Source organism: Acinetobacter sp. BWR-L5 (assembly GCF_039655985.1).
GTDB lineage: Bacteria > Pseudomonadota > Gammaproteobacteria > Pseudomonadales > Moraxellaceae > Acinetobacter > Acinetobacter johnsonii.
This window is the reverse complement of sequence record NZ_JAGFEV010000001.1, coordinates 520,487-578,157: the sequence shown is the minus strand read 5'-3', so window position 1 is coordinate 578,157 and position 57,671 is coordinate 520,487. Positions and strand designations below refer to the sequence as shown.

The following is a 57,671-nucleotide window of genomic DNA, read 5'->3' as shown; positions in this document are numbered from 1 at the left end:
TATTGATAATCTTTTTGATCAAGATTACTACGTCGCAAGCTATACAAATTATTGGGTGCAGGTGGGTGAACCGCTCAAAGCAACACTCAGTCTAAATTGGAAATTCTAGTCTGTGGAGTCAGGAGGGGCGGTGGCCATAGGGCGTGAGCGCTCCTTCATAGTTGCTAAGAGATATAACTTATGAAAAATACCTTATTATGTTCTTTTGTTTTTGCTAGTTTGTGCTTCGGATGTAGTAAATCTGAACCTAACCCGAAATCGGGAGAAGCTTCGACCAAAGCTATAAAAGTAATTGATCCTGAATTACAGAAATGGGTGGGTCAATATAAAGGCATTTTACCTTGTGCGGCTTGTACTTCTTTTTGTGAAGGGTGCGAAGGTATGACTGTCGATTTGGATGTTAAGGAAAACCAGACATTTAAATTGGTTAGAACCAGTAATAGTGGACACAATAAACCTGAAATACACGAAGGAAAATTCATATTCGTTGATAACGGAAAACTTAAAATTCAGCTTGATGGTGTATCTGAGCGGAATACAGTTTTATGGCAGCAGGGCTCTGTGGAAGTTCTGGATACCAAGACTGGTCTACCTTACGAATCCTATTTAGATTTTGAATTAATGAAGAAGACTTAATGAATAGCTCCTACCTTTTATATAAAAGGTAGGAGCTTAAACGGTCAGTTAAGCTTTTTTCTCTTTAATGCTACTAATAAAGATAGCGACTAATGCTACGACTAGACTTAAACCAAATAAAGGCAGTAGTAGCCCAAGAATAATCAATATAGTTCCTAGAGTAAGTCGTTGAAGCGTTTTTGCACTTTTCCACGTACTCAAGAACAAATTTGAAAACTGTATTGTAGTCTGTTTGAGACTTGTTCTTTTGTACCAAGCTAAATATGCATAAAGAATCATTGCACATAGTGCCAATGAGTAAATGACGAGTATCAACTGGTTTATCCAACCAAATAAAATTCCAATGTGGGCATCAACACCCCAGCGTGTCAATTTAGCTATTAATGGATAGTCATCAAAATAAAGCTGATCAATTACGTTGTGATTTGAAACATCAATTGCAATGCTATCTGCTTGAGTAGGCCAACTGCGTTGAATTTCAGAAATACTCCATACTTGATCTTTTTCTAAAGGTGGTTTGATTTGTACTTGAGAAGCATCTATTCCATGCTTTCTAGCGAGATCTAAAGCTATGCCGAAATCACCAGAAGTGACTTGTACTGAAGCATGATTATGTAACATCGAATGATCTTCATGGTGCATAACCATTTTTGATGTAGGTTCGGCTTTGATAGATGTTGATAGAACAGGTGTTTGCCAACTTAGCGCGTGGCGAAATATTCGAATATTTTCACCCGCATATTCAGACCACGTTAAGCCAGTCACTGCTACAAAAAGTAGTAATGGGAAAAAGACTAAGCCAATAGTGCTGTGTTTTTGGATATATTTATTATGCTTGATTTGGGGGGGCTTGGATGTTTTTTGGCGTCTATACCATTGGTAAAAGCCAGTAAATATCAAGACAGCTAACCAACTTGCTGCGAGTTCACTATAAAATCTTCCCCAGCTTCCCAGCAATAAATCTCGATGTAAGTGATCTAGTTTAGTTCTAAACGGAAGTAAACCACTTGTGCCATATACAGCTAACTGACCTTTTACTTCAAGTGTATATGGGTCAATGAAGATGGCTTCATTTTGCAACCCTAATTCGGGATCTGAAAAAATAATCCTTGTCGTCTGATTTACTGCTGGTGATGGGCGAACTTCTGTTATTTGTGATGTAGGGGATAATATCTGTTTAGCTTTTTCAATTTGCAGGCTAAGAGGTTGTTCTTTTGAATTGCTTTGCTCGATGTATAGAACATCTTTATAAATACTTTTTTCAATTTGTGGGGTAGCAGCATAAAAAAAACCAGTTAAGGCCGCTATAAAAATAAATGGGGCAATAAAAATACCAGCATACACGTGCAATAAACGGAAGAGCGTTTGCCAGAAATTGAAGTTCAAATAACTTTCCTTAAATCTGTGATTGGGTGTTTATATGCCATTTTGAAAGGGCAATTATACTGCAATTACAAGAACCCTCAATTGCCGACTTTTTTATACATTGTTGTTTAATAGTTATGAGCATGCTTTGATGTTGATCGCTTCCTTTGCATAACTTGACTGCACGCTGTATTTAACTTAATAGAGTCAAATACAGCATATAGTAATCTATAAAGTTAAATCTGAGTTGCTTGCTTGATCAAACCTATTAATTGATTCGTCTCAGCTAAGCTGGCCTTTTTTAAAGGTTTTCTAGGATCACCGACATTGAAGCCAAGTTCATTCAAGCCTGCTTTCACTGTTTTTGGTAAACCACCTTGCACGATAAAACGCAATAAAGGGAGTTGCTTATAAAAAAGGTTTTGTGCCTGAGCTAAATCACCATCTTTTACTGCTCGGTAGAGTTGGTTCGGTAGTTTACCCAAGAGGTTTGGGACAACGGTACACCAACCACTTGCACCAGCACAAAACGCTTCAAGTGCCAAAGGATTACAGCCATTATAAAAAGGCAATTTCCCTTGTGTGAGCTCATGGAATTTATGCATACGTTGAATATCACCTGTACTGTCTTTTACCATAGAAATGTTTTCAATCTCTTCAAACATTTTGACAATTAGCTCAGGTGACATATCTAAACCACTCGTTGCAGGGTTGTTATAGACCATAATAGGGAGCTTAGTCGCTGCTGCAATTTGCTGGTAATACTCATAAACTTCCTGATCCGTCAGTTTCCAGTAGGAGACGGGAATGATCATAATTACATCTGCACCTAACTCTTCAGCCTTTTGAGCTTTTTGAATTGCCATTGAAGTCGTGAGTTCAGAAATTCCTAGAATGACAGGTACACGATGATTAACAACTTCAATACTTTTTTGAGCGACTTGTTGCCATTCTTGCCAAGATAAATAAGCACTTTCTCCAGCACTGCCAAGTGGTGCAATTGCATCACATTGATGCTCGAGTAGAGCATTTAGTGTAATCTCCAACGCATCAAAATCAACTTCCTGTGTTTCAGCTTTAAAAGGAGTAATTGGGTAAGCAATAATACCTTCTAATTTCATGATTATTCTCCTTTAATGCAATCAGAGTGATTTTTCAAAGCTTTACGAGCGTAATAAGCGAAATTGATTTTGTTGCGTTTTTCTGTAGACACCCAATCATGGGCTTCTTTGGCTAATTCGTGCGGAATCTGTTGAATTTGACCTGCTGCCATTGCCAAAAGTTGTAAGCGTGCCGCACGTTCAATCAAGATGGCGAGATTGCAAGCTTCCTCGATGGTTTTCCCTGTAACCAACTGTCCGTGATGAGATAATAAAACAGCACGATTTTCACCAAGTGCTGCAGAAATAAAGATTCCTTCTTCATTACCAACAGGAACACCAGGCCAGTCTCCTACGAAAGAGCAATCTTCATACAAAGCGCACGTATCCATATGTGAGATAACGAGTGGCACACGCAGCATAGACAATGCAGCGACATGCGTTGGGTGAGTGTGAATAATACAATTCACTTCGGGATGCTCTTTATAAATCCAAGTATGGAAACGGTTGGCTGGGTTTGCCATGCCTTCGCCATTTAAAGGTTTCAGGTCTTGATCAACTTCTAATAAGTTGGCGGCAGTGATTTCATCAAAGCCTAAACCAAAACGTTGCGTAATAAAGGTATTACCTTTCTTCGTACGGCTGGTGATTTGTCCTGCAAGCCCAGCATCATGACCATGATCAAATAAGATACGGCAAGTTAAGGCCAGTTTTTGTGGATCGGTGTAGTCTTCATCTTGAAAATGTTGTTGCATACTTTGTTGAGCGTTGTGCATCAGTTGCTGCTTATCAAGTAGTGCAGTTTCCATAAGACCTCCTATTCAGTTGATTTGTCATTTGGACATGGGCAGAATAAGAAACTTGTGGATGGCTGAAAATATCCAGTTTTTAAAACTTATATGGTCCAGATAATCATGCAACAATCGTGGGAAATGCGACTACACCTTGCTGAACGTAAAGAAAAAACCCTTTTTCTTAAACTGACAAACCAGATTATTCAGGAAATCTTGTCTGGGCGATTAAAGCAGGGCACACGTTTGCAAGGTTCGCGGACCTTAGCGGATGAGTTGGGGATTAATCGAAAAACTGTACAATCCGTCTATGAAGATTTAGAAGCTCAAGGTTGGTTAGTCTCAAAGCCAAGACAAGGAACTTTTATTTCTGAGCATTTACCCGATCTCAAACTTGAATCAACATCAGTACTAATGACATCTGATCAAGCCTCTATGGAATTATCTACACCACAGGAAGAGGCGATTAAAAATGATGGGATACCTGATACTCGGCTGATTCCATATGAGTTATTTTCGCGTGCCTATCGTCATGCCTTGATTAAGGTGACGAGGCAGCAAATTATGGGGTATGGTGACCCACAAGGGGCATTGGAATTACGTCAAGCTTTATTAAATATGTTGTCAATGGAGCGATTTATTCAAACTACCCTACAGCATATTTGTGTAGTGCGAGGAAGCCAAATGGGGATATTTCTCGCAGCTCGTGTGCTTGCCAAGCAACAAGCACAAGGTCAGGTCATTGTGGTAGAGCAGTGGTCTTATCCGCCAGCAGTGGAAACCTTCTTATCCAATCATTTTCAAATTGTGCGTGTTAGGATAGATCAACATGGTCTAGACACAGATCACTTAACAGAAATACTAAAAAATCATTCGGTTGCAGCAGTCTATACCACGCCACATCATCAATATCCAACCACTGTTTCCATGTCGATGGATCGGCGACTAAAGCTTTTGGAATTATCTAAAACTTTTGATTTTTATATTATTGAAGATGATTATGATCACGAATTTCACTATGACAGCCGCCCCATACCACCTTTAATCAGTTTACCTGCTGCTGAAAAAGTGATTCATATTGGTTCATTGTCCAAAGTATTTGCACCAAGTTTAAGGGTTGGTTATGTGGTCGCTGATTTGGAAATTATCCAAGCCATGAAACAGGATATTTTGCTCATTGATAAGCAGGGCAATGCCATTACAGAACTTGCGATTGCAGAGTTGATGCAACAAGGTGAAATCAAGCGACATACACGAAAGATGCGCAAAATTTATCAAAGCCGTCGAGATTTTGCCGTGATGACTTTTCAGCAACTTTTTCAGAATAAAGTTGAAATTACTATGCCAGCAGGAGGCATGGCATTATGGATTAAGTTTAATCTGCCATATCAAACTCACTATACAGAGGCTTTAAGTCATTTGCAGATTGATTCTGAATATTGCTTTGGTTCTCGTGTAGAAAATACCAGCTTAGAATATTTTCACATACGTTTTGGCTTTGCTGCACTGAATGAAACTGAAATAACCAAGATTATTCAAACATTACATCAAATTTTCATGACTGAATTGTAAGTTGAAAAATATAAAAGCCAAAATCTTGTGGACTTTGGCTTTGCTACATAATCTAATTATAAAGGCATACGATACTCAATAATTCCAGGTTTGTCAGCGATCCAGTTATAAAGTTTCTGAGCAGTCTGGTTTGTCTCTTGAGTATGCCAATATAAACGATCACACTTTTGAGTACGCGCTTGTTTTTGGACATATTCTATTAAACGTTTCCCGACGTGTTGTCCACGTGCTTCAGGCGATACATATAAGTCCTCTAAATAACAATAGTCTGTTTCTGCCCAAGTTGAGCGGTGAATCACATAATGGACAAAGCCTAAAACTTTGTCGCCTTCTTTGGCAACAGCACAGTACACAGGTTCAGCATCATCAAAAAAGCGTTGCCATGTGGTTTGTGTGACTTCATGAGATAAATTAACTTTATAAAATTCTTGATAGGCAAGCCAATACGGTAGCCATTGTTGGTAGTCTTGATACTGTGCTGGTGTTACTTGAATATTTTGCTTTTGCATATTGATGTTCCCATCATTTTCGGTGATTAAAAATTGATGGGTAAAGCATAATCTTGATATGGTACTGTTTTAAGATACGGTTTTTGTATTTTTTACAGTACCAGTTTAAGTTTTTTATACCAAACGCTGTGAAAAGATACTTCTAACAGAATATTGAAGATTTCTAATCATTCACCGTTTTTATAAAATTATCCGAAACAAATCGTTTAAATTTTCCATTCAAGACACAATAAGCGATTAAGCCTAAAACCAATCCCCAAAATGCTCCGCCAATCCCTAATAATGTAATATTGGCAGCACTGGCAAGAAAGGTAATTAAAGCTGCTTCACGGCTTTCACCATCACTCATAGCATTGGTAAGACTTCCTGTAATAGTACCTAACAAGGCAAGACCTGCCAGTGTACTAATAAAAGTTATTGGAAATGCTGTAAATATCGCAGCCAGTGTGACGCCAAAAACCCCAACCAAAATATAAAATATCCCCGCGGCAATTCCAGCTATCCAGCGTTTAGAAGGATCTTCATGAGATTCCTTACCTGTACAGATTGCAGCGGTAATTGCTGCAAGATTAAATGCGTGAGCGCCAAAGGGTGCCATGATGAAGGAACCTAAACCTGTGACAATAAGAATGGGTTTGGCATTGGTTATAAATCCATCATTTTTTAAGACCAGTAAACCTGGCATATATTGCCCTGTTAATGTGATTAAAAATAAAGGCACGGCAATACTTAATGTGGAATTGATGGAAAAATCAGGAGCAGTAAGAATCGGTGAGGCTAATTTCAATTCAAGTCCTGCAAAATCAATTCGAGTTTGAAAGATTAAAAAAATAAAACCAAAAACTAAAACACTGATGATGGCGTATCGTGCAGAAAAACGTTTAACAACCAGATAAATCAGAAATAATGACAGCGTCAGCAGTGGGTCGATTATGGTGTTGGTAAAGGTAGTAATACCAAATTGTAATAAAATCCCTGCCAACAAACCTGATGCAATACTTACAGGAATGAGGCGAATCAGTTTTTCAAAATAGCCAGTGACTCCTAAAATTACGAAGGCTAAGGCAGAAAGTAAATATGCGCCAATCGCTTCTGCATAGGGAATGGTTGCAAGAGCAGTAATGAGAAATGCAGCAGCAGGAGTAGACCATGCCGTAATGATGGGTTCTCGAGTGTACCAACTTAATAATATTCCAGTGATACCAACACCAATAGAAATTGACCATACCCATGAAGCTGTAAGCTCTGGGGTAAGTCCTGCCATTTGTGCTGCTTGGAAGATTAAAATGAATGTACTTCCATAATTGACAATTACCGAAATTAATCCTGCCAAAATAGGAGGGAGTAAATCCTTGGAATAACGGTGAAAAACTGTGAGTTGAACCGACATAACCCCAACCTCTGAAAACTTTAACCATGAAAGCGTTGAGTGTATTTTTAATCATGGTATTGTCATAAGATACAGTTTGGGTGTTTTTAGAAGTACCAGTTCATTATGACAACGTCATCTTCTGCTTATTTTCCACATTTAATTTTGCCTAAAGGGCAACCCATAAAAAATGGTTTATATTGTGTTTTACGAGATGCAATTTTAGACGGCCGTCTTTCTGGGGGGACAAAACTACCCTCAAGTCGCAATTTGGCAGAGATGATGTCCATTTCCCGTAATTCTGTATTGGCGGGATTAGAACGTTTGCTCGATGAAGGTTATTTAGTCACTAAACCAAGCTCAGGAACTTATGTTGCTGCTGTCATTCCAGACCAATTAATTCAAATTCAAAATGATATAACCCAGACAAAATCTCAACCTACGCAAAGCATCAACATTAATCCACATTTCACCAATTTGTTGTGTCATTGGAATAAGCAGACATTATCAAGTCAAGAGAAGAAAATATTTCATGTGGGTGTAGGCTGTGTCGATTTATTTCCCCATGAACTTTGGGGCAAATTATTAGGGCGTGCATGGCGACAATCTTATTATCAATTAGGCCAATTTCATGATCCCCGAGGCTATCTGCCGTTACGTCAGGCAATTTGTCATTATGTTAAGTCAACACGAGGATTAAACTGTCAGGAAGAGCAAATTCTGATTGTGAATGGAACACAACAGGCAATTCATTTGGCTGCGTATGCACTGTTACAGCCAAATGACCAAGTGTGTTTAGATGAGCCAGGTTATGACGCAGCCTTAAATATATTCCGTAGTTTTGGTGCTATAGTAAACCCTATTACGAGTGATGAGGAGGGGATGAGGATTGAAGAAATTATTCATGACCATGCTGAAAGCAAACTCATTTACACAGCTCCCTCACATCAATTTCCACTTGGTGATACTCTGAGCCTTGCTCGCCGATTTGCTTTATTGGACTGGGCTACCCAACATCAAAAATGGATTTTTGAAGACGATTACAATAGCGAATTTCGTTATGGAACGCACCCTATACAAGCATTACAAGGTTTAGATGAACAGCATCGCGTAATTTATGCAGGCACATTTTCTAAGATGATGTTTCCTGAATTCCGACTTGGGTTTATGGTCGTTCCTGAAGCCTTAATTGAGGTTTTTAGTCTGGCAAAATATTATACCGACACGCGTAGTTCCTATCTGGAACAAGTGGCACTGGCTGCATTTATTAAAGATGGTCATTATGCACGGCATGTGCGTAAAGTCCGTAAAGCCTGTTACGAACGTCAACAGGCTTTAATTGTAGCAATTGAAACCTATCTTTCAGATGTATTAATTGTACAGCCTACCGATTCAGGAATTCATTTGGTATGTTGGCTTAAGAACGACTGGACCGAAAAAGAATTTCTTATTAAATGTGAAAAAGTGGGCTTAGCTGTACAGCCTTTATCAAGATATTGTCAAATCGCATCCCAAAGACACGCCGTACTGTTTGGTTATGCAGCGCATACTCTTGATGAAATAAAAGAAAATATTAAAAAACTTGCGAAATCTCTGTATTAGTTTTTCAGTATTTAACCCGAATCCTACTTAAGTCGATATTTCCATACTAGGATTAGGCCGACCTCATACCCAAGTTGTCACTTAAATTTGAGTCGCTTAGGGGGGCTACTTTTAAAATCTTTGTGCAACAAAGCCCAAGATTGTCATCAAATAAGATTGATTCCTCTCAGAATGCCTTAACTTTTAAATATTTACTAAATAATTTATTTTTCTAATTTTAATTGATCGCAGTAATCAGCCCATTGCTGCATCATCATTTTTCTCTTCTCTAAATGCTTGGTACGGTTATATGCACGACCATGCATATCTCTAACCTGATGGGCAAGTTGTTGCTCAATCAGTTCTATTGGAAATTCTAAAACTTCTTCTAAAATTGTACGTGCAGAAGCACGGAAACCATGACCGCATGCTTGTTCACTGGTATAGCCTAAGCGACGTAATGCTTGATTGATGGTGTTTTCTGACATCGGCTTTAAGTTTGAAGTGGTTGCAGGAAACACATATTCACTTCTAGCTTTTGTTATTTGAGCAAGTTCAGAAAGTAAATGAATGACTTGAGTTGATAGTGGGACAATATGTTGAACGCCTGTCTTTATTTTCGTTTTTGGAGGAGTATAACTCCATAAACTTTTTTCAAGATCAATATCTTGCCATTTGGCATGTCTTAATTCGCCTGGGCGAACAAATACTAAAGGAGCAATACGTAGAGCATATCGTGTGATGACAGAACCCACATAATGATCAATATCATTTAAGAGTAAGGCAAAATCTTTAGGTTCTACCAAAGCGGCCATATGTGTCACTTTGGGAGGGGATATGGCTCCCTTTAAATCTTGAGTAACATCACGCTCACAGAGTCCAATAGAAACCGCGTAGCGCAGAACTTGACCACATTTGACTTTGACCTTTTTAGCAGTTTCTAATTTTTCTTCTTTTTCGTAAATCCGACAAACCTTAAGGATGTCCATGGCTTTAATTTTATGGACTGGGATTTTTCCAATATGTTGATTAATGACGTCTAATAAGCGTAGTTGTCCTTTAGTTGTTGATTCAGCAAAGTCTTGCTTTGTCATCCATTCATTTGCAATATTTTGGAAAGTATTACTATTCGTATTTAGTATCTCATTATCAATTCTAACTTTTTCAACATGTGGGTCGATATTTTGAGAGAGAAGGGTGCGGGCTTCATCTCTTTTGATCCGTGCTTCAGCGAGGCTAGTCGTTGGATATATACCAAAACTAATGGTATTGCGTTTTTTAGTGTATGGGCGACTATAGTCAAATTTCCAATATTTATAGCCATTTTTGTGAATGAACAAATAAAGACCTAAACCATCTGAAATTCGTTGGTGCTTGTTTGGATCAGCTTTAAGGCTTTTGATCTTACTATCTGTAAGGCTTTTGACTATTTTTGGCATTTTTACAGTACACAGTTTTGCGTATAAAAGTTTGTACTGTAATTTATACTGTAAAAAATATTAGCTCACAAGAGAGTTTGTAAGATTAATTTAGACCTTATACTTATTATTTTATTGAATTATATATATTTTAATTATTGGTTTGGCGTGCTGTAGATCAAGATAAACCATAAAATGGTGCGCTCTGCGGGACTCGAACCCACGTCGGTCGCTTAGGAGGCAACTGCTCTATCCAGTTAAGCTAAGAGCGCAAAAGTGCGGTTAATGTAGCTGATTTTACTCAAAAAAAATAGTTATTGCCGAAACAATAACTATTTAAAAATGAATATTTTATGCTTTTCTATACAGAATTTTGTATAGAACGAACATTAATGCAATCCAGATTGGAATCATGATCACAGCGCCGCTTAAACCTTGAGTCCACATGATGTAAAGCACTACAGCAATAAATGCAAGAACAAGGTAGTTACTGAAAGGCGACCAAAGTGCAGGAAATAATGGTTTTTTCGCTTCACTTTTCATGGCCTTCATAAATTGAAGATGAGTTAAGCTGATCATGGCCCAGTTCAATACTAAAGCACCAACAACGATGTAAATTAAGTTGCTGAGAGCATCTTCTGGCGCAAAATAATTCAATAGTACACAACCGAAAATCAGTAAAGCAGAGAACAAGACTGCTGGAATTGGCACACCTTGTTTATTGGTTTTACTGAATATTTTAGGTGCATTGCCTTGCTGTGCTAAACCAAACAACATGCGGCTGTTAGCATACATACCACTGTTATATACAGAAAGTGCTGCAGTCAAGATAATAAAGTTAAGCAAATGCGCAGCCCAACCAATACCTAATTGACTGAAGATCATTACAAATGGGCTCTTATCTAAGCCGCCAAGTTGCAATTCATTCCAAGGTACAAGCGATAACAAAATGGTCAATGAACCCACATAGAAAATGAGGATACGGAATACCACTTGGTTGATTGCTTTCGGAATTGATTTTTGTGGGTTATCAGCTTCTGCTGCAGCCATACCAATCAATTCAATACCGCCAAAGGCAAACATGAGGAAGGCAAGCATATAGAAGAGGCCTTCAACGCCATGCGGGAAGAAACCGCCATGTGACCAAAGGTTGCTAAATGAAGCCGTGGAATCTGCGCCTGCCGTAGCCAAAAGATAAAGACCAAATACAATCATAGCGACGACGGCCGTGACTTTGATAATAGCTAGCCAGAACTCTGATTCACCGTAAAACTTCACATTACCTAAATTGACTAAGGTAATGATCACAAAGAAGGTGAGAACCGATGCCCATGCAGGAATATGAGGCCACCAGTAGTTGATATACTTCGCAACAGCGGTCAGCTCGGTCATGGCTACTAGAACATATAGAATCCAGTAGTTCCAGCCTGCAAGAAAGCCTGCAAATTTGCCCCAGTATTTGTTTGCAAAATGACTAAAAGAACCTGCAACAGGTTCTTCAACGATCATTTCCCCGAGTTGACGCATGATTAGAAACGCAATTAAACCGCCAATTGCATAGCCCAAAATAATGGATGGGCCAGCAGATTCAATCACATGTGCGGAACCTAAAAATAAGCCAGTACCAATTGCGCCGCCCATGGCAATCAATTGAATATGACGGTTCTTTAAGCCACGCTGAAGTTGAGACGACTCTTTATTCAAGTTATTTCAGCCCGACAATGGATAAGTGTTTCCGATTGTAATAGATCGCGAAGAAATCGCATAGTAGCTCAAAATTCATGAAAAAAAGTTATTATTCATATGAAAAATAATATGTAATAAGTTGTAAATAAAAAACATACGAATCAATATATTAATTTTATTTAAATTATAAAATCGGGAATTTTATTTGGAAACCGGACGTTCACAAATGGTTTTTTTTTATACTTACTTAGACTAAAGTCCTGTACGTTACGCATGGATATTGAAAAAAGGTATGATGAACCAAAGTTAAATCAGCATGCTTGACTTAACACAATGATAAATATGAAGGATTCAATAAAAATGAGTTTTGCACCGCAAATCAAAATTCCAGCAACGTATATGCGTGGAGGGACCAGTAAGGGCGTATTCTTTAAATTAGATGATCTCCCAGAAGCCGCGCAACAGGCTGGACGCGTTCGAGATCAGTTATTGCTCCGTGTAATTGGTAGCCCAGATCCTTATGCAAAGCAGATTGATGGTATGGGTGGTGCAACATCGAGTACCAGTAAAACGGTGATTTTAGCGAAGAGCCAACAGCCTGAACATGATGTTGACTATTTATTTGGGCAAGTATCGATTGATCAGCCTTTTGTCGACTGGAGTGGAAACTGCGGAAACTTAACCGCTGCTGTCGGTTCATTTGCGATTTCAAATGGTTTGGTCGATGCTACACGAATTCCAGAAAATGGTATCTGCACAGTCCGTATTTGGCAGGTGAATATTCAAAAAACCATTATTGCACATGTACCTATTACGCACGGACAAGTTCAAGAAACAGGTGATTTTGAACTTGATGGTGTGACGTTCCCAGCTGCAGAAGTGCAAATTGAATTTTTAGATCCTGCCGATGATGGTGAAGATGGTGGTGCCATGTTCCCAACAGGGAATTTAGTTGACACTTTAGAGGTTCCAGAGATTGGCCGCTTCCAAGCAACGTTTATCAATGCAGGTATTCCGACCATTTTCTTAAATGCAGAAGACATTGGCTACACGGGGAGTGAATTACAAGACGCAATTAATGGCGATGCCAAAGCTTTAGCACGTTTTGAAACCATTCGTGCCTATGGTGCAAAACAGATGGGGCTGATTCAAGACATTTCTGAAGCTGCCAGTCGTCAACACACGCCTAAAATTGCTTTTGTTTCTAAGCCAAAACAATATGTCTCGTCGAGTGGTAAAACCATTACAGAGCAAGACACCGATTTATTGGTTCGTGCACTTTCTATGGGTAAATTACATCATGCGATGATGGGGACAGCAGCTGTTGCCATTGGTACCGCAGCAGCGATACCAGGAACCTTGGTCAATTTGGCCGCGGGTGGTGGAGCACGTGAAGCCGTTCGTTTTGGTCATCCTTCAGGGACCTTACGTGTGGGAGCGCAAGCGATACAAGAAAAGGGTCAGTGGGTAGTAAAAAAAGCTGTCATGAGCCGTAGTGCACGCGTGTTGATGGAGGGTTGGGTGCGTATTCCAGCGGAAAGCTTGGATTAACGCTATGTAAAAAGCCTCTTTCTGTAGAGGCTTTTTTATGTCAACTCTAGGTCTGTGATAAGAAGGCTAAAGATCACCAAGAGCATGAGAGGTGAATTTTAGAGCTTGATTGCTTGTGTAATGGCTGCTTGAAATAGTAGAAAAGTCATTCTTATCATCTCGTCTGCAAAAATTAATAGAATACTGCGCCTTGTTTGTACTTTCGGCATAGAGAAAGCGGGCAGAAAGCAGTATCATGCCAACAGATCACTTCAAATGATCGACTCAGTCAAACTGAGCACCAGATTAATTTATCCTATTGTTATTCGAGGCGAATGTGTCAGCACTAACCGACGTATCAGCAAATGCACTCCAACAGGCTCAACAACGTATTCACGATGATTTATTGACGGCACTTGATGCTTTTTCAATTCCGGAACCGTTACAGAGTGCCGTGCATCATGCGGTCATGTTAGGTGGCAAACGTGTGCGTCCTGCGCTGTGCTATGCCACGGCACATTTAAATCCAAACAATAATGCCGCTGCCGTGCGCCGCGCCGCTGTGGCTGTGGAGTTGATTCATTGTTATTCCTTGGCACATGATGATTTGCCATGTATGGACAATGATCTTTTACGCCGTGGTCAGCCGACCTGTCATGTGGCTTATGGTGAAGATACAGCGTTGCTTGCGGGCGATATCTTGCAGTCTATGGCGTTTGAAATTTTAGGTAGTCGACTGTTTGATGCTGGCCCAGTGGTTGATCAGGGTATTGTACTGAAGCAGATGCAAATTTTAGCGACAGCGAGCTCTAAAATGGTGTGTGGACAAGTCCTCGACCTACAAGCCGAAGGTAAACGTGTCGATCAGGCTGCACTTGAAAATATCCACCGAAATAAAACGGGTGCATTGATTTCTGCTGCGGTGATGATGGCCGCGGTGACTGTATTTGACGGTTGCGATCAAGCGATTCCAAAGTTACGCGAATATGCGCAGGCAATTGGTTTGGCTTTTCAGGTGCAAGACGATATTTTAGATATCATTTCAAATACAGATGTACTGGGTAAAACCGCAGGGAAGGATGAGCAAGTCGAAAAATCGACTTATCCAGCCTTGATGGGGCTAGGCGTTGCACAAGACTATGCCAAGACTTTGCATGATCAAGCCTTTGCTGCTTTGGCTTATTTCCCAACGGATGCGGCAGCAGAACTTAATCAGATTTCACAGTTTTTATTGGCTCGCCAAAGCTAAGTTTCAGTGTTTAGATTAAACAAGAGGACATAGCGTGTTCTCTTTTTTTAATGCTTGTTCCTTAGAGGCTTGAGTTTTTTCACAACCCCAATAAAAAAGACAGCTCGAAAGCTGTCCTCATTTAATCAAACCAAGCATCAGTTAGATGTCTTTACGTCCCATAACACCGCGGATGGTACTTAAAATATCGGCTGGTAACACCACTGTTTTAGCGTTGTTCGATTTAGACATATCTTGCATCGCTTTGACATATTGTTCACCCAACAAGTAAGCCACAGGAATTTCCTTATCGCCCACAGCAGAAGTGACCATTTCAATAGCACGCTGAGAAGACTCTGCTAAGACGACTTGCGCTTCTGCGTCACGGCGAGACGCTTCTAAACGGCCATCTGCCTCTAAAATCGCGGCTTGTTTTTCACCATCGGCTTTGGTCACGGTCGCACGACGTTGACGCTCAGCTGCCGCTTGCGCTTCCATTGCTGCTTGCATGGTTGAAGAGGGTTGAATATCCTGAATTTCAACGGTTTTTAGGGTAATCCCCCAGTCTGAAATATCATCCGAAATGGCTGCTTTAAGTTTGGCTTTAATGTGATCACGAGACGATAGCGCATCATCAAGATCCATTTCACCGACGATTGAACGCAGTGAGGTTTGCACTAGGTTTTGAATGGCCCATGTATAGTTTTCAATCCCATAGACAGCATTTACAGGCGTGGTGATGTTGATGTAAGCCACTGCATTCATAAGCAAAACGGCATTATCGCGGGTAATCACTTCTTGAGAGGGAATGTCTAATACAATGTCTTTGGTCGTCACTTTATAAGCCACTTCATCGACATAAGGAATCACAAAGTTGAGACCCGGACTCAACGTGGTATGGTATTTACCTAGACGTTGTACGATCCATTTATAACCTTGTGGAACAATACGGACACCTTTAAAAATGGTAACAGCGGCAAAAGCCAAAATTGCTAAAACGACAATAAATCCACCAGACATATGCTTAACTCACTTTTATCTATTTTCGTTGGTTGAGAGATGTGCTTTGACCATTAAATCATTGCCCAGTATTTCAACGACACGCACTCGGTCGCCGACGTGGACTTTATCTAAAGTACGACAGTTCCATTCATCTGAACCGAGTACTGGAATGGGAAAGCGAACGCGAATGTGTTCATTTTCAGGACTCGCTTGAATCACCATGCCAATTTGACCGATGGTTGCTTCGCGAGACAGTCCTGCTTTGGTTTTGTCAGTCGAAAGCGGTTTAATAAACTTAAACCAAAGTAAAGTGCATAAAATCGACAAAATAATCCACGTCACAAACTGCGTGGTAACGCCCATCATTGGGAACATCCAGTACAGAATACCGACCATAATGGCCGCAATACCGAACCACAATGCGGCAAAAGCAGGCAGAATCAGCTCTGATAACATTAACAGAACGCCCAATACAAACCAGTGCCAAGGCTCAAAAGCAAATTCCATACATCTACTCATATATTCGTTATAGGGATATAGATGCAGAAGCATCTATATCAATTTAGCAGATGAATAAGTCTTTGAATATTAAAAATCAAATTTTTTAGAATTTGGCTTTGGGTGCGGGTTTAAAGGCAGCAGGGGTCTTTTTAAAATCGACAATGGCTTTTTCGATCGATTTAATTTTGAGCTGCGCAGCTTTTTCACCTTCTAAAATAGATTGATTGCTGGCTTTTAAGTCCAAAGTACCCAAGTGTCCGACTCTGGGTTGAATCACCACAGTTGCTTGGCTCAATTCTTCATTGATGCTTTGCTGCCCCATAATATTAATGGTCTGGTCGAGCAAGCCCCACATATTGAGGGGTTTGTTGCCGACAGGACGAGCTGAAATATCAATCGCGATCACAATATCCGCGCCCATGTCTTTGGCTGTTTTGACTGGAATTGGGCTGACCAGACCGCCATCAACATACTTGGTTCCACCAATCACCGCAGGGACAAAAACGTTCGGAATACTGCATGAAGCACGTACTGCTTGGCCCGCATTGCCTTTGATAAAGTCGGCTTTACGTCCAGTGTCAAGACGGGTCGCCACCGCAGCAAAACGGATAGGGAACTGTTGAATCGGTTTGTTGCCGACATGTTTGTTGACATAGTCTTGCAGCTTTTGACCTTGAACAAACCCTTGGGAGTTGAGGGTTAAGTCTCGAATGTCCGATTCTTTTAAGGTCAAGGCAATTTGCTGAAGTTGGAAAGGCGTTTTACCACTGGCATAGATACTGCCCACAAAACTTCCCGCACTGGTTCCCGTAACAATTTTAGGTTTAATACCATGTGACTCTAAAACTTTAAGCACCCCAATGTGTGCAAAACCTTTGGCACCGCCACCGCCGAGTGCAATCGCAATCACAGGTTCACGAGCTTGAATGGGAGTAGTTGTTGGTGTTTTCTTTGATGCAAGATCACATCCTGCCATAGTCAGTGTGAGTGCACCAATCAGAGATAAACGAGCAAAATTCATGGTCAAAAATACTAAAACGCAAAACAAATAATGGTGCACATCTCAGCAGATTCGACCTTGATTTACTAGCTATTTTTTAAGCGTTTTTGTAAAGGCTTGGCCAACCATTTTGGGTTTTTCGCTGAAAATTTGCCGATATACAGATCTAAAATATGCTCTAGGTCTTGCTCAAAATGCCCTGTGGGATGAAACACGCCCAAGCAGTGGATAGTTTTTTGCGCATAGTCAAAGGAAAACATCACAATTGGAATCTGTGCACCATACGCAATGCGATAAAAGCCACTACGGATGGCTTCGGCTTGCTTACGTGTGCCTTCAGGCGCCATACCGACCCAAATTTTTTCTTTGCTGTGAATAATATCGATAATATTTTGGGTTAACCCTTGAGCATGGGTACGATTGACTGGAATGACGCCAATCCACTCAAGTAACGGTTTCAGTGGGGTATGAAACAAACTGTTCTTGCCAAAAATGGTGATTTGCAGGCCTAAGCCCAATAGAGCCGTAAAGCCATGCCATGCATCGATATTTGAGGTATGCGGTGAAATAATTGCTACCGCTTTAGGCAGGTTAGGAAATTCGCCAACAAAGCGCCAACCTTGCGCCAAATAAAGCCGCTTAAAAATAGCGCGAATGAATGCAGATGAGCTACGACTTGGAACTTGATCTGGTAGTTCTGGAAAATATTGGTTCATTGTTATTATACTCAATCGACCAAGATGTATATGATCTCATCATAAGCACTGATCGGCTTGAATTCATTGGCAAAAAAAGTGAAGGGATAGTGATCTCAGATGAACATTTTGACCAATCCATGTATATAGGAACAGCATGCTACAGACTCGCAATGTATATATTTTGCTGTTTTCATTGTATTGGGCGCAGGGCTTACCCGTCGGGTTTATGACCCATGCCTTGCCTGTAATTTTAAGAGCACAGGGTGTGTCACTGGCACAGATTGGAGGCTTCGGACTGCTGATGTTGCCGTGGTCGATCAAAGTGTTTTGGGCACCTTTACTGGATCGTTTTGGGATCACTCGTTTCGGCCACTATCGGAGTTGGATTATTCCATTACAGTTTCTTACGGTGCTGGTGCTGATCGGACTGTCTTTCCTCCCGATTGATGGATTAAATCAACCTATTTATTTATGGGCTTTCTTTGTGGGCCTCCTGAGTATGAATTTGCTCGGGGCAACACAAGATATTGCAACCGATGGGTTGGCGGTTAATATTTTAAAAGGGGAGCAACAGCACTGGGGTAATACCTTTCAGGTAATTGGATCGCGTCTGGGTTTTATTGTCGGTGGTGGTACAATCTTGTGGGCACTAGATTGGCTGAGCTGGCAGAGCACTTTTTTGATGCTGGCGGCAATGGTCTTTATAAACACGCTGCCGATTTTAATTTATCCAGAGCCAAAGCATCGAGCTGTTTCAGAAGCTCAGCCTACACCTTTCAACCTCCAACAGATCAAAAACTATTTGGCTTATTTTGTCCAGAGTCCTTTGCTTGCAGCATGGTTGGCAGTGCTGCTGAGCTTTAAAATAGCGGATGGTTTAGCAGGGCCACTTTTGAAACCTTTAATGGTCGATTTGGGGCTGAGTTTTTCTCAGATAGGACTTTATGTCACCATGCTAGGTGCATGTGCCGCCTTAATAGGTGCAGGACTTGCGGGCTATAGTTTGAAGTTGATTCGCCGTGCCACAGCTTTAGTACTGTATTCGGTGCTAAAAATATTCAGTCTGGCGGCTTATACATGGTTAGCCTTTCAATATGAAAGCCAGCACAGTATTCAGCCGTGGCTAATTTATCTGATCAATGCCTTTGAAGATATGACTTCATCGATGCTGTTGGTGGTCATGCTCACCCTAGTGATGCAGTACAGTCGTAAACATCTGGCAGGCACAGATTTTACTTTCCAAGTGGCGCTGATGGCCACTGTCAGTGGTGGTTTGTATAGTGTGAGCGGTCTACTGGGAGATTGGCTCGGCTACTTTAATTATCTGTGTATGATTGTGGTCATTGCGATGTTGAGCCTGTGGTTTATCTTCAAATGGCGTGGCATTGCGATGTATTCAGACCTTTCATAATTCATTCATAAATAAATCACAAAAAGTGCTAAATAGTGACGTAAACAATTAAAAAATATAACTAAATAATTTTTTAATTGTTCTGTCATATATGTCTGAACGGTAATATTTGTAACAAATTTACCGTAGGATATTTTGATAATGAAAACACGAATTGCAGCCGCAATCGCTTTAAGTTTAGTGGCAGGGGTAACATTCGCAGCACCTACTTTTTATGGTGAAATTGATGTCACGGCCGATTATTTACCTGAAGACAATGCCTCGCCAAATAAAGACCGCGATGTGGTCGAGCTGAATTCCAACAACTCCTTTTTGGGGTTAAAGGGCGAAGAGAAGCTGACAGATCGCTTAAATGCACTCTACCAAGTTGAATTTACCTTCTATGTGGACAATGGCGGTAGCACGGATACTTTCGTTCCGCGTAATTTACTCGTTGGCTTACAAGACCAGAAATTGGGTACATTGAAAGTCGGTAAAATTGATACCCCTGTTAAACAACTGTCTTCAGTGGTAGATACCTTTAATAACTATGTCGCCAACAAAGCCGATGTGGCGGGGATTTTCACGGGTGAAAACCGAGTCGATAACGTGCTGGTCTATGAAACACCTGCTTGGGGAGTGGGCGCAGGTAAACTGAAAGCTGCGGCACTGTTAGCAACAGGTGAAGCTGGTGGTATTGAAAAATCTAAAGGCGGGGCAAAAGTTGCAGGGCGTGGTCTGGGCGATGCTTGGTCAGCGTCAGTGGTCTATGACAGTAAAAAGTTTGTTGCAGGGGTTGGTTATGATAAGGCCATTCCGTCAACCTTTGCAGGACGTGGCACGTTGAATGCGTCAGCGCCTGAGGTGACTGGCGGAGTGGCAGGCAGTGCCTTTGCAGCAGCAGACACCTTACGCGCGATTGGTCGAGTAAATCTGAATAATGGTTTGGCATTGAAAGCGTTATATCAAACTTCTGAAGTGGCGGATGTACAAGGCAATGATGCTGCCGCGGCTGCCATAGACGATGCACAAGGCTGGTTGGTTGGGGCTGAATATAACTTACCGACTGCCAAAGCTTGGACAGTGAAAGCTCAATACAGTCAAAACTCAACCAGTTTTAAAACATCTAAAGAAGACTTTGATGCGCAGCAGTTTATTGCAGGTGCTGACTATGCCTTTACCAAGCAAGTCAAAGCTTATGGTTACGCAGGGATTTTGACGCTTGAACAAGCATCATTTGAAACCAAACAACCTGTAGTAGGCACGGGGATCGAGTACAAATTTTAATGTTTAAGTGATAGAAAAGGGCAAAGTCTATACAGATTAATGCTGATCAGTTAAGGAGTTTTATAGAAACTCCTTAACTTTTTGTCGTTCATGATGGAATCTTCGTATTTTAAAATTCAATATTTGGAGCTGGTCCGTTCTTTTGCGTAGCCAAAAGAACCAAAAACATTTGTCTTCCGCAAAACTTTTTTCTTTTCTGCATTGAAATGATCATTTTGCAAAAACATTCCTTTTAAATGGATATGCAGGTTGCGGATGACGCTTCCGCGTATCAAATAATATTGGGCGGCTCAAAAAGGGCATCTGATTGCTTAACTGATCGGTATGACTTTATATATTCGGCCACAGCGCCTTTTTTATTTAAGCGAGTTTTAAGTTTAGAAAACTACATTGGGGCATCCGCTCAGCAAGACATGATTTAAAATGTTCAATTTGCAGTCTATTTTTAAAGAAGTTTCACTTTCGCGCTTTAACGTATATTTGGCGCTGTGGTTAGCCGTGGTTTTAAACGTGATGTTCTATAAGCAAGTTCAGTTGCTTACACCGTATCATGGTTTCAAAGCTTATGCCTTTATCGGCGCTACTGTTTTGGTGGTGTTGGCTTTTTATCATTTGGTTTTTCAACTGTTACAGTGGCGACCGATGGCTAAAGGGGTGGCTGCGCTATTGATCATCATTGGTGGGATGAGTGCGTATTTTGTCAACAGTTTAGGCGTTTCGATCACACCAGATCAGATCCAAAACATGATGCAAACCGATGGAAATGAAGTGCGCGACTTGTTGTCATGGCGTCTTGTGCTGTGGATTGGGGCGATGGTGGTGCTACCTTTAGTCATCTTATTTAAGGTCAAAATCCGTCGTGATCCTTTCAAAACCGTGTTATTGCACAAGCTCTTCGGTAGTGCAGTCTCTATTTTGCTGATTGCAGGCATGTTATTTATTTTCTTTGTTGATTATGCCGCGATTTTCCGTGAGCATCGTGATCTCAAAGGGATGATTTCACCGCAAAATGCGATCAGTTCAACGCTGTCGTATTATAAAAAAAATCGACCACAGCCGCATTTACCGTTGGTGACTTATGGTGAAGATGCTCATTTGGTGAAGCAAGTCGGACAGCAAAACTTGCCGAAATTGATGGTTTTGGTGGTCGGTGAAACGGCACGTGCAGAAAGTTTTTCTTTAAATGGCTATGCGAAAAAGACCAATCCTGAGCTGGAAAAACTCAATGTCATCAACTTTAATCAAGTCAGTTCGTGCGGTACAGCCACTGCGGTTTCTGTGCCTTGTATGTTTTCAGGCATGCCACGTGAAAACTATGATGCACAGTTAGCGCACCACCGTGAAGGTTTATTAGATCTTGCACAGCGTGCTGGTTACAAAGTGACATGGATTGACAATAACTCTGGCTGTAAAGGCGTTTGTGATCGGGTTGAGCAGTATAAAATTCCAGAACCGATACAGAAAAAATGGTGTTCAGCCGATGGTGAATGTACCGATGAAATTTTGGTGGATAGCTTAAAAGCGTATATGGCTGGTATTGCGGCTGATGATAAAACGCCACGTTTAATTGTATTACACCAGATGGGCAGTCATGGACCAGCTTACTATAAGCGTTCAACGCCTAAGTTTCAGCCCTTCCAACCGATGTGCGAAACCAACGCCATTCAAGCCTGCACACCTGAACAGCTGAAAAATAGTTATGACAACTCCATTGTTTATACCGACCATGTGTTGAGTCAACTGATTGGTGTATTAAAGCAAAACTCAAACTTTGAAACAGGTTTTTGGTATTTATCTGACCATGGTGAGTCGACTGGTGAACATGGGCTGTATTTACATGGTTCACCTTATGCCATTGCACCAAGCCAACAGACCCACGTACCGATGCTGATGTGGTTTTCAGAAACATGGCAAAAGCAGAATCCGCAACAAATCGCTTGCTTAGGGCAACAAAAAAGCCAAGAATTAAGCCAAGATCATTTGTTCCCAACCTTACTGAGTTTACTTGGGGTAAAAAGTACGGTGATTGATTCAAAAAATAATATGTTAGAACACTGCACTGCGACCAAAGCGAGCGCTTAGACCATGTCAAAAATATTGATTATTGAAGATGATTTTATGATTGCTGAGTCCACACAAACGCTGCTGCGTTATCAGCAGTTTGATGTGGTATGGGTCAATAATGGTTTTGATGGTTTAAAGCAATTACAACAATATCCATTTGATGTGGTGTTGTTGGATTTGGGCCTGCCGATGATGGATGGGATGCAGGTCCTAAAAAATATTCGCTCGCTTTATCCGACTTTGCCTGTGCTGATCATTTCAGCGAGAGATCAGTTACAAAATCGAGTCGATGGTTTAAACCATGGTGCGGATGATTACTTAATTAAGCCTTATGAGTTTGATGAGTTGCTGGCACGTATTCATGCACTATTACGTCGTAGTGGCGCGTTAAAACAGCAAAAGCAAAGCCAGACTTTGAGTTATGCAGGTCTAGAGTTAGATGAAGATTTGCACTTAGCCAAGTACAAAGGGCAGACCATTGATTTGTCGAACCGAGAATGGGCTATTTTAATTCCTCTGGTCAGTCATCCCAATAAAATTTTTTCCAAAACCAATTTGGAAGAAAAGCTCTATGACCTTGATTCGGAAATTAATAGCAATACCATTGAAGTTTATATTCACCATTTGCGTGCCAAACTTGGCAAAGACTTTATCCGTACCATTCGAGGTTTAGGCTATCGTTTGGGGCAGGTTGAAGCATAACGATGGCGAAGTCGACTCCTGTTTCTTTAAAGCGTCAACTGATTACCTATACCTCTTTATTTAGTATTGTGATGGGGTGTTTGTTAGTGATTGCAGCATATCGCATTGCACTTGAAGAGACCAATGAGATCCTCGATGCACAAATGCGTAATTTGGCAGAGCGTGTTGCAGCGCATGACCCCGCTCCAATTAAAAGTGAATTTGAGGTGGACAGACACTATCACGAAGAAGATTTATTTGTAGATGTCTGGTCATATGGACTGCCTGAACAACGGCAACATGAGTTTGATTTATTAATACAACCTGTTAAAAAAGCTGGATTTTATACCCATCACACAGCACAAGGCTTATGGAATACCTATGTGCTGCCAACAGAAAAGTATCAAATTCAAGTCAGTCAGCAGCGCAGTGTAAGACAAAAGCTGGCTTTAGAGCTGGCGGCCAATATGTTGATTCCATATTTACTGTTTATGCCTTTGGCTTTATGGGGACTGAGTTGGATTATTGGGCGTAGTCTAAAGCCCTTAGATGAGTTTAAAGCGGAACTTGCACAGCGTGAACCATATGAACTGAGTGAGATTCGTCCAGACGGTTATCCACTGGAAATTCTTCCGACCATTAATGAAATGAATCGTTTATTTGAACGCATTTCGCTGTCGCAAAAAGAACAAAAGCAATTTATTGCCGACGCAGCGCATGAGCTCAGAACCCCTATTACAGCTCTGAATTTGCAAATGAAAATTTTGCTGCATGAGTTTCCAGAACACCAAGCATTAAAAAACCTAAGTTTAGGCTTAATTCGGACTCAACATTTGGTATCACAACTGCTCAATTTGGCGAAACAGGATGCTTCCTTACCAAGTTTAGAACCGACACAAAGGCTAGGGCTAAGTGATGTGGCGGTTGAATGTATGGAGCAACTGATGGAGCTGGCGCTAGCCAAAAGCATCGATTTAGGCTTGGAACAGCATGAAGAACTTTGGCTAGAAACTCAAAGTTCAGCCTTACATTCTATTGTCTATAATCTCTTGGATAATGCGATTAAATATACGCCTGAACAGGGCGTGATTAATGTCTCCATTTATCAGCAAGATCAGCAAGCCATTGTTCAAATTGAAGACAGTGGACCGGGCATTGAGCCAGAACTTTATGATCATATTTTAAAGCGTTTCTATCGCGTACATCACCATCTGGAAGTCGGCAGTGGATTGGGTTTATCCATTGTCGATAAAGCCGCAGAAAAAATTGGCGCCAAACTGCACTTTGGACAAAGTGCAGGATTGGGCGGCTTACAAGTTCAAGTGATCTTTAAGCTGTAGTTTCGGCTTGAGTTGGGCTGGACAGTGTAAACTGTTTATAACACAGCGCATATGCCAGTACATTGACCAGCCAAATCACCCATGCCGTCCATAAATTGTGACTAAGGAAATGTGCACCCCGCATCATTTGCGCCCAACCCATGACAAAGCCTAAAATCAGGGCAGCAAGCAAATAAAACCACGCGCGTTTGGGTTCATTTAGACGGTATACGAAATATCCCACAAAGAGCGCAAAACCTGTCGCGGCATGTCCTCCAGGGAAACAATGTCCTGCGCTGGCGGATAAGTCCCAAAAGAAATCATGTGTCGTGGCCAGAGTCATGTCCCATGGACAGGCATGTGCGGATTGTGATTTTAAAATCCCAATGAGGCTGGTACTGATGAGGACTAAGCCAATGAAATAGCCATTTTGCCAACGGCGGGGTTTGAACGCAGCCCATTTATACGAAGCGAGCCATTTCAGCAAATAAATTACATACACTGCGATGATGATGTCTTTAACATAACGGTGATTCAGTTCTGCTAAGGCCCAGTCGAGCTTTAGTGGAAAATGACCAGTTTGATCCATAAAGGGGTGAATCAGTTGTAAGTCGATGGTGCCCGCTACAGGGAAGAGCAGCCACAATACGGCAAAACCCAGCGTCAAAATAAAAAACTGCAGGATGAAAAAACGTTGCTGATCCAACACAAGTGAGGCCATGTTCTGAAAATAAGCACTATTCCAACAGCGTCAGCTTAAACGAGGCTTAACATAAACGCTATTTCATCGGCTTTAGCATGATCTGTGCTTTGGTTATCGTTTTATGGCGAATACAAAGTGTCGGTTCAGTGTTAAATTGCTCTCAAACACATGAGGTTTAAACATGTCGATACGTGCTGTTCTATTTGATTTGGATAATACCTTGACGCATCGTGGACGAAGTGTTGCGGCTTTTAGTCAAGATCTTGCCGATACTTATCAAAGCCAACTTAACTGCGTTGATGTGGAGCAGATTGAGTCGATTGTGAATCGGATCGACAATGGTGGTTATCCCTTAAAAGAGTATTTAACCCATCCCAGCATCGGTGCTTCAGTGGCTTATGCGTTGCTACAGGAGTTAAACTGGCAGGCGCCTCCGCATTTAGAAGCGTTAAGCAATTTCTGGTTTGCACAGTTTGGTTGCAGTGCTGTGGCGATGCCTGAGGCTGAACAAACGCTGACCCGTCTAAAGCAAGCAGGATATAAACTCGCCATTATTTCAAATGGCGGTCATGCCACACGGCTGTCTATATTAAATGGCTTGGGCTTTCAGCATTATTTTGATGTGATTAATAGCTCTGGATTGTTTGGTCAAGCCAAACCCCAAGCTGATATTTTTATAGATACCGCACAGCAATTGGCTGTTAAGGTGGAGCAGTGCTTATTTATAGGAGATCATCCTATTAATGATGTACAAGGTGCGCAGCAGGCTGGAATGCAAGCACTGTGGCTATCTGGCTTTCATGTACCCTCAGTACAGATGTCTGCACCAAGTATCACGGCATTGTCCGAGATTTTTGATTATTTAGAGCGCTAAAAGCCTCTTATAATGTTCAATACGAATAAAAAAAAAGCGGCCCATGTGAGCCGCATTAAAATGGAAATGCATTTAGAACATACTGTCATCTGAGTTGGCAGAGATTTTATGAATAGATAAATCTGCACCGCGGAATTCATCTTCTTGGCTTAAACGAATGCCCATCGTGGCTTTTAAAGCGCCATAGACCACCAATCCACCAATAACAGCAATACCAATAGCCAATAGCGTACCAATCAGCTGTGACATCATCGCAACACCGCCTAAACCACCGAGCCATTTTTGACCAAAGATCCCGACTGCAAGCCCACCAAAGGCACCACATACGCCGTGCAAAGGCCATACACCGAGTACATCATCGACTTTTAGCTTGTTTTGGGTGTAGGTGAAAAGTTTGACAAAAATCAGTCCAGCAATAGCGCCAATCACCAATGCCCCAATCGGGTGTACGACATCTGAACCTGCACAAATTGCCACAAGACCCGCTAAAGGGCCGTTGTGTAAGAAGCCCGGGTCATTTTTTCCTGCGAAGTTAGCTGCCAAAGTACCGCCAACCATGGCCATAAGTGAGTTAATCGCGACTAGTCCTGAAATTGCATCTAAACGCTGTGCACTCATCACGTTAAAGCCAAACCAACCCACGATTAAAATCCATGAACCTAAAGCCAAGAACGGAATAGACGAAGGGGGATGTGCACTGACACGACCATCTTTCTTGTAGCGACCATCACGTGCACCGAGTAAAACCACCGCAGCCAGAGCGATCCAGCCTCCCATAGCATGTACAACCACTGAACCTGCGAAGTCATGGAAATTTGCGCCGAAAGTGTCTTGTAGCCACTGCTGTAAACCAAAGTTGCCATTCCATGCGATTCCTTCAAAGAAAGGATAAACCAAAGCTACCAATAACACGGTGGCAATCGCTTGTGAGCGCATTTTGGCACGCTCGGCAATACCGCCAGAAATAATCGCTGGAATTGCGGCTGCAAAAGTGAGCAGGAAGAAACAGCGCATCAGGTTATAACCATGATCCGCCGCTAAGGTATCCCCAATATGGAAAAAATGGTGTCCATAGGAAATATAGTAACCTACAAAGAAGTAGGCGATTGCAGAAAGTGAAAAGTCCGTTAAAATTTTGCTTAAAGCATTGACTTGGTTTTTATGACGAACTGTCCCTAGTTCTAAAAAAGCAAAGCCTGCATGCATGGCAAGGACTAAAACCGCACCAAGAAGAAGAAAAAGTAAGTCAATATTTTGCATGTTTGGGTTCCATTTGAGTGCAAAATTTTGCAAAAAGAAACCCAGTATACTGATGCTTGTAATTTCGTGAAGATTTCAGCAAAAAGGAAATATTGATTAAGTTTTGCTTAAAAATAACAAGACTCGATATAAAGCAAAAGTGTGCACCATGATGGTGTTTGTGCATTGCAGTGGTGCATGGATTAAAATATAAATTAATATTAAGTTTATGAATATATTATGTTTATCTAAGTTTCTTTATTTTAAATATACAAGTGTATATTTTATCTCTTGAGTTAAACCCAAAAAGTAGCAACACAAAAAAATGATAAAAAAATTCGGTTAGCAGTTATTGTTAGCTGAGTCTCCATTGCTTTGTTCTCTTTTGGAACGCTCATGCCATGAAATGTGCGTGCTGATTGTGCATCAGTGAAAGATTTTAAACATGATTGTATTTTCTCATTCTTATTTTAATTTATCACAGATAAAACATGAATAATCACATAACTATATGTAATTAATTGTAATTATTGTCATATATGATCAGTCCTATTTGATCGTTTTACATCTACAACGAGACAAAATAGTCGGGCAATATTGGCTTTTTGCTGAAAAGTCATGATTACAGAGTTTGCACAAAAAACAAAGACAAGCAGGCAGAATTGGCATTTTAGGTTTTGCTGCTTGAGCGTGATTTCTTAGAGGATATTGGGGCGTTTTAAACTGATATTTTTTGATGGATTATGATGAAGAAAAAACTAATAGCAATATTGTTTGGTCTCCCATGTGTGATGGCTTGGGCCAGTAGTGAAGTAACTTCGGATTGGGGTTATCAAGCACAAACAGCACCGCAGTATTGGAGCCAGCTCAACACCAAATACCAAACTTGTGCGGGGCATAATCAATCGCCCATTAATCTTGAGCATGTGATTTCAGCAGACCTTGCGCCACTTGATTTTGATTATAAAACGGCTGCAACGAGTATTGTGAAGCTCCCTCATACTTTACAAGCCAATTTTCATCAAGGCAGTTATTTAAGTTTAGAGGGAGAACGATTTCAATTATTGCAAATGCATTTACATAGCCCTTCAGAAAATACGATTCACGGCAAAAGTTTTCCGATGGAATTACATTTAGTCCATGCTTCTGAAAAAGGAGAGCTGGCTGTGGTTGCGGTGATATATGAACAAGGGAAAAAGAATCAAGCACTTGATGGGCTGTGGCAGCAGTACAGGCAACCCCAGAAAGCACTCAATTTAAACGCAGATCAATTTCTGCCGACACATCGCGAGTACTACCGCTTTAATGGTTCGCTCACGACACCGCCGTGTACTGAAGGTGTACGTTGGGTGGTCTTAAAAGATATTCAGCAGGCATCAGCACAGCAAATCGCAAACTTCGCGGTACTGATGGGATATCCGAATAATCGTCCTGTTCAAGCCACCAATGCGCGCTTGGTTTTAGACTAGAGCGTGAATTAAAAAAGCAGATCACACGATCTGCTTTTTTAATGTGGGATAACACGTCTGTGCTAGTGCAAGATCTTGTCTAAGAACTGTTGAGCACGATCACCACGTTTGGTGTTAAAGAAATCATCTTTGCTACAGTCTTCGACAATTTTACCTTGATCCATAAACAACACACGGTTGGCCACTTGGCGGGCAAAGCCCATTTCATGGGTGACACACATCATGGTCATGCCTTCATGTGCTAACTCGACCATCACATCAAGAACTTCATTAATCATTTCAGGGTCAAGTGCCGATGTCGGCTCATCAAACAACATGGCAATCGGATCCATGCTTAATGCACGGGCAATTGCGACACGTTGTTGTTGTCCACCTGAAAGTTGTGCTGGAAATTTATGTGCATGTGCACTCAGCCCAACCCGTTCTAAATAGCCTAAGCCTTTCTTTTTCGCTTCAGCTTCAGAGCGTCCCAATACTTTAATTTGGGCAATGGTTAAATTTTCAGTAATGCTGAGATGTGGAAACAACTCGAAATGCTGAAACACCATGCCTACGCGGCTGCGTAATTTGGTCAAATCTGTTTTCGGGTCTTTAATCGGAATTCCATCGACTGTGATTTGACCTTGTTGGAAGGCTTCCAGTCCATTCACTGTTTTAATCAGGGTCGATTTGCCTGAGCCTGATGGACCACAGACCACCACCACTTCACCTTGGCAAATTTGTGTGGTGCAATCGGTTAAGACTTGAAAATCGCCATACCATTTACTGACATTTTGGAGGTCAATCATTACTTTTTGGTCGCTCATACGCTTAACCTCCTTTGTAATCGTTTTACTGCATATGTGGCTAGCATACTGATGGTGAAATACACTAGGCCTGCAAATAAAATATATTGCGTTAATAGAGACATCAAATCGCCCCGCACGTAGTTGGTGCGGAAAAAGTCGAGTAGGCCAATGGCGTACACCATGGTCGAGTCTTGGAACAAGATGATGGTTTGCTGTAACAGCAGCGGTGTCATTTTACGAAAGGCTTGCGGCAAAATGATTAAACGCATGGACTGACCATAGGTCATGCCTAGTGCATAAGCCGCGGCAGACTGTCCTTTAGGAATTGATTGAATCCCTGCACGTACAATTTCCGAGAAATAAGCCGCTTCAAACAGCATGAACGCCACAATACTTGAGACCAAAGCGGTATCAATGGTCAAGTAACTTCCCGTGACTGTGGTGTAGATGAACGGTACAGCAAAGTAGAACCACATCAATACCAACAGCAGTGGAATCGAGCGAAATAAATTGACATAGCCTTGGGCAATTAAATTCAGGATGCGAATTGAAGACAAACGCATCAGTGCCAACAGCGTGCCAATGAAAATACCACCAATGGTGGCAATACAGACCACTTTTAAAGTGATACTTAAACCATGCCATAGGGCAGGTGCAGATAACTGCAAATCATGGGTAAATGCGGTGAGCCATTCCATTATTTAGCTCCTGCAATTAAACCTGGGACACGCAAACGTTTTTCAAGCAGCGTCATTAAGGTAATTAAGCACACGTTGATAACGATGAAAATAATCGTGACATAGGTATAGATTTCGATGGTGTTCTGCGTATATTCGCTGATGGTTTTCATCTGCGAAATAATCTCGGAGACCCCAACTAAAGAGGCTACAGAAGTATTTTTGACGCAGTTGGTCAACTCTGAGCTCAGAGGCGGCAAAATCGTACGGAAGGACTGTGGTAAAATGACATAGCGGTATAGCTGTGCGGTACTAAAACCCATGGCATAACCTGCATTGACCTGTCCTGTAGGTAAGGCTTCAATGCCTGTACGGACTTGTTCGCAGACACGTGCTGCGGTAAACAGTCCCAGACCAATACTGGCTGAAATCAGCGCTGTTGTTCCTGCACTTAAATCGTTAATCCACCATGACTTAATCGGACCAGGTAAGAAATTCGGCACCACATAAAACCAAATAAATAATTGGATCAGTAGCGGTACATTACGAAAAATGGTGACGTAGCCAGTGCCGATAGAACGTGCGGTTTTATTGGGAAGCGTGCGCATAATGCCGAGAATACTTCCGAGCACCATTGCAATGCTCCAAGCCACAATGGCAATAACAAACAGCCAGCCTAAACCAATCAAAATCCAACTGAGATAGGTGCTATCTCCGACGCCTGTGGATTGCCAAAGGACGCCCCAGTTCCAGGTATAATTCATGACAATCCCCTAAAATAGGTCAGGCAAAGAAACTTTGCCTGAGTGAACATTAATCTTTCCCTTATCGTTTACTGATCACGGTCATGTGGGTTTGCAATTAAGGCTTTAAGTTGGTCTGACATAGCAAAGTTCAGGTTAATGTTTTTCGGTGGAATTGGTTGTTCAAACCATTTGTTGTACATCTTGTTAATTTCACCTGAGCTATAAGTGGCTTTAATTGCATCATCAACCACTTGCTTAAAGCCTGTGTCACCTTTACGCAACATACAGCCATAAACTTCTTGAATTGGTGCTGTACCGACAATGTGCCACTTGTTTGGATCTTTAGCTTTCGATTTTTCTCCAGCAAGTAAAATGTCATCCATCATAAACGCAGCAGCACGACCACTCTGGAGCATCAAAAATGATTCAGCATGGTCTTTGGCAGAAATCACTTCACCAATACCGAGTTCTTTTTCATGCTGACGGATATAGCGTTCAGAGGTTGTTCCTGCTGTCGTTACTAATTTTTTGCCTTTTAAGTCAGCAAAGTCCTTCACGCCTGAATCGGTTGCAGTAAGTAAACGTGAACCCACTTCAAAGAAGCCCACAGAAAAATCAACTTGTTGCTGGCGTTCTTTGTTGTTTGTAGTTGAACCACATTCAAGATCGACTGTGCCATTTGAAACCAATGGAATACGGTTTTGGCTGGTGACTAAGTTATAGCGAACTTTCAAATCAGGCATATTCAGCTTTTGTTTAACAGCCTCAACCACTTTGAGCTGTAAATCATGTGCATAACCGACAGGTTGATTTGGGTTGTCTGCGATATAGGAGAATGGAATAGAGGAGTCACGGTAACCTAAAACAATGGTTCCTGATTTTTTAATCTTATCTAAAGTGCCTGACTGTGAAGCATCTGCGCCAGTGCTAGCTGCATCCGTTGCAGGTGCTTTGTTGTCGCTACATGCACTGAGGCTCAGCGCAAGTGCACTTGCACAAAATAGGGCAGAAAGATTACGTTGCATGGTCATGTACAAACTCCTTTTGTTTGCAGCATCAATTGCATTGTTTTTATCAAAAACGTCAGAATTGGGTTAAAGCTTTATTCTGTGCAAAAGATGTTCTTTTTATGGTATTTTTTTACAGCTTAGTCTGCATCTTAATCGAGATTGCTTTTGCTGCTCAAGTGGGATTTTTAATATTTTGTTAATAATGCTTTAAATAAGTGCATCGCTATATTCCTCTGATATTAAAAAGAAAATTATGCATAATGCGTGCCATTTCAAGTTTTATAATTCATTTTATTAGGCTAATGTCTAATGCCACAGGGTTGGCTATGCGTTTCGTTATAGATGCATGACAGAATGGATTTTGTTCGTGTAGAACATGCTAAAACTGCAATAGCAAAGAAAAGTGCTTTATTTTAAAGATGATCCGTTTTATGACGCAGTATATAAAAGTCAGTTAGATTCGGTTTACTGTCCTACGTTTTCCGCAGAGGATTAAAAAATAAAAGCGACTGTACGTTATGAACAAATGACGGGGCACAATCGCAAGGGAAGGAGATGAGCAGGTGTGTATCAAGAAGTGCTTAGTGCACAAACATATCCATATATTCACGGATTTCAGAAATAGCCGTTTCAATATCCGTCGTCAGCCATGTTGGCTCAAACAGTCCAATATAGTGATCTAAACGGTCTTGAGGTACAACTAAACGCACAGGACATTCTTCTTCCAGTAAGCGCCAAGGAATGATGGGTGTTTCATTGTCTAAAAAGGCTTGCACATTTCGAATGTCAATAATCATGGCATTGACACATTCAGGAAAAGGCATCACAGAAAACTCTTCAGTACGACGACGGAAAAACTCTAGATCGCCCCATTTTAGAATATAACTAGGCTTAGAAAATTCAATAATACCAATAAGATGTTGGTCTCGCGTGTAGTGCAAATGACATTGGTGCGTAACATCAGTGTCTAAATCAAGCGTTACACTTTGTTGACGATATGCCATAAAGTCCAAAAACAGCTAAAACAAGGTGCATAATTATAGCGCAAATTCAGTTCAAGAGCGTTGTTCGCCAGACTCTTTTTGTCTATGCCTAGGTGAAATACTTTTTAAATTACTTTTAACACTAAATTGATAGATGAATGACTGTTTTTAAAACCTTAAAAAATAATAATTTATCTTAAGATGAATAGTTTGTTTACTATCTCACTATGCTTTGAAACACAATGCTACACAAGCAGTTGTTAGTATAAAAATTCGACAACTTGATAATAGAAAATTGAGGGGGAGCTATGACACATGATTTCAATAAACCGCCCCATGTACAAACGCCAGAGGAGCGGCAAAAGAAAAAACGCGTGCCTGTGTATATGTTGGCATTGGTCGGAATTTTCTTAATCGCATTATTACTTTATATGTTTGCAGATACTAAGCCAAATCCGACTGAGGCGCCTCCAGGTCATCCGAATCCGAGCGCAGAGCCTGCAACACCGAATAATAGCACCACTGCAACAGCAGGTGACGAAGCGGTAGCCACCGATAGCAATACGGCGACTGCAACTGACCGCTAAATGTGACTAAAGCCCTTGTATTGTACAGGGGTTTTTTCTTTAGTAGTCATCAAAAAGGTATTCCATTTCTCATTCATACCTCATGGCAGGCAATCACTTCAAAACTAAAATCTGTATTTGAGCAAAGGTCGCTGTGAGGTAGACATAACAAGAGGGAGAACAAAATGAATGATTATGTAGGGCATCAGGGTCGATTTGATGCGATGTATTATTGGGACCAGTTTCACCCGATCCTGTCCGCAATCGCCATCCTGATCATTGGTTGGATTATTGCATTATTGATTGCAGGTGCTGTGAAAAAGGTTTTAACCAAACTTGGAACCAACCAAAAACTTTCCAGTGCTACCGGCCATCGCTCAAATATTGAAAATATTATCTCTCGAGTTGTGTTTTGGCTCATCTTGATTATTGCGGTGATTGGTGCACTCAATGTCCTTAATCTCACCAGTGTAAGTGGGCCATTTAGTAATATGGTTCAACAGTTCTTGTTGTTTATTCCACAACTGTTGGCTGCTGTTGCTGTGGGTTTTATTGGTTGGATTGTGGCAAATCTGGTCAAAGTGGGTTTACAAAAAGGATTGGATCGCACTCAGTTAGATGAAAAACTCAGTCAGGATGTCGGAGTCAGTACCCTGAGTCAAAACATCAGTGAAATTGTCTATTGGCTGATTTTATTACTATTCTTACCCATTGTTTTGTCGATACTCGGTCTGACTGGGCTGCTCTTTCCCATCCAAAATATGGTCAATGAAGCCGTACTGTATCTGCCAAATATCTTTATTGCAGGTGTGATTGTTTTTGCGGGCTATATTCTAGCAAAAATTGTACGGGGTATTATTGAGGGTTTATTGAGAAGTCTAGATGTACAAAAACAGGTTGAAAAAGTAGGACTGTTTAAAAACTCAGATTTGGCCAAAGTGCTCGGATCTTTTGTTTTTGCAATCGTCATTATCACAGCGCTGATTATTGCGTTTGAAGCTTTAGGGATTGATGCAATTTCTCAACCAGCGACGGCCATGCTGTATGAAATCATGAATGCGATTCCGCACATCATTGCGGCGGCATTAATTTTAATCTTGGCCTATGTGGTATCACGTTTTGTCGCAAGTCTTGTGGTTGAAGTCTTGTCGGGAACAGGTGTAGATGACATTCCAAACAAAGTTGGCTTGCAACGTTTCTTAGGAAATACCAAAGCTTCTTGCGTCGTGGGTTATTTCATTGTGTTCTTTACCATGTTATTTGCGGTTTCTGAGGCTGCAAATCGACTCGGCTTTGAGCAGATCAGTGGTTTGATTGCGATGTTTATCCAGTTTGGTGCAAACATCCTATTGGGTGCAGTCATTCTGGGCGTGGGCTTCTGGCTGGCGAACTTGGTTGCTCAGGTGATTGAGCGTGGTGAATACAACAGCTCTCGTTGGGTGGCGAACATTGTACGTGTCTTGATCATTGGCTTAGTGTTGGCGATGGGCTTGCGTGCAATGGGTATCGCAGATTCCATTGTGAATTTGGCCTTTGGCTTAACGCTTGGGGCAGTTGCCATTGCATTTGCACTGGCTTTTGGTCTAGGTGGACGTCAACCTGCGGAACGGGTTTTGACCGATTTGTTAGATAAAGCCAAAAAAGAAGGTACGCAACCGAACCCACTTTATCAGGCCAAAGCTGAAAGCACGCAATCCGCACAAGGCAAAGAAGAGCATGCCTCACTGAAAGAGCAAATGGATACACCAACGGTTGCAGAGGAATATCAACATACAGATGATATTCCAACTACAGCAGAGGTCGATCCTGCGCATAAACCTTTAAATAAACCTTTTGGTTCAACGGGTGAAGCTGAACAAGATATTGACGTTCACCCCAAAGATCCAGACTAAATTAATCACACTAAACACCGACCGCTGATGGCGGTTGGTGTTTTTTATTGGAGTAAACTGATGTCAAAAAAAGCCCCAAATAAATATTTTGCCCCAATCATCATTGCGGGTATTACGGTTGGATTTTTTGTGAGTGCTTATAAATTTGTATTTGCAAAACCAAAGATCAATACAACAACACACGCTAATGCTGAAAGAATACCGACTGCGGCAACTGAAGGCCGTGATGCGGATGAATCTGATGAAAAATAATACAAAAGTCTATAGTGTTGAATGAACTTTAATTTGGTATGTTTAATGCATGTGGAATATGGATATTTCATAAATTAGAAATACTTACATGCCTATACTTTTGTGATAGCTGCATGGACATTTCACAATTTATTTTTATAAATTGCAGTTTAAAAAGGAAAAAACAGATGATGCAAATATTAAAAAAAACTTTGATGGCGAAACGTTCAGTGATCCAGCCGAGCCATGTCCATATTGCCATTGCGAAAATGGACTTAGCACTTGCCCGTCAGCAGAAGCAAAAGCAGTGCGTATTGCTACGCACGGACTATTTGGAATAATTTATAGCTTAAGCACATGGCTTAGACATATTCTGATGCGGCATGCGCAGATGACCATGCCCACTGGAAGTTAAAGCCGCCCAAATGTCCTGTGACATCCAGTATTTCACCGACAAAGTACAAGCCTTTTTGCTTTTTACTTTCCATCGTTTTCGAGGATACTTCAGTGGTGTCTACGCCACCTAAAGTCACCTCAGCAGTACGGTAGCCTTCGGTTCCTGATGGTTTGACTTCAAATGCATGTAAGCGCGTGGCAATGTGCTCCAGTTTTTCATCCGACAGTTGACCAATCGCTGTTTCAGCTAGTTCAGGCCAAATGAGGTTTTGCAGTTCAACCACCACACTTTTTGGAAAATGTTCACCCAGTAAAGTACGCAGCAGAGCTTTGGGCTGACTGTGCTTCTTGGCTTTTAAGTAGTCGTACAAATCCACACTTGGCAAGAAGTCAATTTTGAAGCTTTGTCCTACATCCCAATAATTCGACAGCTGTAGCGAGCTTGGCCCACTGAGCCCACGATGGGTAAATAAAAGGGCTTCGGTGAAAGCGTTTAAGTCATTAGATAAAGTCGCATCGACCGCGTTGCCACTAAGGCGGGTTGTGACTTCTTTAAAGCTGTCTGAAAAGGTAAAAGGCACCAAACCTGCGCGAGTTGGATATACATGGTGGCCAAATTGTTTGGCAATTTCATAACCAATGCCAGAACCACCTAAAGTTGGAATGGATAAACCACCTGATGCAACCACGACAGATTCAGCCTCAAAATAACCCAGTGTCGTGGCAATTTGAAAACCCTGCTCATCGAGTGCGGTGATGGCTTTTACTTCACAGTTGGTTTTAATGTCGACCAAACCTGTTTTTTCACACTCGCTCAATAGCATGGCTAAAATTTCTTTGGCACCTTTTAGGGTGAAAAGCTGACCGTGTTTACGCTCTTCATATTCAATGCCGTACTCACATACTAGGCCAATAAAGTCCCAATTGGTATAGCGAGTGAGGGCTGAAATCACAAAGTGTGGATTATGTGAAATAAAGTTGCTTGGCTCGACATAGAGGTTGGTAAAGTTACATTTACCCCCACCTGACATGAGAATTTTTTTGCCGACTTTATTGGCTTTTTCAACCACTAGCACTTTACGTCCGCGTTGAGCTGCCATATAGGCTGTCATTAAGCCAGATGCACCTGCACCTAAAACTAAGACATCATATTGATTTGAGGACATGACACACTCACGGGAGAATAAAGCAGGGCATTATAGACCATCTTTTTTGCTTTTTCAGGACTATCTAAAGCTGCGCTAAACGACCTTGTAGTCCACCTGAATGAATCACCAAAATACGATGATCTTTGGGGAATGTACCTTGTTGAATTAAATCGGTTAAGCCCAACAGCATTTTACCTGTGTAAATTTGTTCCAGTGGAATGTCATATTGCTGCTCAAAGGTACGGATAAATTGTAAGAGCTCGGGAGTAGTTTTGGCATAACCACCACAGCAATATTGATCGGTAATTTGCCAATTGCTTTTTTTGGTCAGTTGTTCGACTTCGGTGCTTAGGAAATCGCCTTTGAGTGCAGAGAAACCCAAAACTTGCTGTTGTGAAGTACTGGCTTCAATGAGACCCGCAATGGTGCCCCCTGTACCGACTGCGCAGCAAATCAGATCGAAATTTTGTCGATCCATATCAGAGAGAATTTCTGTGCAGCCTTGAATGGCAAGGGGATTGGTTCCCCCTTCAGGAATCACATAATACTCAGGGTAATCTTGTTGTAACTGTGCTAAGTAGGCTGAGCTTTGCTTTTGCCGATAGGTTTCACGCGTTACAAACTGCAACTGCATACCAAATTGTTGCGCCGTATTTAGAGTGGGGTTTAAGGGTTTGCTGGCCAGCTCTTCACCTCGAATAATGCCCAGACTCTCAAAACCAAATAACTGTGCTGCATAAGCCGTTGCGGCAATATGATTGGAATAAGCGCCACCGAAGGTCAGCAGTTTTTTATAGCCTTGTTGCTGTGCCGCTAACAGATTGTATTTGAGTTTAAAAAACTTATTGCCTGAGATTTGCGGATGGACTAGGTCTAAACGTTTGATGCTGATATTAACCCCGCCAACGTTTATGTGCTGATAGGGAATGGACTGTGCAATCTGGTTAAACATAGGACTTTTATCAATCAGGTTGAGTGCTTAGTGTAAGTGAAAAATGGCGATTTTTTCACAGGATTAATCCTTTGCTGAATGTGTATCGACCGAACTAATCACCGACATGCCGGGACGTAAATTTTCTATGCCCGTTTGATTTGGATCAATTGCAATCCGTACAGCAATACGTTGCACCACTTTGGTAAAGTTGCCCGTAGCATTATCGGCTTTAAGCACACTGAACTCTGAACCTGCCGCAGGGGAAATTTGTTCCACATGACCTGTAAATTTTTGATGATTTAAGGCATCCACCGTAAACCATGCTTTTTGCCCAATTTTCATGTTAGCAATTTGAGTTTCTTTAAAGTTCGCAGTGACCCAAGTTTGCTGCGGAATCAGATAGAGCAATTGTGTGCCTGCTGCTACATATTGTCCTACACGTGGATTGACTTCACCTAGTTGTCCATCCATCGGGGCAATAATGCTGCTGTAATTTTTGGTAGTTTGAGCTTGATCCAGTTGTGCCGCAGCATTGGTCACTTGTGCTTTGAGTCCTGTTTCAGCCACTTGTGCGGTTTTGAGCGCTTCTTTTGCCACCAATACATTGGCTTGCGCCTGTTGCAATAAGGCTAAATTATTTTGCGTGTCGGCAACTGCTTTGTCTTGTTCTGATTTAGACGTTGCACCTGTGTCGCCCAACTGTTGATAGCGCTGCTGTTGTGCTTGTGACAATTGATAGGCTGCTCGAGCTTGTTCGACTTTGGCTTCTGCCGCAACAATATCGGCTTTACGCTGAGCTATACTTTGCGTTTGATTCGATAGGTTATTTTGCGCCTGATCGACTCCAGCTTCAGCCTGCGTGACTTTTTGGTCGTAAGTGGTGGCATCAATATGCATCAATACCTGTCCTTTTTTGACATGATCAAAATCACTGACCAATACATCTTTCACGTAGCCGTTAATTTGCGAAGAAAGTACCGTAGTTTTGCCTTTGACATAGCTGTTGTCAGTGGACTCGACTGCACTGTCAAAAGGTCCAATTTTCCACGCCCATAAAATGATCCCGATACCGACGATCAGTACTAAAAACATCAAAATCAAGGTACGTTTCGCTGTTGGAATCAATTTACTCGAAGGCGGCGTAATCGGTGTCGTTGTTGCCTCAGGCTGAGAGGCATTTTCAGAAGTTGCAGTTGTTTCAGCGGGAGCTATTGGTTTTTGATCTTCAGACATAACAATTTCTCAATAAATAGGGAGCAGTGGCATTAGGCAGGACCGACTTTCGCTTGTTGTCGCAGTTGATATTGATTCCGTGCAATCAGGAATGTCCCCCACAGTAACAGCAGCATGGCAACGACGCCATTGAAACTAATCACATCGTTATAGGCACGTACTTGAGCCTCTCGAGTCACCACTTGATTGAGATTTTTTAAGGCTTGTTGTTGCTCTAACTGCTGATCGAGTGTGTAAGTATGCGAACTTTGTTGATACGCTAAAAGGCGCTGTGCAATCAATGGATTGGTTTCGGGTAGCTGTTGAATCATCTCAGCACGATAGTTTTGGGTTCGGACTTGTTGATAGGTGGAGTAAAACGATGAACCGACTAAGCCACCAAATGTTTGAGTCGCTGAAAATAAAACAATAAACGTGACAATATGGGTGGGGCCTTTTTGCATGGCGCTTAAGATACCCGTGATCAAGAGTGGACCAATAAACACACCACTGGCAAAGCCCACCAAAAACTGACTGCCGTAGAAGTTGGAAGGGCGAATATCGCTGGTAAGGTGAAAATCTAGTCCGCAAGCAATCAACACCAAAGCTTCTGCTAATAGTAAGTGCCAAATAATCCGTTCACGTGAAAAAGTGATGGCACTAAATAAGGTACCAGACACGATGCCTAAAAAGATCACCACATAGAGTGGGACAAATTGATCGGGGCCCATGCCCATAGTTTTGAGAAAACTCACGGCAGCATAACTTTGCTCCGACATTAAGAAGCGAATTGCAAAAGCACCGATGATAAAACGAAGCGTGGATGATGTCCCCAGCCAACGCGTCATAATCAATGGATTGACCCGATAATGCTCATAGACCAAGCCAATCACAATCAGGCTAAACCCTGCAATGAGCAAATAGGCCAACCACTTCACTTCAAGCCACCACAAAATAGGCCCTTGGGTCAGCACAATACACAAAAAGGCAAAACCGGGCGCAAGCAGGGCAAAGGTGAAGAAGTCTTGCTTTTCAAAAACAGCAATTCTTAGGCTGCGGGGCAACTTCAGCGACACCACCATTGCGAAACAGCACAGCGCTAAACCAATTTCAAAGGTATACAGGACATTCCAGTTATTGACGTCAATGAGATACGGGGAAATGATCCATGCCAAGGGAATTCCAAGCTGTTGAAAGCCTAAAGCCAAATAGATACTGCGACCAAAATCCTCCCGTTTAAAGGCCTGCATAATGTAATACATGCCTAAAGAGCTGAGCGGTGCTGCAACCATTCCGCTAATGAAACGCACCAGTACAGCCATTTCAAAGGTATGCACAAAGACGTGTAAAACCAAAACCACAATAAAAAGCAGTAAGCCAATTTCAGAAAATAGACGCAGACCGTATTGTTGGCGGGCTTTAAACAGAATCAGGTTCGCACTGACATTGGCCATCACATAAGCCGCAGGAATCCATGCCACCTCAGAGGGTGTTAGTCCATATTCACCCTGAATTAAGGGTAAATTTGCGGTAATAAAACCGTTACTGAGACTTGCAGATAGTGCGACAAACAAACCAATAAAAAAATATATGAAGCGCTTAGGTGTTGAGTGCGCAATCACGGCAGGAGAGCCAGGCAGGGTTGGTTTTTCTTCAGTAGTCCAGTTTGGTGCAGGTTCGAGTAAACGCGGTGGCTGTGTCATGAATGGTGACCTTTATGCCCGAATACCATTAAGTAACAACTCAATGGCGCGTTGCGCAAGTTGTTGCTGCTCTATATCGGTCAGTCCCTGAAATGAAGTCCTTAAAATAGCCGTAATCATGGTGTAATCTTGGGTGGTCAAATCGGGGCGACAAACGCCGTATCGAATGGCTTGATCAATTAAAGGTTGTAAAATCGCATCGCGGCGTGCGTAGATATCAACCATGACGGGATCATTACGCTCAATCACTCGCCAATACTCCATCAGTGCAGTTAAATACGGCAAGTTATAGACATGGTTTTCAATTAAACGAATAAAACCATCGTCATACTGAGAAAATGCTTCTGCACGAACTGCGAGACGTTCTAAAGCTTGCTCCATGAGAGCAATCACCAAGGCACGACGGTCATCAAAATTGCGATAAAACGTCGCCCGTCCGACATTGGCTGCATCAATCACCTGTTGTAAGGGGGCATTGATCCCGTGTGTACGAAAAACCTGAACTGCGGCTTCCAGCAATTCTTCACGGTTTTGTGCAGCACGCTGTTGACGACTGGTCATGGTGATTATTTCATTTAATTTGGAAGTACTATTATTTAACGGACAAAAGTGTCCGTTGTAAATATTTAATCCTGTAAGATTTTGTAAATCAGGTTGTCCTTTTCTAATTTAATCTAATTTCGATAAGAAATAGGCGACTCGAAAACGTCATCTGCAACCTGCATGATGTAAATAAGATAATGTTTTATTCGCTATATTTTAATAAATCCAAGAAATGAACAGGTTTTGCAGATGACAATGGTTTCGCCTACTTTTGTCGAAACAAAAGTAGGGCGAGCCGCAGGCTGATGAAGAAATTGAAAAAAACAAGATAAGACTCCGCCAAGATAGTTTTTTCAATACGTCGGATAAATATTTAAATCGAATTTTGGTTAATTTAAATCATTTATATTATTGTTTTATATATGAATAGTTGATATTTATTTTATAAAGAAAATTCGCAGAGAACCATCATTTAGATGGATAAGAGTTGTAACAAAGTCGATAGGATTGGAAAAATAAAAGTGCTATGCTGAAAGAACAATAATGATAAATGAGGGGATATGATGAAAACCTTATCTACCCTAGTATTGGTTTTATTGCTCACTCAACTGACCGCGTGTGATGCAAAAAAGGATTTGAATCAGCCTAGAACTGAGGCTCGTACCATGATTATTGGTGGTGTTCCTGTACATGATCGTGACTATAAACTTCCATCACAAGAAATGGCTTTTAATCAGAAAACGCCTCCACAGGCTGATGCCTACTAATAAGTAAAAATAGGGAGGCATATTGTCAGTACATGGTGGTGCAAGGTGCGATGTGCAGTATAAAAGATGCATTGTGCTACGTCAGATTTGTAAAATGTGAAGTAGACGTCTTACTTCCTGCAAACGTTTGTTGAATTAAAGCCTTACAAACGTGTAAAAGGCCTTGCACTCGCCCAATATGCCCAAACTGTTGTGGCTCAATTTGGCTAGATCAGTTCGATTTGCCAATTTGAAGCCTGAATCTCTAAGTTATTTTGCCTGAGTTGCTGGCTAATTGCATCGGCTTGTTTTTGCAAGTCTGCAACCGTAATGGTTTTAACCCAGCGAATTTCACTCGAACTATAACGACCATTTTCACGTCGTGAGCTGTCGATGGCCTGTTGAATAATACGATGCTGTTGTGTGAGTAAATCGCGTGTGTTTAAAACACTGAGCATGGATTGACCCGTGCTAGTTTTAGCTTGAGCATTGGTCGCATGAATTTTTTCAATCAGATGATGTAACTCTGTATTTACACTAAAAGCCTCACCCATCAGCGCATTCGGGTCTTCACTCAGTTCATCGCCTTCTTGGATTAGCACATTATTGTTGATACGTTGTTGTAAAGAGGCGAGTTTGGTTTGTAAGTCACTACGCAATAAAAGTGCTTCTGCTAGTTTCATAGATTTATTTTTAAAGTTTTAGGTGAGCCTTATGCTGCATCTGTGCAATCGAAGCTGCAAGTGAGTTTTGTAATTTTTATGAAATCTAAAATCATGAGAAAACGATAGAAAAGCACTTAGTCAGTTTCGGTATTTTATTTAAAACGTGGAGATGTTTTTCCTATGTTGATTAGTCAATTTATTTACTAATGAGGTATAAAGTTTTATCTAATTTTTCTTTTTATCCAATTTAAAATTAGGTGCGTACACAGCCTCAATTTTCAATAAAATATAAAAGGTGTTTGTGTAGGCAATACCCTTACTTTTGATAGGCCAAAAGTAAGCAAAAGCCTTTGTTATCCATACATAACATCCCTATTATGATGGATAACGTGTGGCATCCCTGCCACACTCGCGTATCCAAACGTTGCTTAAATTAAACTATGTAATAGTAGCGACATAAAGGTGCTTTTATCGCTATAGATTAAAAGCTTAGTGGAACACGGTTTCCAAAGCTTTTAAACCGACTTTTGGATCAAGCAGACCGTTGTAAATTTCAGGGATTTCACGTTCGACCCCAAAGAATTCATAAATGGCAAGCATCGCTCCACGAACTGAATATTCCACAGTAAAGACCACGTCATCTTCAATTTCCACAAACTGTCCAAGGAAGGCAAAGTTTTGTGAGCCTTGTGGAATTACCTGTGGACGATCCCCCGGTTTACGGCAGGCGAATAGGGCAGAGGCATATGGCATCATGGCAGTGGTTACATTGGTGGTTGCCAAAACATGATCTAAAATGTCGTCAAAACCGAGCTGTTTAATCAGTTCTGTTAGAATTTCTTGCCCTGTGGCTTCGGACATTGGTTTTTTGATGTAATCGCCTATATGGTCAATTTGGAAACCGTAGCCCCATAAGGTATATAAACCTTCAGGTAAGTCAGCAAAGTGTGGCTGTGCAGGAACCACAATGGATAAATGCCAACCTGACTCATACCAAGTCATCAGTGCGCCAGTGCCTGGTTCATTTCCCGTATAGTCAATAATACGTTTAAGCAACACGTCATCTTTCATAGTTAGCGTGAAAGACTCCCACTTATGTTCATCGACATTGCCATAAAAAGTCATTGGACGGCCAAAGTCTGGGGCTTTTTGTGCCAAAGTTTCCCAAAGTGTCCAGCCATGGTCTTCTCGATTACGAACGAGGGCAGGCACGTCATGATTACCGCCATAACGCGAATCTGCGGTAATGGAACCTAAAGTGAAAATAGCTAAATCATTGGCTTTTAGATTAATTTGCTCTGAGCCTTCAGGCAGTTGTACATATAGGCGCGAAGCATGGCGTTCTTGGGTTTCAGCATTGGTAATGAAGTCCGCATCTGTGACATAGTGACCAAAACGTACATCTACACCTTGTGCGACTAGCCAACGCTGTAAGGGCAGGATCATTGAATCATATTGGTTGTACTTGGTCCGTTTCACACCCGCTAAGGTATGAATGCGTGGCAATTCTTGAATAAAACGCAAGAAATAGCGTCTTAACTCTGCTGCACTGTGCCATTTTTGAAAAGCGAAAGTCGTGCGCCACATGCGCCAGAAATTGGTTTCAAAAAAGGCTTCATCAAAAAACTCATCAATGCGGCGGCTACCAATTTTTTCTTCTTTTGAAGCCAATAGGCGCAGCATCTGTGCACGATGTAGCGTATTCAGCCCAAGCTTTGCCGCATCCGCAATGACATGTTCGGCATCAATCAAACGTGCATTGGCATGGGTTTTCACTTGTTCATTAAACTCACGACATTCTTCACGTACCGAAACGTTTGGATCTTCTAATGATGGAATACTGGAAAATAAGTCCCATAGGCACAGATAGGTTTCATCGGTCAGCATCCGCCCACCACGTGTTACCCAAGCTTGCGCGGCATGCGGTGTATGTCCGCCATCCATCGAGCCACCTGAAATATCGAGTTCTTCTAAAATATGGATATTTTTGGCAGGGACTTTGGCATCGCGGATTGCAAATGCAGCAGCAGCCATACCTGCGATACCACCACCAATGATCCAAAGATGGGACTGTTGCGCGTCTAATGGGGTGCGCTTCTTATTTTGCATGGTTCACCTTTAATTATGATGTTAAAAATTATGAAGTTAAAAATGTGGTTTTTAGAAATAAAACCTTATAAATAGTAAGTCTTTTATATATGAAAAATGTATGAAAAGGGAAGCAATCCCCCTATTATATTTTGTAATCAAAAATAAGCATATGGTGGCTATTTTTAATACACATTTGTCTTTTTATTAAAATTTAATATGATCTAAATATCTGATTTTGAATTTTATTGTTGAGCAATTGCTCTATTATTGTTTTCACTATGCCCTATGCCAAATTTCCTTAAAATAGGCTTTTTTATTTATCATTAAAAAATATAATGGATGTACATGCTGCGGCTTGATCACGATATAAATGTGAAAAATAACTGATAAAGTGAATATCGTAAAAACTTTGTTTAGCGTAAAATCGCAGCTGATTAAATTCTCTCAATTTAGAGGTCACTCTTGGAATCATTTTGGATTTTGGGCTCGATTGCCTTTGCATTAATGTTAGGCGCAATGAGCCCTGGACCGACGTCGATTTATGTAGCAAAAAATTCGATAGCGATTTCTCGAAAGCATGGCCTATTTACCGCACTGGGGACTGGAACAGGCGCAGCTATTTTTGGTCTGTTGGCTGTACTTGGTTTACAAGCCTTTTTGTTGGCAGTGCCGTCAGCGTATTTGGCCTTAAAAATTTGTGGCGGGATCTATTTGCTTTGGCTCGCGTTTAAAATTATTAAACATGCCAAAGAGCCGATTGAGGCAGATCATTCCAGCTCAAAAGCAATGACTTTACGCCGTGCCTTTATGACTGGCTTAATTACTCAGCTCTCCAACCCTAAAATTGCGATTGTTCTAGCCAGTATTTTTACTGCACTTTTACCCAAAGAAATCCCAACTTATTACTATTATGTACTGCCCATCCTGTGTTTCTTTATTGATGCGGGTTGGTGTTCGTTGGTTGCAGTGGCATTGTCTGCTGAAAAGCCGCGTCGTGTGTATTTGAAGTTTAAAGCCGTATTTGACCGCGCAGCAGGGGCAGTGATGACGGTGTTAGGTTTGAAACTTATTTTTGGAATGAAGTGATAAGGTTGACAACAACAAAACTGGATTTTGTATAGGTAACGAAAAGCTAAATGGTTATAATCCCTTTGATTTTTTTAATGATTTTTAAATTAAAGATTTGAGGGATAAATTTTGAATAAATCTATATTTTTGGCCGTTTTGAGTGGCTTAGCATTATCTGCATGTTCAACAACAGAAACGTCAAAAACAATTCAATCACCACAAGTAACAGCGGCAGTGGCGACCGTTAAATACGCTGGCACTAAAACGCCAGTTTCTGTAGGGAAATTTGACAACCGTTCGAGCTATATGCGTGGCATTTTTTCAGACAATGTTGACCGCTTAGGTGGTCAGGCGAAAACTATTTTAGAAACGCATTTACAGCAATCGGGCTATTTCTCTGTCCTAAACCGTGACAACCTTGCTGAATTACAACAAGAAGCAGGCTTTACTAAATCCTCTCAAGCCATCAAAGGCGCACGTTATGTATTAACGGGCGACGTGTCTGAATTTGGCCGTAAAGAAGTTGGTGATCACCAGCTATTTGGCATATTGGGCCGTGGTAAAACCCAAATTGCTTATGCCAAAGTGAACTTAAATATTGTCGATGTAAAAACAGCAGAAATTGTTCACTCTGTGCAAGGCGCAGGCGAGTATGCACTCAGTGAACGTGAAATTTTAGGTTTTGGTTCTACCGCTTCTTATGATTCAACTTTAAACGGTAAAGTTCTAGATTTGGCTGTGCGTGAAGCGGTTAATAATTTGGTGTTGGATATTCAAACCAATAAGTGGTCTGCGCAGTAATTGGTTTGAATCAATGAAAAAAATCGTATTGGTTTTAGGTGCAATCTGCACCATGACTTTGGTGGGCTGTGTTTCAGCGCCAAAATCGTTATATAGCTGGGGCGAATACCCGCAGCAAACCTATTTGATGTTGAGTCTGCCAGAAAAGACTTCTCCACAAGAGCAGATTGGCAAACTTGAAAAAGATATTGAAAAAGCCAAAGCCAAAAATGCAGCAGTGCCTCCGGGCTTATATGCACATTTGGGTTTATTGAATTTAAATATCAATAATGGGCCACGTGCTGTTCAGTATTTTGAACTTGAACGTCAAACCTACCCAGAGTCGACAGTATTAATGGATCGTCTTTTGAAAAAAATGACGGCTCAGTCTGCGGCAGGAAGTGTGAAGTGAAAAATTTCAAAAAACTATGCGTACTTGGCCTTGCTGTGACACTCTTTACAGGTTGTGCTACGACACCAAAAAGTAAACGTGACTTATCTGCATATCATGCCAATATGCCAAAATCCATTTTGGTATTGCCGCCTGTGAATGAGTCACCCGATACACGGGCGACCTATGGGTATTGGTCTACCGTGACTTTACCTGTAGCAGAAGCGGGCTATTATGTGTTCCCCATTTCTGTGGTCGATACGCTATTTAAAGAAAACGGCGTAACCAATGGCTATGATGCGCAGCAAATTCCAATTCAGAAACTCAATGAAATTTTTGGAGCGGATGCCGCACTGTATGTCAAAGTTAAAGAATATGGTTCTAAGTATCAGGTGATTCAATCCGTTTCGACCGTTGCGGTAGAGGCGAAATTGGTTGATTTAAAAACCGGAGCATTATTATGGGAAGGTCAGGAAAAAATCCAACAAGCCAATAATAATAGCAACGCGGGTCTGGTCGGGATGTTGGTGGGTGCCTTGATTGACCAAATTTCTAATCATTTATCTGACAAAGCCTATGTGCTGTCTAACAGTGTGAGTACGCAGTTGTATGCTCCGCAGTTGATGCAGCAAAAAGGGTTGCTATACGGACCTCGCTCCCCGCATTTTGTACAAAACTCGATGAGTCCACAGTAGTAAAAAAAAATCCCCTCAAATGAGGGGATTTTTTATGATTTAACAAACTTATGTTTGGGGTGAGCTGACTTTTAACTCTCAGCCCAAAGAAGAGGTAATTTTCGTATAAATTAATCCTTAAAATGCACAGGAATCCATTGATAGCTTTTCCCATCTGCCGAATAGATATGTCCAATAGCAGGGAATGGCAAGTGTGGCGCTGCAATGGTTTGCCCGCCTTTTGCATATTCGGCAAATTGCTTTAAGCGTGTTTGCACTGCTTTTTTCGGGTCGATATCATAATCAATAGCGGTTTCTGGCTTGTCGAATTGCACGGTATGTGAGTGCACAATGTCACCAATAAAGACCACTGTTTCATCTTTGGTTTTTAACTCATAGCTAAAATGTCCAGGTGTATGCCCCGCGGTATTAATGACTTTAAATCCCTGAACTTGATCGCCCAATTGATACGGTTTGAAGCGTTGTTTGGCTTGATAGGGCGCAATGGCCTGTTTAATTTTTTCAACAGTTCCTAAGTAACCTGCTTGTTTTTCTTTCGGGAGCTTTTCGACCTGTTTCGGGTTTAGCCAATAGTTCGCTTCATCGCTCGAAACATAAACCGTTGCATTTGGAAAGTTTGCCACACCATTTTGGCTAATACCACACACATGATCAGGGTGTAGATGCGTGAGTAAGATAGTATCGACTTGCTCTGGTTGATAGCCAGATGCTTTTAAGTTGCTCAATACTGAACCCAAGTGTTCGCCAAAACAGCTCGCAGCGCCGCTATCCACTAAAACCAGCGAATGACCTGTATTCACGAGGAAGGCATTGACTGAGGTTTGTACGCCTTTGGCTTGGTCGGCAGCATATTTCTTTAATATTTCATGGACTTCTTTTTCTGGAATGTTTTGAAAGAGTTTAGGCGACATGAAGTTGGTGCCATCGAGCAGGGCCGTGATTTGTACATCACCTGCTTGGTATTGATAATAGCCTGAGACTTGTTTTTCTTGGGGGATGGTCGGTTCAGCAGCTTGAGTGGTGATGGCTGTTGTGCTTAGGGTTAAAGCGAGAAAAAGTGGTTTTAAAGTCTTCATAAGTTTCTTATAAGTTTTAAAGGGATAGGTTGTTTTAGCATATCTTTAAATACTAAATAAAGTATAATCTTATAAATATCAATAAGATTTTATAATGCGATGCGAGAAATCAACCAAAAATTACGGCAATATCAGAATTACTTAGAGCAATTTATAAAGGCATTAGCTCCCTATTCTGATGAAAAAATAGTAGAAGAGTTTATACAAGAGAATGAAAAGGAGAGAGTTTCTGATCCATTTCATATCGCTAGAATTATGCGAGGTAATGTTTATCAAAGTCGAAATATTGGTAATCGGATTCTTCAGGAGATAGGTACTTGGGATAGTGAAAACCAAAAATTTTTTTTGGATTCAATCGCTGCAGAATTAGATAAACTAGAGAGTGTTTTTAGGGGATATTCTATAGTAGTTCATGAAGCAAAATTACCTAGTTTCGGTGAGGGCGGTTTTTATTATTTGGTTGAGGGCTGTGAGATATTAATTACTAATTATAAGATTATTCAAGGGTATTTTTTTGCTTCTCAATCTATCTTTAATCACTTAAAAGTAAGTATTGAAAAAGATATTAATCCTATTTTTAATGTTAAAAATGATCAAGTAGATGAACTCATATCAGATTTAAACTTATATAAAGGTGAAGCCTCGTCAAGAAAAACAAAAGAAATCTATAAAAAGAAATATAAAGATTATAAGCGAATTGTTGAAGTCTATGAATTGTACCTGATGTTACTTGTATGTTTATCTGTGTCTTTTGTAATAGGGCAATTATTTGTTCATGCTTTTTTTGACTCATTAAATATTTCAAATGCTATTACCATTAAAATTACAATAGTTGCTTTGATAGTAACTTTATTTGCTTACTGTTATAAGCAAATTGGTTTCTATCGAAAAATTTCAGAGCAAGCACACCAAACATTCATGGAATTAGAAGCATTACCTGAGTATTTGGTACTCTTGCCTGAAGACAAGCAACATGAGATCAGGACTGATTTAGCAAAATGCTATTTTGGTCAAAGCCTTTTTGATTCTATTAAAGAGGACTCAGTTTTGATACAGGAACAATCTAAAGCGAATGCAGAGGTTCTAAAGTCGACAGCGGCATTATTGGAAATAATAAAAAACAAAGTTTGTCACCAAATTAATTTAGATGTAGGCGACATGGATGTCGCCGTTAGCTTGTGATACATGGACGTATTATCAAGCTAACAAAAGATTTTTGTTACTTTTGATCTTTCAAAAGTAAGGCAGTGCCTACGCAGTGAAAATTGAGTTTAGATTGTAAAGTAGGGCAGTGATTCAATAAATCCTCACCCTAACCCTCTCCTTTAAAGAAGGAGAGGGAACTAAAAACCAATAAAAAAAGCCCCTACAATGTAGAAGCTTTTTATTTAAGAATTAAACCTTAAGACACTTTATCACCCGGCTTAGCACCAGATTCAGGTGAAATCACCCAAACACCTTCGCCATTGCCCGCAGCTAAAACCATACCGTTAGAAATACCAAAACGCATTTTACGTGGTGCAAGGTTCGCCACCATCACCACCAATTTGCCTTTAAGGTCTTCTGGTTGGTAAAACTCACGAATACCACTGAATACATTGCGCGGTTCAGCTTCGCCAACATTTAAAGTCAGTTGTAGAAGTTTGTCAGAGCCTTCTACCGTTGCAGCTTCTAAAACTTCAGCGACACGTAGGTCAACTTTCATAAAGTCTTCAATACCAATTACATTGTTTTCAGAAACAGCTTCACCTACTTTAGGCTCAACTTTGGCAGGTGCAGCTTTCTTTTCCACTTTTACAGGTTCAGCTGCAGCAGCTAAAGAGTCTTTAGATGCATCGACCATTGCCGCAACTGCTTTCGGGTCTACACGTTGCATTAAAGGTTGGAACAGTGCAATTTCATGATCAACCAATGCTGTTTGAGCAGAAGCAAAGTCGAAGCGGTCTAGTTTTAAGAACTCTTGCACTTGAGCCGCTAAAGTTGGAAGTACAGGTGCAAGGTACACAGCCAATTGACGGAACAGGTTAATCCCCACCGAACATACATCATGTACTTGTTGTTCTTCGCCTTCAACTTTGGCTAAAGCCCAAGGTTTTTTCTCATCGATATATTGGTTGGCTTTATCTGCAAGCGCCATAATTTCACGAATCGCGGCAGAGAACTCACGTGCTTCATAGGCTTTAGCAATTGAGTCACCCGCATCAATAAAGCTTTGTACCAATTCAGGCTCTGCACAAGTTGCTGATAATTTATTTTCAAACTTGGTGTTGATGAATTTTGCACAACGGCTGGCAATGTTGACCACTTTACCAACTAAGTCAGAGTTTACTTTCTGAACGAAATCATCCAAGTTCAAATCAGAATCTTCAACTTTATCTGACAGTTTAGACGCGAAGTAGTAACGTAAGTATTCAGGGTTTAAGTGCTCTAAATACGTTTCAGCCTTGATGAATGTACCGCGAGACTTCGACATCTTTTGACCGTTCACCGTCAAGAAACCATTGACGAATAAACCCGATGGCGTACGGTAATTTGCACCTTCAAGCATTGCAGGCCAGAACAGCGCATGGAAGTAAACGATGTCTTTACCAATGAAGTGATAGACTTCTTTGTCAGAGTCTTTCTTCCAAAAGTCGTCAAAACTTAAATCAGGACGTTTAGCTTTGATGTAGTTTTCAAAACTCGACATATAACCAATCGGTGCATCTACCCAAACATAGAAATATTTATTCGGTGCATCTGGAATTTCAAAACCGAAATACGGCGCATCACGTGAAATATCCCAGTCTGATAAACCTGCTTCAAACCATTCATCCAGTTTGTTGGCAATTGAAACAGGTAGGCGACCTTGGTCACGCGTCCATTTTTGTAAATATTCTGAGAAATTCGGCAGTTTAAAGAAGTAGTGATCTGAAGATTTCTCTACAGGCGTTGCACCACTTAAAGTCGATTTCGGGTTTAAAAGCTCAGTCGCGTTGTATGTTGTACCGCAGACTTCACACGCATCGCCGTATTGATCTTCCGACTTACATTTCGGGCACGTGCCTTTAATGAAACGATCCGATAAGAACATGCCTTTTTCAGGGTCAAAAAGCTGGTTGACAGGACGGATGGCAATATTGCCTGCTTCGCGGTTTTTCACATAAATTTCAGAAGCACGAACACGGTTTTCATCACTATGGGTTGAATCATAATGGTCGAAATGCACGCCAAAACCGTCAAAATCACGGATGTGTTCTTTTTGCACATTGGCAATCTGATCTTCAGGTGAAATACCATTGGCTTCTGCACGTAGCATGATAGCTGTACCGTGAGCATCATCCGCACATACATAAGTCACATCGTGTCCCATTGCACGCATGGCACGAACCCAAATATCTGCTTGGATATAACCGAGTAAGTGTCCCATATGGATGGGGCCATTGGCGTATGGTAGGGCGTTAGTGACTAAAATATTACGCACGGATATGACTCTCTCATTCGTATTTTATATAAGGTCAACGATTTTACCTGATGAATGAGGTAATACAAAGCGATGCTTCCTAAAAAGTAGAATAAAAACAAGAGATGATTTAACTTCTACATGTTAGTCTAACTGCAATTTTATTTATTTAATTTAATAGCATAAGGTAAATATGAGCATATTCTTATTGGAGAATGGTCAATTAAATGCCATACAAGGAACAACGTTTATCAATGAATCTATTTTAGAGCGTTAGCATTTACAGCAAGCTTTAAAGCAGAATATTAGCGTGATTGCAGCGGATTGCTTAGTTTTAACGGAGGAATATGCAGAATGGGATGCTTCACGTAAACGTATTGATTTATTAGCAATTGATAAACAAGCAAATTTAGTGATCATAGAGTTAAAACGCACCGATACAGGTGATCATATGGAGTTACAGGCCCTTCGTTACGCTTCTATGATTTCTACCATGACTTTTGAGCATGCATTGGATGTATTGGTAGACTATAGAAACAAAAATGGAGAGGAAGGCTTTACAAGAGAAAATGCTAGAGAAACTATTGAGGATTTTATTGAATTAGATGCGATTAATGAAACAAATTTTGGTAATGATGTTCGAATCATTCTAGTTTCTGCTGAGTTTTCTAAAGAACTGACTACATCCGTAATATGGTTGAATGAGAGGGACTTGGATATTACTTGTGTTCGAATGAAACCATACAAATATCAAGATCAAATTTTGATTGATATCCAGCAAGTGTTACCTTTGCCTGAGGCAAAAGATTATCAAATACGAGCTCAAAAGAAAGCTGAAGAAAGAAGAGAAATACAGAAAAATCTAAATAGTAAGGATTATTCTAAATACTTATTTAACGGATTAGAGTTAAATAAAAGAAAACTGGTACTAGAACTAATTAAAACACATATTAAAAATAATAATATTTTATCTCTTGAAGATTTATTGTTTGATTTTCCTCAAGAATTAAGAAAGGGGAGAAAAATGTACAAGCGTTATGATGAAGTGATTCAGACAAATGATAAGAATAGATATTTTTCTGAAGTCGATGAGGTTTTAGATTTGACTGATGGAAAATTTGTTATTTCAAATCAATGGGGTGCAGGAAATATTCAGGCGATTTTAGACCGAGCTGATGAGTTGGGTTATGAGATAGAGATCGTTAGTGACAATGTTTCAGTAATTAAAGAAGTGATTTTTGGAGAGTATCAGATTCAGCAATTATCAAACTTAAGTATTAACATAAGCAAAAATCAAGTGCTGCAATCTGTTGCAAAACCTATATTAAGAGAAATTGCTATTAGAATTAATGTTGATTTAAATAACCTGAAAGGGAATGAAAAAAACACAAGATCATTAGGTTCTGACGTTATTCAGAGAATCTCTCAAATGGAAAAAGAAAGATAGAAAATTAGAAATGGTTATATATCCATTTTGCAATAACAGCGATAATACTTAGATTCAGCCCGTTTTTAAGAGTATGCCGTCCATGATCGATGATGATTTTGATTTCGACCAACCCGTGACCCGAATTCCGCAAAATCCACAAGCGACCAAACTATTGGGCAATCGTCTTTTACAACAAGCTGAACAATATCTTGCTTCAATGGGTAGTCGACCACATGCACAATTGGTCGAGTCGCTCCGTCAGCTCGAGTCTGAAGATCCGTACTTTGCAGTCATGGCCGATCAGCTTGAGTATGAAAGTGATGAACCAATGGCCAATGACGTGCTCAATCTGTTGTTTTTCTGGCAAATGGCCAATGAAAAAGAAGCGGATATGACTAAGTTTCAGTTGCCCGATTTAATTCAAACGGACTATTTCCAAACGACTTTGCTTGACGCTTACGACGCGATGGATTTGGGGGCATTCCAAGCCCAACGCCGCAGCGTGATTGAAGAAACTTTAAAACTGTATCAACAGCAGTGTTATGCAGGGTGTATTACGGTTCTTTATGGTCAAATTGAAGGAATTTTGACGGATGCGCTGATTGAACATGGGTATTTAAAGCAAAATCAAACCAAGTTTGTCGATGTCTATAAAATTGTACCGGGCTTGAAAGGTCATGAAGTCAAAAGCTTGTGGCACAAAGTCAAAATTGCCAGTGAAATCAATCCCTATTTCTTAAGTCTTGAAGCATTGAAAATGGATAGCAGTTCTAGTGTTACAGCGAGCCGTCATAATATTGTGCATGGTGCAGATGTCACTCGCTTTAACCAAGCGCGTGCTTTTATCTTGTTGGTTTGGTTATTTGCGGTCATGAGTTTTATCAGTACCTTAAAACGTTAAAGACCTTAAAATTGTTGTACAGGATCAGCAATAAATTTATGCATCCTGTACAGCTATTGTTTCCAAATGATGCAAATGAAGTCAGCAACTAAAAAAGCGTTGTATAACTCTGAGTTAAGCAAAATTTTAAATACGAAAGAGGGCTGTGACATGACGAATGACAATAAACTCGATGATTTAAAAACCAAAGCGACTGAGTTGGGTGAAGACTTGAAGTTGAAAGCTCAAGCGGCAAAACTCGAAGGCGAGAAAGTACTGGAAGATGTTAAACATCAGGCCACTGAAGCTAAGCTTGATGCTGAAAAGCAGCTGACTGACTTAAAGCAGAACGCAGCAGAAAGTAAAGCCGAAGGTGATGCAGCCTTTGAGCAAAAGTTGGAGTCTGCACAAGCCAAAGCCGAGCATGCGAAACAAGTTGCGCAGGAAAAATTGGATCATTTTAAAGTTGAAGCAGGGCATAAACTGGATGAGGCAAAACTTAAAGCCACAGAGTTAAAGCATGAGGCTGAAATTAAACTGGAAGAATTTAAGGTGCAAGCCACTGAAAAGTTTGACGAGTTGAAAAAGAAAGCCACAGAAACACTGCAAAAGTTTAAAAAAGACGACCAAGCTTAATCCGTTTGAAATGGCGAATGTCGGACTTAAATGTTCGCTAAGACTATGGCGTAGACTGTGTACTCAGTGCAGGGTCTGCGTCTAAATTAAACCACATGATGCTCTGAATTTGATTGTTCACGGTGCGAATGGTGTAACGATAGTTTGCAATTTCATATACATATACCGTCTCAAGTGGGCTATTCGGTGCACTGCTGATTGGGGTAGAGGACATAGAAATTGGCGATAAATCGATTTTTTTCTGCATGTCTTGAACTTGATCACCGATAGTCACCGTTTGACCCGCAGGGGTTTTAAATGAATTGGTTGATGTATCTGCAAAACTAAAGCTAGATATGGTGCAAGCCAAAACAACCACGGCCCAAAGTTTCATTTTTTTCTCCCCCAAATCGCGTAAAGATAGAACAACAGAATATAGATATTTTGCTATGCAATAACATCACCTTAAATGGGGAGATTGGATTGTACTTACAATTCTTTACGTTCAAATTTGATCCAATTCACCGATTTTATTTTTTCAGTTAGCTTAAGCGACTAAGCTTCGCCCTTTGATATTCAGCGTATAAAACCAACTAAAAAGCTAGGAATACTAAATTTCATGGCATAATCCATAAATACTGAACTTAACCTAAGTTCGTTTTGTGGTTAAACTATAGCATTCAGCTGAATACTCGAATTTGGAGTACATATATGTCGTGGCTTTCTTCTCTTAAATCAGTTTTTTCTCCTGCGCAGGAGGTAAAGGAAGAAGAAATCCAAACAGTACTGCAAAACTATATCTTGCCCAATTCAAACCATGCGTTAAAAGACCGCATTACTCAAGTGAATGTACAGGGCAATATTCTGCAAATTACCATCAATACTTTTCCTGCCGAAGCAGATGATTTACAACAGATTCATGATGATTTGGCGATTGCGCTTGAAGCATGTGGTATCAAAGAATTAAACATGCATGTGATTCAGCAAAAAACGAGACATAAAGAAAAATCAGGTGGTTGTGGACATCAGCATGCTGAAGGTGAAAGCTGTTCAAGCCAAGCAAAAGAATCAGCACCGAAAAGCAATTTACCCCCAGTGATTGATGCTTCAGGCTCAGCACCCCAAGCTGCTGCACAACCCGTTGAAACTGATCCAAACAATCCACCCATTCAAAAAGCAGCGCCACAACAACGTGATGTGCCGAAGCATCCGCGTATTCAAAATGTGATTTTGGTGTCCTCGGGCAAGGGGGGCGTGGGCAAATCAACCACCACGGTAAACCTTGCACTTGCTTTGCAAAAGCTCGGCTTAAAAGTTGGGGTCTTAGATGCGGACATTTATGGTCCAAGTATTCCGACCATGTTGGGTAATGCGGGCAAAACGCCGATGATTGAAGCGGAAAATTTTGTACCCTTAGATGCCTATGGTTTGGCAGTGTTATCGATTGGGCATTTAACAGGTGATCATAATACTCCTGTGGCTTGGCGTGGGCCGAAAGCGACAGGTGCGTTGATGCAACTGTTCAATCAAACCTTATGGCCTGACTTAGATGTCTTGATGATTGATATGCCACCGGGTACAGGTGATATTCAGTTGACGCTTGCGCAACGTATTCCTGTGACAGGTGCGGTGATTGTAACCACACCGCAAAACGTGGCACTTATGGATGCGACCAAAGGTATTGAGTTATTTAACCGCGTACACATTCCAGTCATGGGCGTTGTGGAAAATATGTCGACCCATATTTGCTCAAATTGTGGATTTGAAGAGCAAATTTTTGGTACGGGCGGTGGAGATCAACTGTCGAAGCAATATGCTATTCCGCTGTTGGGACGTTTGCCTTTAAATGTACAAATCCGTGAAAATGCGGATGCGGGTAAGCCTTCTGTTTTAGTGGAAGACAGTGCAGCAGACAGCTATATGCAGATTGCTGAAAAAATTGCAGCCGCACT

General features: G+C 41.0%; 55 protein-coding genes and 1 tRNA gene (2 of these 56 running past the window's edge). 27 read left to right on the top strand and 29 right to left on the bottom strand.

The window, feature by feature from the left end:
- Together JZ787_RS02840 and JZ787_RS02835 are read left to right on the top strand one after the other, a co-directional pair.
- Window positions 1-109, top strand: partial view of a TonB-dependent siderophore receptor gene (locus tag JZ787_RS02840; protein WP_346311588.1) — the 3' portion only. It extends 1,997 nt beyond the left edge of the window; 109 of the gene's 2,106 nt are visible here — the last part of the coding sequence; the start codon falls outside the window, past its left edge; it ends in the stop codon at window positions 107-109.
- Window positions 110-180: 71 nt separating this feature from the next.
- Window positions 181-636: a copper resistance protein NlpE N-terminal domain-containing protein gene (locus JZ787_RS02835; RefSeq protein ID WP_346311587.1), complete on the top strand. Its 456-nt coding sequence runs from the start codon at window positions 181-183 to the stop codon at window positions 634-636.
- A gap of 48 nt (window positions 637-684) precedes the next feature.
- On the opposite strand, the gene JZ787_RS02830 is transcribed toward JZ787_RS02835, so the two are convergent.
- The 3 genes from JZ787_RS02830 to JZ787_RS02820 all read right to left on the bottom strand — a co-directional run bounded on the left by JZ787_RS02830 (window position 685) and on the right by JZ787_RS02820 (window position 3,910).
- Complete coding sequence (locus JZ787_RS02830; protein ID WP_346311586.1) at window positions 685-2,022, bottom strand: PepSY-associated TM helix domain-containing protein; 1,338 nt, start codon at window positions 2,020-2,022, stop codon at window positions 685-687.
- A gap of 215 nt (window positions 2,023-2,237) precedes the next feature.
- Complete coding sequence (locus JZ787_RS02825) at window positions 2,238-3,122, bottom strand: dihydrodipicolinate synthase family protein (RefSeq protein ID WP_277091684.1); 885 nt, start codon at window positions 3,120-3,122, stop codon at window positions 2,238-2,240.
- A gap of 2 nt (window positions 3,123-3,124) precedes the next feature.
- Window positions 3,125-3,910 carry an aldolase gene (locus tag JZ787_RS02820; protein ID WP_346311585.1) on the bottom strand — a complete coding sequence of 262 codons (786 nt, stop codon included), beginning with the start codon at window positions 3,908-3,910 and terminating at the stop codon, window positions 3,125-3,127.
- 90 nt (window positions 3,911-4,000) lie between these two features.
- Between JZ787_RS02820 and JZ787_RS02815 the strand changes: the two genes are divergently transcribed.
- Window positions 4,001-5,464, top strand: coding sequence for a PLP-dependent aminotransferase family protein (locus JZ787_RS02815; RefSeq protein ID WP_346311584.1), 1,464 nt, complete (start codon window positions 4,001-4,003; stop codon window positions 5,462-5,464).
- A 56-nt stretch (window positions 5,465-5,520) separates the two neighbouring features.
- Here the strand turns inward: JZ787_RS02815 and JZ787_RS02810 are convergent, their stop codons facing one another.
- Together JZ787_RS02810 and JZ787_RS02805 are read right to left on the bottom strand one after the other, a co-directional pair.
- Window positions 5,521-5,973, bottom strand: coding sequence for a GNAT family N-acetyltransferase (locus tag JZ787_RS02810; RefSeq protein ID WP_346311583.1), 453 nt, complete (start codon window positions 5,971-5,973; stop codon window positions 5,521-5,523).
- Window positions 5,974-6,136: 163 nt separating this feature from the next.
- Window positions 6,137-7,363 (bottom strand): benzoate/H(+) symporter BenE family transporter, encoded by a 1,227-nt coding sequence (locus tag JZ787_RS02805; protein ID WP_346311582.1) that lies wholly within the window; start codon window positions 7,361-7,363, stop codon window positions 6,137-6,139.
- A 105-nt stretch (window positions 7,364-7,468) separates the two neighbouring features.
- On the opposite strand from JZ787_RS02805, the gene JZ787_RS02800 reads away from it, so the two are divergent.
- On the top strand, window positions 7,469-8,944 hold the full coding sequence (locus JZ787_RS02800) for a PLP-dependent aminotransferase family protein (protein ID WP_346311581.1): 1,476 nt from the start codon (window positions 7,469-7,471) through the stop codon (window positions 8,942-8,944).
- A 203-nt stretch (window positions 8,945-9,147) separates the two neighbouring features.
- Here JZ787_RS02800 and JZ787_RS02795 read toward each other — a convergent pair whose 3' ends face one another.
- The 3 genes from JZ787_RS02795 to JZ787_RS02785 all read right to left on the bottom strand — a co-directional run bounded on the left by JZ787_RS02795 (window position 9,148) and on the right by JZ787_RS02785 (window position 12,045).
- On the bottom strand, window positions 9,148-10,362 hold the full coding sequence (locus JZ787_RS02795) for an integrase arm-type DNA-binding domain-containing protein (protein ID WP_346311580.1): 1,215 nt from the start codon (window positions 10,360-10,362) through the stop codon (window positions 9,148-9,150).
- Between the two features lie 175 nt (window positions 10,363-10,537).
- A tRNA-Arg gene (locus JZ787_RS02790) sits at window positions 10,538-10,613 on the bottom strand.
- Window positions 10,614-10,692: 79 nt separating this feature from the next.
- Window positions 10,693-12,045, bottom strand: coding sequence for an amino acid permease (locus JZ787_RS02785; protein ID WP_062034382.1), 1,353 nt, complete (start codon window positions 12,043-12,045; stop codon window positions 10,693-10,695).
- Window positions 12,046-12,387: 342 nt separating this feature from the next.
- Here JZ787_RS02785 and prpF point away from each other — a divergent pair, with 342 nt between their 5' ends.
- Together prpF and JZ787_RS02775 are read left to right on the top strand one after the other, a co-directional pair.
- Complete coding sequence (prpF, locus tag JZ787_RS02780) at window positions 12,388-13,578, top strand: 2-methylaconitate cis-trans isomerase PrpF (RefSeq protein ID WP_346311579.1); 1,191 nt, start codon at window positions 12,388-12,390, stop codon at window positions 13,576-13,578.
- A gap of 316 nt (window positions 13,579-13,894) precedes the next feature.
- Window positions 13,895-14,806, top strand: a complete 912-nt coding sequence (locus tag JZ787_RS02775; protein ID WP_346311578.1) for a farnesyl diphosphate synthase — start codon at window positions 13,895-13,897, stop codon at window positions 14,804-14,806.
- Window positions 14,807-14,947: 141 nt separating this feature from the next.
- Here the strand turns inward: JZ787_RS02775 and JZ787_RS02770 are convergent, their stop codons facing one another.
- The 4 genes from JZ787_RS02770 to JZ787_RS02755 form a co-directional block, all read right to left on the bottom strand.
- On the bottom strand, window positions 14,948-15,805 hold the full coding sequence (locus tag JZ787_RS02770; protein WP_058869115.1) for an SPFH domain-containing protein: 858 nt from the start codon (window positions 15,803-15,805) through the stop codon (window positions 14,948-14,950).
- A gap of 15 nt (window positions 15,806-15,820) precedes the next feature.
- On the bottom strand, window positions 15,821-16,294 hold the full coding sequence (locus JZ787_RS02765) for an NfeD family protein (RefSeq protein ID WP_004981271.1): 474 nt from the start codon (window positions 16,292-16,294) through the stop codon (window positions 15,821-15,823).
- A 97-nt stretch (window positions 16,295-16,391) separates the two neighbouring features.
- Entirely contained in the window at window positions 16,392-17,309 is a 918-nt protein-coding gene (locus JZ787_RS02760; RefSeq protein WP_346311577.1) for a patatin-like phospholipase family protein, read from the bottom strand.
- 65 nt (window positions 17,310-17,374) lie between these two features.
- Complete coding sequence (locus tag JZ787_RS02755) at window positions 17,375-18,004, bottom strand: 1-acyl-sn-glycerol-3-phosphate acyltransferase (RefSeq protein WP_346311576.1); 630 nt, start codon at window positions 18,002-18,004, stop codon at window positions 17,375-17,377.
- Window positions 18,005-18,140: 136 nt separating this feature from the next.
- On the opposite strand from JZ787_RS02755, the gene JZ787_RS02750 reads away from it, so the two are divergent.
- From JZ787_RS02750 to JZ787_RS02730, 5 genes are all read left to right on the top strand, one after another.
- Window positions 18,141-19,397, top strand: a complete 1,257-nt coding sequence (locus JZ787_RS02750; protein ID WP_346311575.1) for an MFS transporter — start codon at window positions 18,141-18,143, stop codon at window positions 19,395-19,397.
- 141 nt (window positions 19,398-19,538) lie between these two features.
- Window positions 19,539-20,663 (top strand): porin, encoded by a 1,125-nt coding sequence (locus JZ787_RS02745; protein ID WP_346311574.1) that lies wholly within the window; start codon window positions 19,539-19,541, stop codon window positions 20,661-20,663.
- A 423-nt stretch (window positions 20,664-21,086) separates the two neighbouring features.
- A complete protein-coding gene (locus tag JZ787_RS02740) occupies window positions 21,087-22,745 on the top strand; it encodes a phosphoethanolamine--lipid A transferase (protein ID WP_346311573.1) in 1,659 nt (552 codons plus the stop codon).
- Between the two features lie 3 nt (window positions 22,746-22,748).
- On the top strand, window positions 22,749-23,429 hold the full coding sequence (locus tag JZ787_RS02735; protein WP_004694591.1) for a response regulator transcription factor: 681 nt from the start codon (window positions 22,749-22,751) through the stop codon (window positions 23,427-23,429).
- 2 nt (window positions 23,430-23,431) lie between these two features.
- On the top strand, window positions 23,432-24,748 hold the full coding sequence (locus JZ787_RS02730) for an ATP-binding protein (RefSeq protein WP_346311572.1): 1,317 nt from the start codon (window positions 23,432-23,434) through the stop codon (window positions 24,746-24,748).
- Here the strand turns inward: JZ787_RS02730 and JZ787_RS02725 are convergent.
- Window positions 24,738-25,448: a phosphatase PAP2 family protein gene (locus JZ787_RS02725; protein WP_346311571.1), complete on the bottom strand. Its 711-nt coding sequence runs from the start codon at window positions 25,446-25,448 to the stop codon at window positions 24,738-24,740. The two genes, JZ787_RS02730 and JZ787_RS02725, sit on opposite strands and share 11 nt — an antisense overlap.
- Before the next feature lie 163 nt (window positions 25,449-25,611).
- On the opposite strand from JZ787_RS02725, the gene JZ787_RS02720 reads away from it, so the two are divergent.
- Entirely contained in the window at window positions 25,612-26,304 is a 693-nt protein-coding gene (locus JZ787_RS02720; protein WP_346311570.1) for an HAD family hydrolase, read from the top strand.
- A gap of 72 nt (window positions 26,305-26,376) precedes the next feature.
- Here the strand turns inward: JZ787_RS02720 and JZ787_RS02715 are convergent, their stop codons facing one another.
- A complete protein-coding gene (locus JZ787_RS02715) occupies window positions 26,377-27,564 on the bottom strand; it encodes an ammonium transporter (RefSeq protein ID WP_346311569.1) in 1,188 nt (395 codons plus the stop codon).
- Window positions 27,565-28,289: 725 nt separating this feature from the next.
- Here JZ787_RS02715 and JZ787_RS02710 point away from each other — a divergent pair.
- Window positions 28,290-29,012: a carbonic anhydrase family protein gene (locus JZ787_RS02710; protein WP_346311684.1), complete on the top strand. Its 723-nt coding sequence runs from the start codon at window positions 28,290-28,292 to the stop codon at window positions 29,010-29,012.
- 62 nt (window positions 29,013-29,074) lie between these two features.
- Here JZ787_RS02710 and JZ787_RS02705 read toward each other — a convergent pair whose 3' ends face one another.
- The 5 genes from JZ787_RS02705 to JZ787_RS02685 all read right to left on the bottom strand — a co-directional run bounded on the left by JZ787_RS02705 (window position 29,075) and on the right by JZ787_RS02685 (window position 33,237).
- A complete protein-coding gene (locus tag JZ787_RS02705) occupies window positions 29,075-29,800 on the bottom strand; it encodes an amino acid ABC transporter ATP-binding protein (RefSeq protein ID WP_010326224.1) in 726 nt (241 codons plus the stop codon).
- A 14-nt stretch (window positions 29,801-29,814) separates the two neighbouring features.
- Window positions 29,815-30,498 (bottom strand): ABC transporter permease subunit, encoded by a 684-nt coding sequence (locus JZ787_RS02700; protein ID WP_346311568.1) that lies wholly within the window; start codon window positions 30,496-30,498, stop codon window positions 29,815-29,817.
- The gene (locus JZ787_RS02695; RefSeq protein ID WP_005399958.1) at window positions 30,498-31,241 is read right to left on the bottom strand and encodes an amino acid ABC transporter permease; all 744 of its coding nucleotides are present in this window, start codon (window positions 31,239-31,241) and stop codon (window positions 30,498-30,500) included. The genes JZ787_RS02700 and JZ787_RS02695 overlap by 1 nt, the downstream gene beginning before the upstream one ends.
- Window positions 31,242-31,309: 68 nt before the next feature.
- Complete coding sequence (locus JZ787_RS02690; RefSeq protein WP_010326225.1) at window positions 31,310-32,254, bottom strand: transporter substrate-binding domain-containing protein; 945 nt, start codon at window positions 32,252-32,254, stop codon at window positions 31,310-31,312.
- A 560-nt stretch (window positions 32,255-32,814) separates the two neighbouring features.
- Window positions 32,815-33,237 (bottom strand): hypothetical protein, encoded by a 423-nt coding sequence (locus JZ787_RS02685; RefSeq protein ID WP_004694572.1) that lies wholly within the window; start codon window positions 33,235-33,237, stop codon window positions 32,815-32,817.
- 287 nt (window positions 33,238-33,524) lie between these two features.
- Between JZ787_RS02685 and JZ787_RS02680 the strand changes: the two genes are divergently transcribed.
- From JZ787_RS02680 to JZ787_RS02665, 4 genes are all read left to right on the top strand, one after another.
- Complete coding sequence (locus tag JZ787_RS02680) at window positions 33,525-33,803, top strand: hypothetical protein (protein WP_004981228.1); 279 nt, start codon at window positions 33,525-33,527, stop codon at window positions 33,801-33,803.
- 164 nt (window positions 33,804-33,967) lie between these two features.
- Window positions 33,968-35,674, top strand: coding sequence for a mechanosensitive ion channel (locus JZ787_RS02675; protein WP_168158389.1), 1,707 nt, complete (start codon window positions 33,968-33,970; stop codon window positions 35,672-35,674).
- A gap of 60 nt (window positions 35,675-35,734) precedes the next feature.
- Window positions 35,735-35,926 (top strand): hypothetical protein, encoded by a 192-nt coding sequence (locus JZ787_RS02670; protein ID WP_168158388.1) that lies wholly within the window; start codon window positions 35,735-35,737, stop codon window positions 35,924-35,926.
- Window positions 35,927-36,093: 167 nt separating this feature from the next.
- Window positions 36,094-36,246, top strand: a complete 153-nt coding sequence (locus JZ787_RS02665) for a hypothetical protein (RefSeq protein WP_171500578.1) — start codon at window positions 36,094-36,096, stop codon at window positions 36,244-36,246.
- Between the two features lie 21 nt (window positions 36,247-36,267).
- Here the strand turns inward: JZ787_RS02665 and JZ787_RS02660 are convergent, their stop codons facing one another.
- From JZ787_RS02660 to JZ787_RS02640, 5 genes are all read right to left on the bottom strand, one after another.
- Window positions 36,268-37,467 carry an NAD(P)/FAD-dependent oxidoreductase gene (locus JZ787_RS02660; protein WP_346311567.1) on the bottom strand — a complete coding sequence of 400 codons (1,200 nt, stop codon included), beginning with the start codon at window positions 37,465-37,467 and terminating at the stop codon, window positions 36,268-36,270.
- 64 nt (window positions 37,468-37,531) lie between these two features.
- Complete coding sequence (locus tag JZ787_RS02655) at window positions 37,532-38,401, bottom strand: pyridoxal-phosphate dependent enzyme (RefSeq protein WP_346311566.1); 870 nt, start codon at window positions 38,399-38,401, stop codon at window positions 37,532-37,534.
- 63 nt (window positions 38,402-38,464) lie between these two features.
- Window positions 38,465-39,616: an HlyD family secretion protein gene (locus tag JZ787_RS02650; RefSeq protein ID WP_346311565.1), complete on the bottom strand. Its 1,152-nt coding sequence runs from the start codon at window positions 39,614-39,616 to the stop codon at window positions 38,465-38,467.
- 32 nt (window positions 39,617-39,648) lie between these two features.
- Window positions 39,649-41,298 (bottom strand): MFS transporter, encoded by a 1,650-nt coding sequence (locus JZ787_RS02645; RefSeq protein WP_346311564.1) that lies wholly within the window; start codon window positions 41,296-41,298, stop codon window positions 39,649-39,651.
- 12 nt (window positions 41,299-41,310) lie between these two features.
- Window positions 41,311-41,859 carry a TetR/AcrR family transcriptional regulator gene (locus tag JZ787_RS02640; protein ID WP_346311563.1) on the bottom strand — a complete coding sequence of 183 codons (549 nt, stop codon included), beginning with the start codon at window positions 41,857-41,859 and terminating at the stop codon, window positions 41,311-41,313.
- A gap of 545 nt (window positions 41,860-42,404) precedes the next feature.
- On the opposite strand from JZ787_RS02640, the gene JZ787_RS02635 reads away from it, so the two are divergent.
- Window positions 42,405-42,608 (top strand): NF038215 family lipoprotein, encoded by a 204-nt coding sequence (locus JZ787_RS02635; protein ID WP_183174073.1) that lies wholly within the window; start codon window positions 42,405-42,407, stop codon window positions 42,606-42,608.
- 206 nt (window positions 42,609-42,814) lie between these two features.
- On the opposite strand, the gene JZ787_RS02630 is transcribed toward JZ787_RS02635, so the two are convergent.
- Window positions 42,815-43,270, bottom strand: coding sequence for a DIP1984 family protein (locus JZ787_RS02630; protein ID WP_086208533.1), 456 nt, complete (start codon window positions 43,268-43,270; stop codon window positions 42,815-42,817).
- 471 nt (window positions 43,271-43,741) lie between these two features.
- Window positions 43,742-45,361, bottom strand: coding sequence for an oleate hydratase (locus JZ787_RS02625; protein WP_346311562.1), 1,620 nt, complete (start codon window positions 45,359-45,361; stop codon window positions 43,742-43,744).
- Between the two features lie 444 nt (window positions 45,362-45,805).
- On the opposite strand from JZ787_RS02625, the gene JZ787_RS02620 reads away from it, so the two are divergent.
- From JZ787_RS02620 to JZ787_RS02605, 4 genes are all read left to right on the top strand, one after another.
- Window positions 45,806-46,429 carry a LysE family translocator gene (locus tag JZ787_RS02620; RefSeq protein WP_346311561.1) on the top strand — a complete coding sequence of 208 codons (624 nt, stop codon included), beginning with the start codon at window positions 45,806-45,808 and terminating at the stop codon, window positions 46,427-46,429.
- A 111-nt stretch (window positions 46,430-46,540) separates the two neighbouring features.
- Window positions 46,541-47,212, top strand: a complete 672-nt coding sequence (locus JZ787_RS02615) for a CsgG/HfaB family protein (RefSeq protein ID WP_058869141.1) — start codon at window positions 46,541-46,543, stop codon at window positions 47,210-47,212.
- A 13-nt stretch (window positions 47,213-47,225) separates the two neighbouring features.
- Entirely contained in the window at window positions 47,226-47,603 is a 378-nt protein-coding gene (locus JZ787_RS02610; protein WP_078388388.1) for a DUF4810 domain-containing protein, read from the top strand.
- Window positions 47,600-48,277 carry a GNA1162 family protein gene (locus tag JZ787_RS02605; protein WP_346311560.1) on the top strand — a complete coding sequence of 226 codons (678 nt, stop codon included), beginning with the start codon at window positions 47,600-47,602 and terminating at the stop codon, window positions 48,275-48,277. Before JZ787_RS02610 ends, JZ787_RS02605 begins: the two co-directional genes overlap by 4 nt.
- Window positions 48,278-48,387: 110 nt before the next feature.
- On the opposite strand, the gene JZ787_RS02600 is transcribed toward JZ787_RS02605, so the two are convergent.
- Window positions 48,388-49,353: an MBL fold metallo-hydrolase gene (locus JZ787_RS02600; protein ID WP_346311559.1), complete on the bottom strand. Its 966-nt coding sequence runs from the start codon at window positions 49,351-49,353 to the stop codon at window positions 48,388-48,390.
- A 99-nt stretch (window positions 49,354-49,452) separates the two neighbouring features.
- Here JZ787_RS02600 and JZ787_RS02595 point away from each other — a divergent pair, with 99 nt between their 5' ends.
- On the top strand, window positions 49,453-50,535 hold the full coding sequence (locus tag JZ787_RS02595) for a hypothetical protein (protein WP_346311558.1): 1,083 nt from the start codon (window positions 49,453-49,455) through the stop codon (window positions 50,533-50,535).
- 220 nt (window positions 50,536-50,755) lie between these two features.
- Here the strand turns inward: JZ787_RS02595 and metG are convergent, their stop codons facing one another.
- Window positions 50,756-52,816: a methionine--tRNA ligase gene (gene metG / locus JZ787_RS02590; protein WP_346311557.1), complete on the bottom strand. Its 2,061-nt coding sequence runs from the start codon at window positions 52,814-52,816 to the stop codon at window positions 50,756-50,758.
- Window positions 52,817-53,105: 289 nt separating this feature from the next.
- On the opposite strand from metG, the gene JZ787_RS02585 reads away from it, so the two are divergent.
- The 3 genes from JZ787_RS02585 (at window position 53,106) to JZ787_RS02575 (ending at window position 55,740) form a co-directional block, all read left to right on the top strand.
- On the top strand, window positions 53,106-54,242 hold the full coding sequence (locus JZ787_RS02585; RefSeq protein WP_346311556.1) for a hypothetical protein: 1,137 nt from the start codon (window positions 53,106-53,108) through the stop codon (window positions 54,240-54,242).
- Window positions 54,243-54,324: 82 nt separating this feature from the next.
- On the top strand, window positions 54,325-55,125 hold the full coding sequence (locus JZ787_RS02580; protein WP_346311555.1) for a hypothetical protein: 801 nt from the start codon (window positions 54,325-54,327) through the stop codon (window positions 55,123-55,125).
- Window positions 55,126-55,275: 150 nt separating this feature from the next.
- Complete coding sequence (locus JZ787_RS02575) at window positions 55,276-55,740, top strand: hypothetical protein (protein ID WP_004981189.1); 465 nt, start codon at window positions 55,276-55,278, stop codon at window positions 55,738-55,740.
- A 43-nt stretch (window positions 55,741-55,783) separates the two neighbouring features.
- Here the strand turns inward: JZ787_RS02575 and JZ787_RS02570 are convergent, their stop codons facing one another.
- On the bottom strand, window positions 55,784-56,113 hold the full coding sequence (locus JZ787_RS02570) for a hypothetical protein (RefSeq protein ID WP_004694526.1): 330 nt from the start codon (window positions 56,111-56,113) through the stop codon (window positions 55,784-55,786).
- Window positions 56,114-56,430: 317 nt separating this feature from the next.
- On the opposite strand from JZ787_RS02570, the gene apbC reads away from it, so the two are divergent.
- Window positions 56,431-57,671 carry the 5' portion of an iron-sulfur cluster carrier protein ApbC gene (apbC, locus tag JZ787_RS02565; RefSeq protein WP_346311554.1) on the top strand. The gene runs 37 nt beyond the window's last position, so the window shows 1,241 of its 1,278 coding nt (coding positions 1-1,241); its start codon is at window positions 56,431-56,433; its stop codon lies beyond the right edge, outside the window.

Coding starts and splice junctions, on each gene's coding strand:
- JZ787_RS02740 (WP_346311573.1), top strand. CDS start 21,087: ATGTTCAATTTGCAGTCTATTTTTAAAGAAGTTTCACTTTCGCGCTTT.
- JZ787_RS02600 (WP_346311559.1), bottom strand. CDS start 49,353: ATGAAGACTTTAAAACCACTTTTTCTCGCTTTAACCCTAAGCACAACA.
- JZ787_RS02760 (WP_346311577.1), bottom strand. CDS start 17,309: ATGAATTTTGCTCGTTTATCTCTGATTGGTGCACTCACACTGACTATG.
- prpF (WP_346311579.1), top strand. CDS start 12,388: ATGAGTTTTGCACCGCAAATCAAAATTCCAGCAACGTATATGCGTGGA.
- JZ787_RS02770 (WP_058869115.1), bottom strand. CDS start 15,805: ATGTCTGGTGGATTTATTGTCGTTTTAGCAATTTTGGCTTTTGCCGCT.
- JZ787_RS02645 (WP_346311564.1), bottom strand. CDS start 41,298: ATGACACAGCCACCGCGTTTACTCGAACCTGCACCAAACTGGACTACT.
- JZ787_RS02640 (WP_346311563.1), bottom strand. CDS start 41,859: ATGACCAGTCGTCAACAGCGTGCTGCACAAAACCGTGAAGAATTGCTG.
- JZ787_RS02735 (WP_004694591.1), top strand. CDS start 22,749: ATGTCAAAAATATTGATTATTGAAGATGATTTTATGATTGCTGAGTCC.
- JZ787_RS02630 (WP_086208533.1), bottom strand. CDS start 43,270: ATGAAACTAGCAGAAGCACTTTTATTGCGTAGTGACTTACAAACCAAA.
- JZ787_RS02730 (WP_346311572.1), top strand. CDS start 23,432: ATGGCGAAGTCGACTCCTGTTTCTTTAAAGCGTCAACTGATTACCTAT.
- JZ787_RS02745 (WP_346311574.1), top strand. CDS start 19,539: ATGAAAACACGAATTGCAGCCGCAATCGCTTTAAGTTTAGTGGCAGGG.
- JZ787_RS02675 (WP_168158389.1), top strand. CDS start 33,968: ATGAATGATTATGTAGGGCATCAGGGTCGATTTGATGCGATGTATTAT.
- JZ787_RS02835 (WP_346311587.1), top strand. CDS start 181: ATGAAAAATACCTTATTATGTTCTTTTGTTTTTGCTAGTTTGTGCTTC.
- JZ787_RS02755 (WP_346311576.1), bottom strand. CDS start 18,004: ATGAACCAATATTTTCCAGAACTACCAGATCAAGTTCCAAGTCGTAGC.
- JZ787_RS02625 (WP_346311562.1), bottom strand. CDS start 45,361: ATGCAAAATAAGAAGCGCACCCCATTAGACGCGCAACAGTCCCATCTT.
- JZ787_RS02610 (WP_078388388.1), top strand. CDS start 47,226: ATGAAAAAAATCGTATTGGTTTTAGGTGCAATCTGCACCATGACTTTG.
- JZ787_RS02725 (WP_346311571.1), bottom strand. CDS start 25,448: ATGGCCTCACTTGTGTTGGATCAGCAACGTTTTTTCATCCTGCAGTTT.
- JZ787_RS02815 (WP_346311584.1), top strand. CDS start 4,001: ATGGTCCAGATAATCATGCAACAATCGTGGGAAATGCGACTACACCTT.
- JZ787_RS02765 (WP_004981271.1), bottom strand. CDS start 16,294: ATGGAATTTGCTTTTGAGCCTTGGCACTGGTTTGTATTGGGCGTTCTG.
- JZ787_RS02595 (WP_346311558.1), top strand. CDS start 49,453: ATGCGAGAAATCAACCAAAAATTACGGCAATATCAGAATTACTTAGAG.
- JZ787_RS02700 (WP_346311568.1), bottom strand. CDS start 30,498: ATGGAATGGCTCACCGCATTTACCCATGATTTGCAGTTATCTGCACCT.
- JZ787_RS02580 (WP_346311555.1), top strand. CDS start 54,325: ATGATCGATGATGATTTTGATTTCGACCAACCCGTGACCCGAATTCCG.
- JZ787_RS02660 (WP_346311567.1), bottom strand. CDS start 37,467: ATGTCCTCAAATCAATATGATGTCTTAGTTTTAGGTGCAGGTGCATCT.
- JZ787_RS02810 (WP_346311583.1), bottom strand. CDS start 5,973: ATGCAAAAGCAAAATATTCAAGTAACACCAGCACAGTATCAAGACTAC.
- JZ787_RS02695 (WP_005399958.1), bottom strand. CDS start 31,241: ATGAATTATACCTGGAACTGGGGCGTCCTTTGGCAATCCACAGGCGTC.
- JZ787_RS02715 (WP_346311569.1), bottom strand. CDS start 27,564: ATGCAAAATATTGACTTACTTTTTCTTCTTCTTGGTGCGGTTTTAGTC.
- JZ787_RS02575 (WP_004981189.1), top strand. CDS start 55,276: ATGACGAATGACAATAAACTCGATGATTTAAAAACCAAAGCGACTGAG.
- JZ787_RS02800 (WP_346311581.1), top strand. CDS start 7,469: ATGACAACGTCATCTTCTGCTTATTTTCCACATTTAATTTTGCCTAAA.
- JZ787_RS02570 (WP_004694526.1), bottom strand. CDS start 56,113: ATGAAACTTTGGGCCGTGGTTGTTTTGGCTTGCACCATATCTAGCTTT.
- JZ787_RS02720 (WP_346311570.1), top strand. CDS start 25,612: ATGTCGATACGTGCTGTTCTATTTGATTTGGATAATACCTTGACGCAT.
- JZ787_RS02750 (WP_346311575.1), top strand. CDS start 18,141: ATGCTACAGACTCGCAATGTATATATTTTGCTGTTTTCATTGTATTGG.
- JZ787_RS02820 (WP_346311585.1), bottom strand. CDS start 3,910: ATGGAAACTGCACTACTTGATAAGCAGCAACTGATGCACAACGCTCAA.
- JZ787_RS02680 (WP_004981228.1), top strand. CDS start 33,525: ATGACACATGATTTCAATAAACCGCCCCATGTACAAACGCCAGAGGAG.
- JZ787_RS02670 (WP_168158388.1), top strand. CDS start 35,735: ATGTCAAAAAAAGCCCCAAATAAATATTTTGCCCCAATCATCATTGCG.
- JZ787_RS02685 (WP_004694572.1), bottom strand. CDS start 33,237: ATGGCATATCGTCAACAAAGTGTAACGCTTGATTTAGACACTGATGTT.
- JZ787_RS02665 (WP_171500578.1), top strand. CDS start 36,094: ATGATGCAAATATTAAAAAAAACTTTGATGGCGAAACGTTCAGTGATC.
- JZ787_RS02805 (WP_346311582.1), bottom strand. CDS start 7,363: ATGTCGGTTCAACTCACAGTTTTTCACCGTTATTCCAAGGATTTACTC.
- JZ787_RS02635 (WP_183174073.1), top strand. CDS start 42,405: ATGAAAACCTTATCTACCCTAGTATTGGTTTTATTGCTCACTCAACTG.
- JZ787_RS02655 (WP_346311566.1), bottom strand. CDS start 38,401: ATGTTTAACCAGATTGCACAGTCCATTCCCTATCAGCACATAAACGTT.
- JZ787_RS02710 (WP_346311684.1), top strand. CDS start 28,290: ATGAAGAAAAAACTAATAGCAATATTGTTTGGTCTCCCATGTGTGATG.
- JZ787_RS02650 (WP_346311565.1), bottom strand. CDS start 39,616: ATGTCTGAAGATCAAAAACCAATAGCTCCCGCTGAAACAACTGCAACT.
- JZ787_RS02795 (WP_346311580.1), bottom strand. CDS start 10,362: ATGCCAAAAATAGTCAAAAGCCTTACAGATAGTAAGATCAAAAGCCTT.
- JZ787_RS02690 (WP_010326225.1), bottom strand. CDS start 32,254: ATGACCATGCAACGTAATCTTTCTGCCCTATTTTGTGCAAGTGCACTT.
- JZ787_RS02705 (WP_010326224.1), bottom strand. CDS start 29,800: ATGATTGACCTCCAAAATGTCAGTAAATGGTATGGCGATTTTCAAGTC.
- JZ787_RS02825 (WP_277091684.1), bottom strand. CDS start 3,122: ATGAAATTAGAAGGTATTATTGCTTACCCAATTACTCCTTTTAAAGCT.